General features: G+C 62.0%; 43 protein-coding genes. 24 read left to right on the forward strand and 19 right to left on the reverse strand.

Annotation, left to right across the window (positions count from 1 at the left end; genetic code table 11):
• Nucleotides 1-1,271: sensor histidine kinase (locus HX869_RS19950; RefSeq protein ID WP_178903553.1), on the reverse strand; the 1,271-nt coding region annotated here is incomplete at its 3' end.
• Nucleotides 1,268-1,930 carry a response regulator gene (locus HX869_RS19955; protein WP_177021394.1) on the reverse strand — a complete coding sequence of 221 codons (663 nt, stop codon included), beginning with the start codon at nucleotides 1,928-1,930 and terminating at the stop codon, nucleotides 1,268-1,270. The genes HX869_RS19950 and HX869_RS19955, both read right to left, overlap by 4 nt.
• 147 nt (nucleotides 1,931-2,077) lie before the next feature.
• On the opposite strand from HX869_RS19955, the gene HX869_RS19960 reads away from it, so the two are divergent.
• The 9 genes from HX869_RS19960 (at nucleotide 2,078) to phnX (ending at nucleotide 11,230) form a co-directional block, all read left to right on the forward strand.
• Nucleotides 2,078-2,344 carry a PepSY domain-containing protein gene (locus tag HX869_RS19960; RefSeq protein ID WP_003210334.1) on the forward strand — a complete coding sequence of 89 codons (267 nt, stop codon included), beginning with the start codon at nucleotides 2,078-2,080 and terminating at the stop codon, nucleotides 2,342-2,344.
• A complete protein-coding gene (locus HX869_RS19965; RefSeq protein WP_178903554.1) occupies nucleotides 2,344-2,889 on the forward strand; it encodes a cytochrome b/b6 domain-containing protein in 546 nt (181 codons plus the stop codon). The genes HX869_RS19960 and HX869_RS19965 overlap by 1 nt, the downstream gene beginning before the upstream one ends.
• Before the next feature lie 38 nt (nucleotides 2,890-2,927).
• Nucleotides 2,928-4,181: an exo-alpha-sialidase gene (locus tag HX869_RS19970; protein WP_177081164.1), complete on the forward strand. Its 1,254-nt coding sequence runs from the start codon at nucleotides 2,928-2,930 to the stop codon at nucleotides 4,179-4,181.
• The gene (locus HX869_RS19975; RefSeq protein WP_178903555.1) at nucleotides 4,181-4,780 is read left to right on the forward strand and encodes a hypothetical protein; all 600 of its coding nucleotides are present in this window, start codon (nucleotides 4,181-4,183) and stop codon (nucleotides 4,778-4,780) included. The genes HX869_RS19970 and HX869_RS19975 overlap by 1 nt, the downstream gene beginning before the upstream one ends.
• Nucleotides 4,780-6,798, forward strand: coding sequence for an LTA synthase family protein (locus HX869_RS19980; protein ID WP_177008164.1), 2,019 nt, complete (start codon nucleotides 4,780-4,782; stop codon nucleotides 6,796-6,798). The genes HX869_RS19975 and HX869_RS19980 overlap by 1 nt, the downstream gene beginning before the upstream one ends.
• Nucleotides 6,799-6,924: 126 nt before the next feature.
• Nucleotides 6,925-8,016 (forward strand): iron-containing alcohol dehydrogenase PsrA, encoded by a 1,092-nt coding sequence (gene psrA / locus HX869_RS19985; RefSeq protein ID WP_003210343.1) that lies wholly within the window; start codon nucleotides 6,925-6,927, stop codon nucleotides 8,014-8,016.
• A gap of 93 nt (nucleotides 8,017-8,109) precedes the next feature.
• Nucleotides 8,110-9,405, forward strand: a complete 1,296-nt coding sequence (locus tag HX869_RS19990) for an MFS transporter (RefSeq protein ID WP_003210345.1) — start codon at nucleotides 8,110-8,112, stop codon at nucleotides 9,403-9,405.
• 36 nt (nucleotides 9,406-9,441) lie between these two features.
• A complete protein-coding gene (locus tag HX869_RS19995; RefSeq protein ID WP_087695146.1) occupies nucleotides 9,442-10,314 on the forward strand; it encodes a LysR substrate-binding domain-containing protein in 873 nt (290 codons plus the stop codon).
• Between the two features lie 88 nt (nucleotides 10,315-10,402).
• Nucleotides 10,403-11,230: a phosphonoacetaldehyde hydrolase gene (gene phnX, locus HX869_RS20000; RefSeq protein WP_003210349.1), complete on the forward strand. Its 828-nt coding sequence runs from the start codon at nucleotides 10,403-10,405 to the stop codon at nucleotides 11,228-11,230.
• A 39-nt stretch (nucleotides 11,231-11,269) separates the two neighbouring features.
• Here phnX and HX869_RS20005 read toward each other — a convergent pair whose 3' ends face one another.
• On the reverse strand, nucleotides 11,270-12,235 hold the full coding sequence (locus HX869_RS20005; RefSeq protein WP_178903556.1) for an oxidoreductase: 966 nt from the start codon (nucleotides 12,233-12,235) through the stop codon (nucleotides 11,270-11,272).
• Nucleotides 12,236-12,314: 79 nt separating this feature from the next.
• Between HX869_RS20005 and HX869_RS20010 the strand changes: the two genes are divergently transcribed.
• Nucleotides 12,315-13,253, forward strand: a complete 939-nt coding sequence (locus HX869_RS20010; RefSeq protein ID WP_023659137.1) for an AraC family transcriptional regulator — start codon at nucleotides 12,315-12,317, stop codon at nucleotides 13,251-13,253.
• A 1-nt stretch (nucleotide 13,254) separates the two neighbouring features.
• On the opposite strand, the gene HX869_RS20015 is transcribed toward HX869_RS20010, so the two are convergent.
• Both HX869_RS20015 and HX869_RS20020 read right to left on the reverse strand, forming a co-directional pair.
• Nucleotides 13,255-13,638 carry a cytochrome c family protein gene (locus HX869_RS20015; protein ID WP_167664551.1) on the reverse strand — a complete coding sequence of 128 codons (384 nt, stop codon included), beginning with the start codon at nucleotides 13,636-13,638 and terminating at the stop codon, nucleotides 13,255-13,257.
• A complete protein-coding gene (locus HX869_RS20020; RefSeq protein ID WP_177008167.1) occupies nucleotides 13,635-14,069 on the reverse strand; it encodes a VOC family protein in 435 nt (144 codons plus the stop codon). Before HX869_RS20020 ends, HX869_RS20015 begins: the two co-directional genes overlap by 4 nt.
• A 188-nt stretch (nucleotides 14,070-14,257) precedes the next feature.
• Here HX869_RS20020 and HX869_RS20025 point away from each other — a divergent pair, with 188 nt between their 5' ends.
• From HX869_RS20025 to HX869_RS20035, 3 genes are all read left to right on the forward strand, one after another.
• A complete protein-coding gene (locus HX869_RS20025) occupies nucleotides 14,258-14,635 on the forward strand; it encodes a response regulator (protein ID WP_003210361.1) in 378 nt (125 codons plus the stop codon).
• 101 nt (nucleotides 14,636-14,736) lie between these two features.
• The gene (locus HX869_RS20030; RefSeq protein ID WP_178903557.1) at nucleotides 14,737-15,351 is read left to right on the forward strand and encodes a biliverdin-producing heme oxygenase; all 615 of its coding nucleotides are present in this window, start codon (nucleotides 14,737-14,739) and stop codon (nucleotides 15,349-15,351) included.
• Entirely contained in the window at nucleotides 15,348-17,576 is a 2,229-nt protein-coding gene (locus tag HX869_RS20035) for an ATP-binding protein (protein WP_177116677.1), read from the forward strand. Before HX869_RS20030 ends, HX869_RS20035 begins: the two co-directional genes overlap by 4 nt.
• Before the next feature lie 360 nt (nucleotides 17,577-17,936).
• Here the strand turns inward: HX869_RS20035 and HX869_RS20040 are convergent, their stop codons facing one another.
• The gene (locus HX869_RS20040) at nucleotides 17,937-19,256 is read right to left on the reverse strand and encodes an ATP-binding protein (RefSeq protein WP_087695155.1); all 1,320 of its coding nucleotides are present in this window, start codon (nucleotides 19,254-19,256) and stop codon (nucleotides 17,937-17,939) included.
• A complete protein-coding gene (locus HX869_RS20045; RefSeq protein WP_023659139.1) occupies nucleotides 19,253-19,963 on the reverse strand; it encodes a response regulator in 711 nt (236 codons plus the stop codon). Before HX869_RS20045 ends, HX869_RS20040 begins: the two co-directional genes overlap by 4 nt.
• Before the next feature lie 164 nt (nucleotides 19,964-20,127).
• On the opposite strand from HX869_RS20045, the gene HX869_RS20050 reads away from it, so the two are divergent.
• The 4 genes from HX869_RS20050 (at nucleotide 20,128) to HX869_RS20065 (ending at nucleotide 24,359) form a co-directional block, all read left to right on the forward strand.
• Nucleotides 20,128-20,916 carry a VacJ family lipoprotein gene (locus HX869_RS20050; RefSeq protein ID WP_003210369.1) on the forward strand — a complete coding sequence of 263 codons (789 nt, stop codon included), beginning with the start codon at nucleotides 20,128-20,130 and terminating at the stop codon, nucleotides 20,914-20,916.
• A complete protein-coding gene (locus HX869_RS20055) occupies nucleotides 20,906-21,151 on the forward strand; it encodes a hypothetical protein (protein ID WP_003210371.1) in 246 nt (81 codons plus the stop codon). The genes HX869_RS20050 and HX869_RS20055 overlap by 11 nt, the downstream gene beginning before the upstream one ends.
• A gap of 137 nt (nucleotides 21,152-21,288) precedes the next feature.
• Nucleotides 21,289-23,208 (forward strand): alkaline phosphatase D family protein, encoded by a 1,920-nt coding sequence (locus HX869_RS20060; RefSeq protein WP_178903558.1) that lies wholly within the window; start codon nucleotides 21,289-21,291, stop codon nucleotides 23,206-23,208.
• A 137-nt stretch (nucleotides 23,209-23,345) separates the two neighbouring features.
• A complete protein-coding gene (locus tag HX869_RS20065) occupies nucleotides 23,346-24,359 on the forward strand; it encodes a diguanylate cyclase (protein WP_023659140.1) in 1,014 nt (337 codons plus the stop codon).
• A 4-nt stretch (nucleotides 24,360-24,363) separates the two neighbouring features.
• On the opposite strand, the gene HX869_RS20070 is transcribed toward HX869_RS20065, so the two are convergent.
• On the reverse strand, nucleotides 24,364-25,392 hold the full coding sequence (locus HX869_RS20070; protein ID WP_003210376.1) for an amino acid ABC transporter substrate-binding protein: 1,029 nt from the start codon (nucleotides 25,390-25,392) through the stop codon (nucleotides 24,364-24,366).
• 144 nt (nucleotides 25,393-25,536) lie between these two features.
• On the opposite strand from HX869_RS20070, the gene HX869_RS20075 reads away from it, so the two are divergent.
• Both HX869_RS20075 and HX869_RS20080 read left to right on the forward strand, forming a co-directional pair.
• Complete coding sequence (locus HX869_RS20075) at nucleotides 25,537-26,433, forward strand: LysR substrate-binding domain-containing protein (RefSeq protein ID WP_102605928.1); 897 nt, start codon at nucleotides 25,537-25,539, stop codon at nucleotides 26,431-26,433.
• A 106-nt stretch (nucleotides 26,434-26,539) separates the two neighbouring features.
• Nucleotides 26,540-27,790: an aspartate aminotransferase family protein gene (locus tag HX869_RS20080; RefSeq protein WP_134325788.1), complete on the forward strand. Its 1,251-nt coding sequence runs from the start codon at nucleotides 26,540-26,542 to the stop codon at nucleotides 27,788-27,790.
• A 44-nt stretch (nucleotides 27,791-27,834) separates the two neighbouring features.
• Here the strand turns inward: HX869_RS20080 and HX869_RS20085 are convergent, their stop codons facing one another.
• Nucleotides 27,835-28,119 (reverse strand): CCDC90 family protein, encoded by a 285-nt coding sequence (locus tag HX869_RS20085; RefSeq protein ID WP_250884721.1) that lies wholly within the window; start codon nucleotides 28,117-28,119, stop codon nucleotides 27,835-27,837.
• Nucleotides 28,120-28,219: 100 nt separating this feature from the next.
• Complete coding sequence (locus HX869_RS20090; protein ID WP_102368168.1) at nucleotides 28,220-28,489, reverse strand: hypothetical protein; 270 nt, start codon at nucleotides 28,487-28,489, stop codon at nucleotides 28,220-28,222.
• A gap of 294 nt (nucleotides 28,490-28,783) precedes the next feature.
• Between HX869_RS20090 and HX869_RS20095 the strand changes: the two genes are divergently transcribed.
• From HX869_RS20095 to HX869_RS20110, 4 genes are all read left to right on the forward strand, one after another.
• Entirely contained in the window at nucleotides 28,784-30,121 is a 1,338-nt protein-coding gene (locus HX869_RS20095; protein ID WP_102605931.1) for a carbohydrate porin, read from the forward strand.
• A gap of 113 nt (nucleotides 30,122-30,234) precedes the next feature.
• Nucleotides 30,235-32,652 carry a glucose/quinate/shikimate family membrane-bound PQQ-dependent dehydrogenase gene (locus HX869_RS20100; RefSeq protein WP_008438499.1) on the forward strand — a complete coding sequence of 806 codons (2,418 nt, stop codon included), beginning with the start codon at nucleotides 30,235-30,237 and terminating at the stop codon, nucleotides 32,650-32,652.
• A gap of 244 nt (nucleotides 32,653-32,896) precedes the next feature.
• Nucleotides 32,897-33,754, forward strand: a complete 858-nt coding sequence (locus HX869_RS20105) for a 2OG-Fe(II) oxygenase (protein ID WP_177081136.1) — start codon at nucleotides 32,897-32,899, stop codon at nucleotides 33,752-33,754.
• Nucleotides 33,755-33,788: 34 nt separating this feature from the next.
• On the forward strand, nucleotides 33,789-35,213 hold the full coding sequence (locus HX869_RS20110; RefSeq protein ID WP_178903559.1) for a pyridoxal-dependent decarboxylase: 1,425 nt from the start codon (nucleotides 33,789-33,791) through the stop codon (nucleotides 35,211-35,213).
• A gap of 30 nt (nucleotides 35,214-35,243) precedes the next feature.
• Here the strand turns inward: HX869_RS20110 and HX869_RS20115 are convergent, their stop codons facing one another.
• From HX869_RS20115 to HX869_RS20155, 9 genes are all read right to left on the reverse strand, one after another.
• Complete coding sequence (locus HX869_RS20115) at nucleotides 35,244-37,580, reverse strand: bifunctional diguanylate cyclase/phosphodiesterase (RefSeq protein WP_008438502.1); 2,337 nt, start codon at nucleotides 37,578-37,580, stop codon at nucleotides 35,244-35,246.
• Between the two features lie 201 nt (nucleotides 37,581-37,781).
• A complete protein-coding gene (locus HX869_RS20120; protein WP_177046389.1) occupies nucleotides 37,782-38,957 on the reverse strand; it encodes a PotD/PotF family extracellular solute-binding protein in 1,176 nt (391 codons plus the stop codon).
• Complete coding sequence (locus HX869_RS20125; protein ID WP_178903560.1) at nucleotides 38,954-39,928, reverse strand: GTP-binding protein; 975 nt, start codon at nucleotides 39,926-39,928, stop codon at nucleotides 38,954-38,956. The genes HX869_RS20120 and HX869_RS20125 overlap by 4 nt, the downstream gene beginning before the upstream one ends.
• On the reverse strand, nucleotides 39,925-40,224 hold the full coding sequence (locus HX869_RS20130; RefSeq protein WP_017476087.1) for a hypothetical protein: 300 nt from the start codon (nucleotides 40,222-40,224) through the stop codon (nucleotides 39,925-39,927). Before HX869_RS20130 ends, HX869_RS20125 begins: the two co-directional genes overlap by 4 nt.
• Nucleotides 40,225-40,237: 13 nt before the next feature.
• On the reverse strand, nucleotides 40,238-40,987 hold the full coding sequence (locus tag HX869_RS20135; protein ID WP_178903561.1) for an SDR family NAD(P)-dependent oxidoreductase: 750 nt from the start codon (nucleotides 40,985-40,987) through the stop codon (nucleotides 40,238-40,240).
• Between the two features lie 161 nt (nucleotides 40,988-41,148).
• The gene (locus HX869_RS20140) at nucleotides 41,149-41,910 is read right to left on the reverse strand and encodes an SDR family NAD(P)-dependent oxidoreductase (RefSeq protein WP_177051608.1); all 762 of its coding nucleotides are present in this window, start codon (nucleotides 41,908-41,910) and stop codon (nucleotides 41,149-41,151) included.
• Between the two features lie 12 nt (nucleotides 41,911-41,922).
• A complete protein-coding gene (locus HX869_RS20145) occupies nucleotides 41,923-43,263 on the reverse strand; it encodes an MFS transporter (RefSeq protein WP_178903562.1) in 1,341 nt (446 codons plus the stop codon).
• 42 nt (nucleotides 43,264-43,305) lie between these two features.
• A complete protein-coding gene (locus tag HX869_RS20150) occupies nucleotides 43,306-44,184 on the reverse strand; it encodes a polysaccharide deacetylase (protein WP_003210406.1) in 879 nt (292 codons plus the stop codon).
• Nucleotides 44,185-44,195: 11 nt separating this feature from the next.
• Nucleotides 44,196-45,539, reverse strand: a complete 1,344-nt coding sequence (locus tag HX869_RS20155) for an amidase (protein WP_178903563.1) — start codon at nucleotides 45,537-45,539, stop codon at nucleotides 44,196-44,198.
• Nucleotides 45,540-45,875: 336 nt separating this feature from the next.
• Between HX869_RS20155 and HX869_RS20160 the strand changes: the two genes are divergently transcribed.
• Nucleotides 45,876-46,865 (forward strand): GntR family transcriptional regulator, encoded by a 990-nt coding sequence (locus HX869_RS20160; RefSeq protein WP_003210410.1) that lies wholly within the window; start codon nucleotides 45,876-45,878, stop codon nucleotides 46,863-46,865.
• Nucleotides 46,866-46,945 lie beyond the last annotated feature (80 nt).

The following is a 46,945-nucleotide window of genomic DNA, read 5'->3' on the forward strand; positions in this document are numbered from 1 at the left end:
ATCGCCAACCCCAACCCCGCCCCATTCGCATTCCCACGACTATAAAACCGCTCGAACAACCGCCCAATCTCCCCTTCATCAATCCCCGGCCCCGCATCCTCCACACACAGCTGCACCACGCCCGAATCCTCCTCCCGCACCATCACCCTCACCTCACTCCCCGCCGGCGAGAAATTCAGCGCATTGGTCACCAGGTTCTGCAGCGCAATCGCCAACGCTATCGGGTCCGTTTCAATCCAGCATTCCTCATCCCCTTCCAGCACCAACTCAACGCCTTTCTCCATCGCCAGGGGCGTCAGTTCCGCAAGTTCTTCGCGCACCAACTCCGTCAACGGCACACGCACTCGTACGGTGTTGTTCAACTGCGGCTCGATCCGCGCCATGGTCAGCAGTTGGCTGCCAATACGCGTCGCCCGGTCCACGCCATTCACCAGGAAGTCCAACGCCTCTCGCCGCTGCTCCTCGGTTTCCGCGCTCTGGGCGTTCTGCGCGTGAATGCGCAATATCGCCAACGGCGTGCGCAGTTCATGCGCCGCGTCCGCGATAAACCGACGCTCCCGCTCCAGCAGGTCATCCACCTGCACCAGCAGGCGGTTCAGCGCGGTTTGCATCGGTTCCAGGTCCGCCGGCAACGGTTCAAGTTGCAGCGGTCGCAACGTATTGCTGTCCCGCCCGCGAATGGCCTGGGCCATGGCGCGCAAGGGCTTGAGGCCCCAGCCGATGGTCAGCCAGATCAACAACGCCAGCAGCGGCACGCCAATCAGGATGGGCCAGAGGGTGTGGCGGATGATGCGCTGGATCACGTCCTGGCGAATGTCGTCGCGCTCGCCCACCCAAATGAGCAGGCCTTGTTGCATGTCGGCGAGCATGAACGCGCACCAGTCGTTGCCGTTTTCCATCAGGTCGTGAGGCCCGAGGGTGGTGGGCGGTGCGTTGAGGATCGGCGCGTCGGTGGAGCGCACCAGCAGTTGGCCGTCGGCGCGCCATACCTGGAAGGTCAGGCGGGTTTCGTAGGGGTGCGCGGCGCCGTCTTCGCCGACGCGGCTCATGGCTTGATCGAAAGCCTGGTAGAGGCGGTCCCAGTCGGCATCGCCGGGGTCGCGCTGGCGCAGTACGCCTTGCAGCAAACGGGCACTTTGGGCGAGTTGAGCGTCGTAGACTTCTTCGATTTCGTGGTGGCTGTCCCGCAGCACCAGCCAACTGATCAGGCCATCACCCAGCAGGATCAGCACCAGTACCGGAATGAGGATGCGCGCGCGGACCGAATTCATGGTTTGAGTTCCACCATGTAGCCCACGCCACGCACGGTGCGGATCAGTTCGGTGGAGAGTTTTTTGCGCAGGTTGTGGATAAGGACTTCGAGGGTGTTGCTTTCGACGCGGTCCTGCCAGCCGTACAGCGCGCGGGACAACCGCTCGCGGGTGACGACTTTGCCGGGGCGCACCATCAGTTGATGGAGCAGTTGGTATTCCATCGGCGTGACCACAACGTCCTCGCCTTGATAACTGACCTGTTGGGTCACCGGGTCCAGGCTCACGCCCGCATGTTCCAGCAATGGCTGCGCGCGGCCCTGGCTGCGGCGCAACAGGGCGCGCACACGGGCCTTGAATTCTTCGACGTCGAAGGGTTTGACCAGGTAGTCGTCGGCGCCGGCGTCCAGGCCGGCGATGCGCTCGGCAGTGCCGTCGCGGGCGGTAAGGATCAGCACCGGCAGGTCGTATTGCTCGGCGCGCAGGGTTTGCAAGAGAGTCAGGCCGTCGAGGCGTGGCAGGCCGAGGTCAAGCAGCAGCAGGTCGAAGCTTTCGGTGCGCAACGCGTGCAAGGCGCTGACGCCATCCTGCAACCAGTCCAGGGTGTAGCCTTCGGCGCCCAGGGCCACGCGGATCCCTTGGCCAAGGGCACGATCATCTTCGACAAGGAGCAGGCGCATAACTGATTCTCTGGAGTAACCGGCGGCATGATGCCGTGTAACCGTCGAGGCTATTTCGGGAAAGATGTTACGGGCCGTTGCCAACTAAGCTTTCGCTAAGGTTGGTTTTGCACAGTGAAATCTCCCACATCTGCTGAGAGTGCTCCCATGCGCAAAATTCTCTTGCTGTCGCTGATTATCGCCAGCCCCATGGCCTTCGCCGGCCCGCAATGCACCACTGCCGAGCGCTCGCAATGGCAGGACCAGAAGGCCTTTCAGGAGCAACTCAAGGCCCAGGGCTACGAGATCAGCAAGTTCAAGGTCACTGACGGCAACTGCTACGAGATCTATGGCTTTGACAAGGACAAGCGCAAGGTCGAGATCTACCACGATCCAGTCACCGGCAAGGCCGTGAAGACAGAGATCAAGGGCTGATGCCAGCCACCTCCCTGCGCCTCTGGGACCCGGTGGTGAGGGTGTTTCACCTCTCCATCGCCGGCGTCTTTGTGGCCAATTACTTCTTCAACGAGGCAGGCGACGACTGGCACGTATGGCTGGGCTATTACGCCATGGCCTGGTTGCTGGTGCGGTTGGTGTGGGGATTTGTCGGTCCGCGCAGCGCGCGCTGGGCGGACTTCTGGCCAACGCCGGAAAGGCTCATGGGCCATGTGCGTTCACTGCTCAACCGCCGGCCGCGGCACCGCCTGGGCCATTCGCCCATTGGCGCGCTGGTGATAATTCTGATGTTGCTGGCGCTGCTGGCTATCGGTGCCAGTGGCTTTTTGATGCAGGAAGTCGACGCCCTGTGGGGCGCCGATTGGCCGCTGCTGTTGCACGAAACTGCCGCCAATGTACTGGCCGGCCTGGTAGGCGTGCATGTGCTGGCGGCGTTGTTTGAAAGTATCCAGGTGCGGGACAACCTGCCGTTATCCATGCTCACCGGTCGCAGGAGGCGCCTGCCGGATGACCGTGCGCAGTAATCCTTTTTCCCGACAGGTTCTCTATGCGCCCGCTTTTAATGATCTGCAGTCTGCTGGTGGTGTTTTTCGCCGCCTGGCAAAGTCATCCGCCCCACGTATTGGCGCCGTTTGCCCAAGGCCCCAAGGACAGCTCGCCAACAGCGGCCGCCCCGCAATACAGCAGCCGCTTTGTCTCCTCGCAGCTCAATGACTTTGTGCATTCCTCCTCGGTCACCGCCCTGCCCGGCGGCGACCTGATGGCCGTGTGGTTTGCCGGGTCCCGCGAGGGCGCCGCCGATGTGCAGGTGCGCACCGCGCGCTTTGACGCGAAAAGTGCCGAGTGGGGCCCGGAGCACGTATTGGCCACCCGCGAAAGCACGCGCGACGGCACGCACCGCTACATCCGCAAGCTGGGCAACCCGGTGATCGCCCTGGCACCGGACAATCGCCTGTGGATGTTCTACGTTTCGGTGTCGGTAGGCGGCTGGGCCACCAGCGCGATCAACGTGATGGTCTCGGATGACCTCGGGACGAACTGGTCGGCCCCTCGGCAACTGATCACCTCGCCTTTCTTCAATATCAGCACGCTGGTGCGCGCCGCACCGGTATTCCACGCTGACGGTTCCATCGGCCTGCCGGTGTACCACGAGTTCATGGGCAAATTCGCCGAGTACCTGTACTTGAGCCCCGACGGTGCGGTGGTCGACAAATTCCGTATCAGCCGTGGGAAGAACTCGCTGCAGCCGACCATCGTCCCGCAGGACGGCCAACGCGCCATCGCCATGTTGCGTTACGCCGGCGAAACCCATCACCGAGTCCTCGCCAGTCGCACCGAAGACGCCGGCCAAACCTGGAGCGAGCCTTACCCATTGGAGCCGTCCAATCCCAACTCCTCGCTGGCAGCCGTCAGCACTGAAGGCGACGGTTTGCTCGTGGCCCTCAACGACCTGCAGGACGGCCGCTTCAAGCTCAGCCTATACGGCACCGATGCCAAGCTCAATCAGTGGCGCACCGTGGTGGAACTGGATCAATCCCCCGACCCCTTGGGCCAACCGTTCTCCCCCGAGGCCTACAAGGAAATCATCGGTGAAGGCTTCCGCGCCTCCAGCGGCGCCCTGCGCCTGCCCCTGGAGCAACGCTTCCTCAGCAACCTGGACTACCGGGTGTGCAAGCCCCGTGGCTGCGATTTCGAATACGAGTACCCGTACTTCAGCCGCAGCCCGGACGGCATGTACCACCTGGTGTACTCGTGGAATAACACCTTTATCAAACATGTCAGCTTCAACGAAGCCTGGCTGTCGGAGCGCCTGTGATGGTTTCTGTATGGCAAGCGCATTTGAGTTTTGTGCTGTTGGGTTTTGTGCTGCTCAGCCTGTTGCGCGTCACAACACCCTGGCGCCCCTGGCTGCTGCCGGTGTTGGTGGTGGTGAGTTTTATCCCGGTCAACGAACTGCCGTTGGCGGCGTATGTGCGCAGCTTCACCGATGACCTGGCCATCAGCACCCTGGTGTTGCTGGCGTGGGTCAGCCTGTGCCGGTTGGGCGTGGTGCAGCCGCTCCAGCGCCCGCAGAAGGTCCAGGTGCTGCTGCTGTTTGGCATCCTGAGCCTGGTGCTGTACCCGGCAACGATGGGCCTGACGTATTTCGACCCCTACCGCTGGGGTTTCAACCCTCGGCCGATGATCGTGCTGATAGGCGCGGCAGCACTGTTGATGCTCTGGCTGCGTAATACGCTGGCGGTGTGGATGCTCGCGGCGGGCACCCTGGCGTTCGCGCTGCGGCTCAAGGCCTCGGAAAACTACTGGGACTATCTGATCGACCCACTGCTGACGGGCTACTGCCTGGTGGCCGGGTTGTGGATGCTGGCGATGGCTGCCTGGCGCCCTCTTTTAAAATCGCACAGAGGTCAATGATGGGATGGTTGCACTCGCGCCGCCTGCGCTACGGCGTGGGCGCGATCGGTTTGGTATTTGCGTTGCTGGCGGCACTGCGGCTGGTGTTTGTATGGGGATTTTCCGGGGTCGGCCTGAGGGAGCCCGCACTGCTGGAAACCGTGGGCATCGGCCTGCGTTTCGACCTGCGCCTGGCGGTGCTGATCCTGTTGCCCCTGGCACTGCTCGCCTGGCTGCCACGCTGGAACCTGGTGACTGTCCCCGCCCTGCGCTGGCTGGCACGGGGTTATCTGCTGCTGGCGCTGGCCATCGTCGGGCTGGTGTACATCATCGACTTCGGCCACTACGCCTACCTCGGTGTGCGCATCAACGCCACGGTGCTGCGTTACCTGGAAGACGCGCAGATTTCACAACAGATGGTGTGGGAAACCTACCCGGTGCTGTGGATAACCTTGAGCTGGCTTGCCGCCGTCGGCCTATGGACCTACGCCCTGGTTCGCCTTGAACGCATCACCCTGGATGGCGAACGCAAACCCATTGGCAAGTTGGCCATCGCATCCGTGGCCACCGTCGGCGTGATCGCGGTATTGCTGGCCCTGCTCGGCCGCGTCGCCAACCTCAATATCGAAAACCCGGTGCCCCTGCGCTGGAGCGACGCGTTCTTTTCCGGCAACAACCAGATCGCCGCCGTGGGCCTCAACCCGGTGCTGTTTCTGTACGACACCCTCAAGGTCGGCCAGTCGCAATTCGATGAGGCGCGGGTACGAGAGCATTACCCGCAAGTCGCGAATTATCTGGGGGTCAGCCAGCCCGACCCCGAGCAGTTGAACTTCGCCCGTGAACAAGCCGTGCAGCCTTATCGGCTCAAGGGCGAGCGCCCGCCGAACGTGATCTTCGTGATGCTCGAGTCCCTCGGCACCAGCGCCGTGGGCGCCTATGGCAACCCGCTGAACCCCACGCCGAACCTCGACAAGCTGGCGAAGGAAAGCTGGTTCTTCAAACACTTCTACGTGCCCGTCACCGGCACCGCCAAAACCGTGTGGGCGAGCATCACCGGCGTGCCCGACGTTACCCGCCAGGAGACGGCGACCCGCAACCCGCTGATCACCCGGCAACACACCTTGATCAATGCGTTCGAGGACTACCAGAAGCTCTACATGATCGGCGGCAATGCCGGCTGGGCGAATATCAACGCCTTGATCCGCCAGAGCATCGACGGCGTGAAGCTGTATGACGAAAGCCACTGGCGCTCGCCACGGGTGGACGTGTGGGGCGTTTCGGATTTGGACCTGTTCAAGGAAGGCGACGAACTGCTGCGGGCCATCCCCAAGGACCAACCGTTCTTCGCCTACCTGCAAACCTCCGGCAATCACCGCCCGTTCACCATCCCCAAGACCAACGATGGCTTCAAGGTGCATGACCTCACCGTGGAACAAGTCCAGGCCGCAGGCAGCCGCAGCGTCGAGCAGTACAACGCCGTGCGCCTGCTGGACTTCAACATCGGCCGCCTGATGGAAATCGCCAAGGCTGGCGGTTACTACGACAACACCATCTTCGTGTTTTTCGGCGACCACAACACCCGAATCAGCCAGATTCCGCACATGGCGCCGGCATTCGAGCAGCTTGGGCTGGAAAGCAACAACGTGCCGATGATGATCCACGCGCCCGGCCTGCAACCCCGGGTGATCGAAGAAGCCGTCGGCCTGGCGGACCTGCTGCCGACCGTGGCCGGCATGGCGGGCATACCGTTCCGCAATGGCGCGATGGGCCGGGATATTCAGCAACCTGCGCCGGAAGGCGAGCGCGTGGTGCCGCTGGTATTGCGCGAGGGCACGTTCCCGCTGATCGGCGGCGTGACCAAGGACTTCCTGCTGCAAATGGAGCACGACGGCAGCTCGCCGACCCTGCATGACCTGGCGTCGCAAACGCCGAGGGACAATGTGGCTCAGCAGTATCCCGAGGAGTTTGAGCGGTTGCAGGGGCTGACCCGTGGCCTGCATGAGAGTGCGCGATTGATGTTGTTCCGGAACGTGCGCTGAAGTCACCTGACGGTTGGGCTGTACTATCGGCCCAGCCAATCCATCCCCACAATCTATCGATTTGAGGTCCACCTCACCCTCCCCGACTATGGCGGCACTTCCAATAACAAAAACCAGGAACCCGCCATGACTGCCCGCTTCCACAACCCGGTAGACACCCGCTTCGGCTGGGGCTGCCTGCAAGAACTCGCCGCTCTTACCGAAGGCCAGAGCGTCGCCCTCGTGACCTTTCCCGAAGCCCGCGGGCTCGGTTTGGTAGACCGCATCCAGGCCCTGCTGGGCGAACGCCTGGTGTACGTCATCGAAGACGTACAGCCCAACCCTGACGTGGCCCAACTGCGCGACACCTACGAGCGTTTCTGGCTGCAGGCCGGTGACTGCCAGGTGGTGGTCGCCGTCGGCGGTGGCAGTGCAATTGATACGGCAAAGGCCTTGATCGTCGGCACAGATTCCGGGGATTTCGACGAGCTGCTGGCGTTGCTGGCCACCGGTAAACCTTTCGCGCCGGCCCGCCACAAGCTGTTGATTGCCGCACCGACCACCGCCGGCACCGGCAGCGAAGTCACGCCATGGGCGACGATCTGGGACTCCGCCAGCCTCAAGAAGTATTCGCTGCACCTGGACTGCACCTGGCCGACAGTGGCGATCATCGACCCGCAGTTGATGCTGACGGTGCCGGCCGGGGTCACGGTGTCCACCGGGCTGGATGCCTTGTCCCATGCGCTGGAATCGATCTGGAACGTCAACGCCAACCCGGTCTCGGACACCTTCGCCATCTCCGCCATCGAAGACATCCTGGAATGCCTGCCGCGCTTGCGGCGTGACCTCGGCAACCAGGAATTGCGCTCGCGCATGGCCTTGGCGGCGCTGAAAGCCGGCCTGGCTTTTTCCAACACCAAGACCGCCCTCGCCCACTCCATCTCTTATGAGATGACTCTGCACCACGGCCTGCCCCATGGCATCGCCTGTTCCTTCACTTTGCCGCTGGTACTGGGCCTGGCATGGGGGCACGACGCCGCGCGGGACCGCACTCTGCAACGGGTATTCGGCACCGACCTGCAGCAGGCCCAGGCGCAGTTGCGCGACTTCCTCCACAGCCTGGACGTGAAGACCGAATTTGCCGACTACGGCGTGAACGCCACCGAGGCCGAGGCGATGATCCGCTTCGCCCTGCAAGGCGCACGCGGCAAGAATTTCATCGGCGCGCAAGCGGCCTAGACTCATCGTAATTCGGTCGTTTCCTGTTGCACCTATCAAGAGTGCCCCCCTGCGGCTGCGGTCGCCGGGGCGAATAACAATAAGGAAAACATCATGAATCGTGCACACGTGCTGCCTGTTCCTGCCGTCCGTACCTCATCGTTTCGCGTAGCCCAGTGGCGCATGCTGCTGGCGGCGATGTTTTGTTATCTGTTTTTCTACACCGGCCGCCAGACCTTCGGCTTTGCCATCCCCGGGATCCAGGCCGAGTTCGGCCTGACCAAGGAAACCCTCGGCTGGGCCTCCGCGGCGATGCTTTGGGCCTACGCGATTGGCCAGGCGATCAACGGCAACCTCGCCGACAAGTTCGGCGGCCGCCGCATCATGACCCTGGGCGCGGTGCTGTCCTGCGCGGCCAACTGGGTCACCAGTTTCGCCAGCGGCTTTGCCGGGCTGATCCTGCCGTGGGGCATCAACGGTTACTTCCAGGCCCTCGGCTGGGCACCCGGCAGCCGGCTGATTTCCAATTGGTGGAGCGCCGGCGAGCGCGGCAAGGTGTATGGCTTTTATGTGTTCGCGGCCGGGTGCGCCTCGGTCCTGTCGTACGTCACCTCCATCGTGGTGCTGGAAGTGTTCCAACTGGAATGGCGCTGGATCTTCCGCCTGCCGGTGCTGTTGATGTTGGCGGGCGGCATTATTTTCTACCTGGTGGCCCGCGAGCGGCCTCAAGACATGGGCTTCGAGCCCCTGGCCGATACTGGCGTGGCGAATGCCGAAGACAAGAATCATGAAGTGGCCCACGGCGAAGTCGAATCCTCGGCGCAGCGCTACAAGGCGGTGCTGAAAAATCCGCGGCTGATCATCGCCGCGATCTCCCTGGGTTTCCAGAACGCCGCCCGCTACGGCCTGATCGTCTGGGTGCCGGTGCACTTCCTCGGGGCCAACTGGAAAAGCGGCGACAGCATGATCGACCCCAAGTGGATCACCGTGGCCCTGCCGGTGGGCATGGCCATCGGCGCCCTGAGCAACGGCTGGGTCTCGGACAAGCTGTTCGGCTCCAAACGCTACCTGGCAATCATGCTCTACATGTTCCTCGGCGCCGCCACCAGCCTGTGGATGTGGAGTTTGCCGCCCCACAGCGCAATCGGCCTGGTAGCGTTGTTCCTCTGTGGGTTCTTCGTGTATGGCCCGGCGTCGAGTTTCTGGGCGCTGTGCCCGGACCTGGTCGGCGCCAAGCGTGCGGGTACGGCCACGGGCGTGATGAATTTCTCATCCTATCTGTTCGCCGGCCTGGCGGAACCGCTGATCGGCAGTATGCTCGACAGTACCGGCAATACCTCGCTGATCTTCATCGTCGTGACCTCGGCCTGCCTGTGCAGCGCAGCGGTGGCGTTGTTTATCCGACGTTGATGACCGGCCCGGCGGACCTCAGGAACAGGACTCGTTATGTACCAGTACCACAAGTGGCTGCGCTCGTTTCATGCGGTGGCGAAGACCGGCAGTTTCACCCTCGCCGCCGAGTACCTGAGCGTCGGCCAGCCGACGGTCAGCGAGCAGGTCAACGGGCTGGAGAAGCAGTTCTCGGTGGAGCTGTTCCACCGTCGCGGGCGGTTTATCGAGATGAGTGCCGCCGGGCACGCCCTTTACGGGATCACCCAGGGGCTGTTCGGCCAGGAGGATGAAGCCATGCAACTGTTGCAGAGTTTCAAGCAGCGCAAGACCGGGCTGCTGCGCCTGGGCGCGGTGTCGCCGCCGATCGCGATGAACCTGACCTACGAGCTGATGCAGCGCCACCCGGACATCGAACTGGAAACCTCGTTTTCCCCGGAAAAGGAAACCCTGGACCGGCTCTTCAACTTCGATATCGACGTGGCGATCCTGGCACTTTCGGAGTTCGACCAGCGCTTCGATACCCAGCTGTACCGGCGCTATCCGATTATTGCGGTGGTGCGCGATGACCACCCGTGGGCCCGGCAGAAAGAGGTGCACGTGGAACAGATCAGCCGCGAAAAGTGGGTGATGCGCGAGAAAAGCTCACGCACCCGGCAACTGGTTGAAGAAAGCTGCAAGCGCCAGGGCATCGCCGTGAACTGCGTGATGCAGCTGAACAGTCGCGAAGCCATTGTGCACGCGATCACCAAGGGCATCGGCATCGGCTTTGTGTCTGCCGTGGAATACGCCGAAACCCCGGGCACCACGCCGATCACCTTCGTCGACCATCCGTTTTTCATCGACTACCACTTGTGTTGCCTGGGCATCCGCCGCAACCGACCGATGATCGCCGAGCTATTCGAGGCCAGCCCGATCCCGGCCACCTGATCGTCTTGACCGTTTAAACCCTCACCAGGCGCTTACCTCTTCTTTGAGAGAGGGACGGCCTGCTCACACCTGAAAATGGAGACTTGCCATGCACTACCAACAACCTTCCAAGCTGCAAGCCGTGGTCCTGGACTGGGCCGGCACCGTCGTCGACTTCGGTTCCTTCGCCCCCACGCAGATTTTTGTCGAGGCGTTCGGCGAGTTCGGCGTCGCCGTTTCCCTGGAGGAAGCCCGCGGCCCGATGGGCATGGGCAAGTGGGATCACATCCGCACCTTGTGCAACCTGCCGCAGATTGCCGAGCGTTATCGGGCGGTATTTGATCGCTTACCGACTGACGAGGATGTCACCGCACTGTATGAGCGCTTCATGCCGTTGCAGATCGAGAAAATCGCGCTGCATTCGGCGGTCATTCCCGGCGCCCTTGAGGCGATCAACACCCTGCGCGGGCAGGGCTTGAAGATTGGCTCCTGCTCCGGGTACCCGGCGGTGGTGATGGCCAAGGTGGTCGAGCTGGCGCGACAGAACGGCTACGTCGCCGACCATGTGGTGGCGACCGACGAAGTGCCCAACGGGCGCCCGCATCCGGCGCAGGCACTGGCCAACGTGATTGCCCTGGGGGTCAGCGATGTGGCCGCGTGCGTGAAGGTCGACGACACCTGGCCGGGGATCCTGGAAGGCCGTAGCGCCGGCATGTGGACGGTGGCGTTGACCTGTTCCGGCAACGCACTGGGTTTGACCTACGAGCAATACAAGGCGCTGCCTGCTGCTGAGCTGGCGCTGGAGCGTGCGCGCATTACACAGATGTTCGAGGGCTCGCGGCCGCATTACCTGATCGACACCATCGTCGAACTGCCGGCGGTGATCGACGATATCAATGCGCGTTTGGCGCGCGGAGAAACGCCGCAGGGTTCTTGATGGGCCGATGGGGTCAGTGAGCTGACCCCACACTGCGGCCTATCGCCCTGCGACAAGCTGCTCGCTAAGTATCCACAGCCGCTGCGCCAACCCGGTATCCACCGCCCACGGCCTGACACCCAACTGCTCTTCCGATTCCGCACTCACTGCCGCCGCCACATCACAGTTCTCGCAATAGACCCCGCCCATTCCCGCCAACTGCCCACTCACCGCGCACCACACACTGGTGGCCGCGCCTTGCTCCGGGGTTTTCATGTTCCGCCCAGGGTCGATCACCGGTTTCCCGTGCTCGTCGACATAGCCTGATGCCTGCAAGACTTCAGGCTTCATGTGCCGCACCAGATCGGTAATGATTCCACCGGGATGCACCGCAAAAGCCCTTACCCCACTCGCCGCACCGAGCGTATCCAGATGCACGGCGAACAGCGCATTGGCAGTCTTGGACTGACCGTAGGCCCTCCATGGATCGTAGGCCTGGCGCTCGAAATTCCAGTCGTCAAAGTCGACGGCGCCGTGCACATGCCCCCGTGAGGACAGCGTCACCACCCGTGCACCTTCGGCGCGCTGCAAGGCCGGCCACAGGCGCTGGGTAAGCAGGAAATGCCCGAGATGGTTGGTCGCAAACTGAGATTCGTAGCCCTGGGCATTGCGGCTCAACGGCGGCGCCATGATGCCCGCGTTATTGATCAGCAGGTGCAGCGGGCAGCCTGTCGCCAGAAAGCGCTCGGCAAACTGTTCGATGGACTGGGCGTCCATCAAGTCCAGGGGTTCAAGTTGCAGCTGTGGGTAAGGTTTGAGTGCGGCGCGTGCCTTGGCCAGGTCACGGGCCGGGACGATCACGCGGGCGCCCGCGGCAGCCAGGGTACGGGCGGTGACCAGGCCAATGCCGGAGTAGCCGCCCGTGACAATCGCCACCTTGCCCGAGAGATCGACGCCCCGGATGACTTCGGCGACGGTGGTTGCTGCTCCATAGCCGCTGTGGATCGGTTTTTGTACTGTGGGCATGACAGAGTCTCCATTGGACGTGTGGTTAACACGCTACCCCTCGAAAGCCGTACTCTGAATACTCGATTATCCCATTTACATGCGTAAAAGTACGAATATGCCCAGCGACCCGTTTTCCGAGATTCTCACGTTCGTGAATGCCCAATCGGTGATGACCGGCGGCTTCAGCGCGGGCGGCGCCTGGGCCCTGCGTTTTCCCGCGCCGGACAAGATCAAGTTTTTCGGGGTGGTGAAGGGGCAGTGCTGGTTGTGGATGGATGGCGAACTGGCGCCGGTGTTGATTGAGGCGGGCGATGTGTTCCTGCTGTGTGCGCAACGCTCGTTTGTGCTTGCAGGCGATGTGTCGGTCGCGCCTTTGGAAGCGCGGCAATTATTCGCTGACGCCGGCCGCTTCCCGCAAATCGGTGACGGCCAGGGCTGTGTGCAAATCGGCGGCTACGTGCAACTGGACCCGGAGAGTGGCGGCCTGCTGGCCAACGCGCTGCCGCCCCTGATCCACGTGCGGGCCACGTCGCCGCAAGCGACAATCGTGCAATGGCTACTCGGCCAGTTGGCACATGAGGGGCAAGCCAATTTGCTCGGGGCAAGCTTGGCGTCGGCGCAACTGGCGCAGTTGATGTTTATCCAGATCCTGCGGGCCTATGTCGAGACCTCGGGCGTATTACCCGAAGGCTGGCTGCGCACGGTCAGCGACAAGCGCCTGGCCCCCGCGCTGCGCTTGATACACAGCGAGCCGGGGCGTGCCTGGACACTCGAAGACCTGGCTACGGCGGCTGCGATGTCGCGCACCACCTTTTCGCACTACTTCAAGAGCGTTGCCGGGGTACCACCGTTGGCGTACCTGACCGAGTGGCGCATGCGCCTTGCGCAACGAGCGTTGCGCGAGGGGAATCTGTCAGTGGGCGTGTTAGCGCAGTCGTTGGGGTACGGTTCTGAAAGTGCGTTCAGCAACGCCTTCAAGCGAGTGACAGGAAAGGCCCCGAGGCATTATCGGGACGCGTGCCGTCAATCAATGTGAATTACTGCGCCTGGAACGTCGCAAGGTACGCCAGCAGGTTATCGATCTTCTCCTGGTCGCTGATCCCCCAGAAAATCATCCGGGTGCCGCTCACGACCTTTTTCGGTGCCTCGATGTAGGCGGCCAGCTTGTCCCGCGTCCAGACCACGCCTGAATTCTTCATCGCATCTGAATACTGGTAATCAGTGGTCGTGCCGGCCGGGCGGCCAATGATGCCGTTGAGCTGCGGCCCGAAACCGCCCCGGGCATTTTCGCCGACGCTATGGCAACCGCCGCAGGTTTTGCTGAATAACTTTCCACCGGCTTCGGCATCGCCTTCTGCGACGGCTTGAAGACTGAAGGCCCCACCGATGAAGGCAATGGCGAGTAAAGCGGCGTATTTCATGAGTGGCTCCCCACAGGTCGTTCGCCCAACCGCTGCACCAGACGCACCAGATAGCCATCCGGATCTTGCACGATGAATTGCCGTTGGCCCGCCTCCACCTCGCCCGCCCGATACCAGGCGTCTTCGACCTCGCGGAACAGCGGCCAGCCGATGGCAGCCAGACGCTGCAAGACAGGCGCCACGGCAGGCACATCGATTTGCAGGTTGATGCCTCGTCCCAGAGGTTTTTCCAGCGGTGCGGTCAACCACTGGCCGGCATCCGGATCGTATTGCTCAAGCATGATTTGCGCGCCTTGCTGGTCGAGATAGGCAAAGCCTTCTTCGGGGCGCTGATAGGCAATGTCGAAACCCAACTGGGTGACCCAGAAGTCGAGGCTCGCCGTGAGACTTGTCACGATGAGCTCGGGGACAATGGGGTTGCGGATGAACATAAGGATCCTTGGGGGCTTGGTCGGCGTTGTAGAGATTAACATCTGGAAACAGCCACTCAATTGATATGGAGCGCCCTGCCCTGACGCACACAACCAAATGACCACCCATCGCAAAAAAAACATCCAATCGAACCTAATCGACGGCGCCCCACTCCACCTTACTTAACCCGGATGGTGGAGTAAGGATCATGGCTCAGCCATCGATATTGGTGCTGGAAGACGACGAAATCATTCGCTCGTTGATGGTAGATGTACTGGAGGATTTCGGCGCGGTGGTGACCTCGTTCCCGTCCGCAGACGAAGGAATGATTTTTCTTGAACGAGCCAGTGATCCGGTAGACTTGATTGTCAGCGATATCCAGATGCCCGGCCTGCTCAATGGCTACGACTTGAGCAAGGTGGTCGCCCATCGCTGGCCGACGCTGCCGGTGGTGCTGACCTCGGGCAACACCGCAATGGCCTCGCAGTTGGGCAGCACCGTGCGGTTCCTGCCCAAGCCATGGACCACCAAGCGCCTGATCGACTGCGTGCAGTCGGCCCTGGTGCAGGGTTCGCCCATGCACTGATAGCATCGCGATATCAGCCAAGGCGAACTTCACGGCGACTCCTGCGGTCAGTTATTAAGCAACCTTACATGGCCAGCAGGCCCCCAGTTCGAGTTTACTGAATGCATTCACAGGCCCATGACGTTAGTGCGCCCCCTGTACTTGAAGCCCTGCGCTCGGGTACCGCTTTACTGCACGTCGCCCTGGAAAAGCGCTTGCCGTTTTTCTCCCCGCAGCTCGATCACACTCGGTATAAACGCCTGCTCCAGGCCTATTACGGGTTCTACAACCCTCTGGAAACGACGCTGAACGACAGCGGCTTGATCCCCGTGGGGTTTGATCAGGTGCTGCGTCGCAAAGCTCCCACCTTGCTGACGGATCTTCACGCCCTGGGCCTGGACGCCCGAGCCATCGCCGCCCTTCCCCATTGCCTGTCGCTACCGATCCTCGACACGCCGGCCGCCTGCCTGGGCGCGCTGTATGTGTTGGAAGGTGCCACCCTGGGCGGGCAGATCCTGCGCCGGGAAATGGCCCAGCGCCTGGGACTGGATGCCGACAACGGCGGCGCGTTTCTCAACGTGTACGGCGCTGAAACCGGTCGGCGCTGGAAAGACTTTCTCGACTACCTGAGCCATGTGCCCCTCGATGCGCACGCCAAACTGCGCGCCGTGAACGCGGCCCGCTCGACATTCAGCTGCTTTGAGCAATGGCTCGACAGCCAGGAGGTACTGCTATGAAACCCGAAGATTTTGAAGAGTTGCTTGCCAACTGTGCAGACGAACCCATCCGCTTCCCGGGGGCCATCCAGCCCCACGGTGCGCTGCTGACCCTGTCCGAGCCGGACCTGCATATCGTGCAGGTGAGCGCCAACGTAGCCGAACTGTTCAACCACTCACCGGAATCCCTGCTGGGCCAGCCGCTGCACACATTGATCGGCATTGAACATGCCGAAGCCGTCCGGGCCATGGTCACGCAAAACAGCTTTTTCGACGCCGCACCGCTGCACATGACCCTCAACGGCGCCGAGTTCGAAGGCTTGCTGCACCGCCATCAGGATGTACTGGTGCTGGAGTTCGAACCACGGCTCAAGGACTTCCAGCCGCGGGCACTCAATGGCCGGACCAGCAACCTGGGCAAGATGCTGCAACGCCTGCAGGCGGCGAAAACCCTTCAAGCCTTGTATGAAATCAGCGTCAACGAAATCCAGGCCATGACCGGCTACGACCGGGTGCTGATTTATCGTTTCGAAGAGGAAGGCCACGGCCAGGTGATCGCCGAAGCGTCCGCCCCGTCGATGGAATTGTTCAACGGCCTGTTCTTCCCGGCGTCTGACATCCCCGAACAAGCCCGGGAGCTGTACCGCACCAATTGGCTGCGGATCATCCCCAATGCCGATTATGAGGCAGTGCCGCTGGTGCCCAGGTTGCGCCCGGACACCGGCCAGCCCCTGGACCTGAGCTTCGCCACCCTGCGCAGCGTGTCGCCGATTCACTGCCAGTACATGAAAAACATGGGGGTGCTGTCGTCCATGAGCATCTCCCTGATGGCCGGCGACAAACTCTGGGGCCTGATCAGTTGCGGCAACCGCCAGCCGCTGCTGGTGCCCAATGATTTGCGCACCGCGTGCCAGACCATCGGCCAGGTGCTGTCGTTGCAGATCAGCGCCATGGAGGCCCTGGACCTAAGCCGCCAGCGCGAAGAAAAAGTCGAGGCCCTGGCCTTGCTCAGCCAGGCCATGCAGGCCTCGCCCGCAAACGTCTTCGATGGCCTGGCGCAGCGTCCGCAATTGCTGATGGACCTGACCCTCGCAGGCGGTGTGGCAATCATCGAAGACAAGCAACTGCACCGCTACGGCAATTGCCCGGAACCTGCGCAGATTCGCGCCCTGCACAAGTGGCTGCAAGAGGCCGGGCAGCCGGTGTTTGCCAGCCATAACCTGGCCTCGGTTTACCCGCCGGCGGCTGAATACCAGCACGTAGCCAGTGGCGTGCTGGCCATGAGCTTGCCCAAGCCGGTGGACAACGGCGTGTTGTGGTTTCGTCCCGAAGTGAAGGAAAACATCAACTGGAGCGGCGACCCGAACAAACCCCTGGACCTGGAAAGCACCGACGCGGGCCTGCACCTTCGCCCACGCACCTCGTTTGAAATCTGGAAGGTGGAGATGGCCGGCATTTCCACCAAATGGAGCCACGGTGACCGCTTCGCCGCCAACGACCTGCGCCGCTCGGCCCTGGAAAATGACCTGGCCCGCCAGGTGCTGCGTGAACAACAGGCGGTGCGCGCCCGGGATGAACTGGTGGCGGTGGTTTCCCACGACCTGCGCAACCCGATGACGGTGATCTCGATGCTCTGCGGCATGATGCAAAAGGCCTTCAGTTCCGATGGCCCACACACCTCGCGACGGATTTCCTCGGCCATCGATACCATGCAACAAGCCGCCGGGCGCATGAATGTGCTGCTGGAAGATTTGCTCGACACCTCGAAGATCGAAGCCGGGCGCTACACCGTCAAGCCGGTGGCCCTGGACGTGAGCCAGATGTTCGAGGAGGCCTATTCACTGCTCGCGCCCCTGGCGATGGAAAAGGGCATCGACCTGTCCTTCAATGCCGAACCCGGGCTGCAAATCCATGCCGACCCGGAACGGTTGTTCCAGGTGCTGTCGAACCTGATCGGCAACGCCATCAAGTTCACCCCGCGCCAGGGCAATATCGGCATCAGTGCGTTGAGCAATGGCGAAGAGATCGTGTTTTCGGTGCGTGACTCCGGCGAAGGGATCGCCCCTGATCAGTTGCCTCACGTGTTTGATCGCTACTGGACGCAAACCGAAAACAATCCCACCGGCAGCGGCCTGGGCCTGTACATCACCCAAGGCATCGTGCAGGCCCACGGCGGGCGGATCGAGGCTGAGAGTGAGTTGGGGCGAGGCAGCGAATTTCGGTTTACGGTGCCCAAGCCGGCTTGAAACGGCGCCTCATCGAGACGGCGAAGCATATGGAAACCCAAAGGCCCGGAACGCCGGACCGGGCCAGGGCCACTGATCAGGACGCACTCAAAGGGAGGTGAATGCGCACACTTCACGTCCTTTCTAATGAGAGCCAACATCTATGTCCTTTCCAATCATTGGCAGCGCTTTCCATATCCAATCCTTCAATCAACCCACTCATTCGCCTCAAGCCACTCAACCCGTCCAACCTGTTCAGCCGGCCCTCAAACCAAACGATGAGCCCTCGCGTAGCAGCTCCAACCAGCAAATTTTTCAGTCGAATAGCGGTAATCTGACTGATCTGGGAAAAGGCAATTTGCCGTGAGGGTTTAAGCCTTCCTAAACCGGCAACACCACCACGGCGGCCAACCCGCCACACGGGCGATTCTCCAACGTCAGCGTTCCACCGTGTTCCAGGACAATCGCCCGTGCCGTGGAAAGGCCCAAACCGACCCCGCCGGTACTTTTATTGCGTGAGCCTTCCAGCCGAAAGAACGGCAGGAACACCTGCTCATGCTGCTCCTGCGGGATGCCCGGGCCACGGTCCAGTACCCGTATCGTCACCACGCCCGGACTCTGTTGCAGTTCGATTTCCGGCGCCCGCCCGTAGTGGATCGCATTGTCCATCAGGTTGGTCATCACTCGCTTGAGCCCCAGCGGACGACCGAAATACACCAGCCGTGGCGGGCCATTGAAGCCGATGTCGATGGACTGATCGCGGTAGTCGTCAATCAGCGTTTGCAGCAACTCCGCAAGGTCCAGTTGGGTGGCCTGTTCCAGGCGCGCATCGTCGCGAAAGAATTCCAGCGCGGTGTTGATCATCGCCTGCATCTCGTCGACATCACGGAACAGGCGGTGCTGCTGGTCGGCATCTTCGATGAATTCCCCCCGCAGGCGCAGGCGGGTCAGCGGCGCACGCAGGTCATGGGAAATCGCGGCGAGCATCTGGGTGCGGTCCTGGATGAAGTGCTGCAACTGCGCCTGCATGCCGTTGAACGCGAGAATCGCCTGGCGGATTTCCTGGGGGCCGACCGGCTCGATAGGCGGCGCACGAAAGTCGGCGCCGAAACGTCGCACACCCTGGGCGAAATACTGCAGCGGCCGGGCCAGGCGCCGGGTGGCGATCAGCGTGACCAGCGCGGTGGAAATCAGTACCAGCATCAGCACGATCAGGCTTCGCGGGCCTTCCGCCAGGCCCCAGCTGCGCGACGGCGCGCTGAACATCAGCCAGGATTCATCCACCAGTTGCACCACCAGCGCATAGCGCCCGCCGGGGCCAGGCCAGTCGGACGGTTCGTAGGCTTCCATCCGCCGCTCCGGCCCCTTGAGCAGCTGCTTGAACACCTGGTCGGAGTGAAACCCCGGGTCTTCCAGAACCGGCACATCAATGCCTGTGCGGGTGGCCGACCAACTCACATTGAAGCTGTCATCGGCCACTGCCCGAGTCAGTTGCGCGCGCTGGGACGGCTCTGCCGCTTCGATCATCCGCACGATCACCGCGACCTTCTCCAACAGGCCGGTTTCACCCAACGGCGGCCTGGCCCAAACGCCAGCCAGTTGCACAAACAGCGCATTGAAGGCCAGCGCAGTGAGCATCGCAATCAGGATGGTCAGGGCAATCCAGCGGGCCACGGTGTCCCGAGGTTTGAAGCGGCTCATGAGCGGGTCACCGCGACGGTGAACTGGTAACCACCGTTGCGCACCGTACGAATCATCGCCGGGCGCTTGGTGTCGAACTCCAGCTTGCGTCGCAGGCGGCTGACCTGCACGTCGATGCTGCGGTCGAACGCGTCGTGGCTATGGCCCCGCGCCAGGTTCAGCAATTGCTCGCGGGTGAGCACGCGCTGCGGGTGTTCGACGAACACCAGCAGCAGGTCGAACTCCCCGGACGACAACGGGATCATCACCTGGTCCGGCGAGCGCAACTCACGGCGCGTCAGGTCCAGTTGCCAGCCGGCGAAACGAATCAGCGGGCGCGACACGTCGCCCAACGTCGGCCGGTTTTCACCCGCCCGACGCAGTACGGCGCGCACCCGGGCAAGTAATTCACGGGCATCGAAAGGTTTGCTCAGGTAATCATCTGCGCCCATTTCCAGGCCCACCACGCGATCACTCAGTTCGCCCATGGCGGTCAGCATGATCACCGGTGTTGCGTATTGCTGGCGCAGGCGCTGGCACAGCAACAGGCCGTTATCCCCCGGCAGCATCAGGTCGAGGATGATCAGGTCGGCAGGTGTACGCTCCATGGCCGCCCACAGCTCGGCGCCATTGGCGGCGGTCTCGACCGTGTAGCCATGTTGCAGGAAGAATTTCTTCAGCAGGGCGAGGACCTCGAGGTCATCGTCCACGATTAAAAGATGGCTCACCGATGGGCATCACTTGGTCTTGTCGATGCGCCATCTAAAACCATTCGACGCGGCCCGTCATATATTTCAATCGTGCAATAAAGCGTCAACGGCGCAATAAAGCAGACATCTTTGCGCAAGCTGCGGCTGCCAGCATCGGCTTCCTTTTCCCGGAGACTGACCCCATGCGCTCGCTGACGTACCCCCAGCACCTGGCTCGCCAGGCGGTGTTGTTGCTGACTGTGTCTTACCTCACAGGCTGCGCGAGCCCGGCCAACGTAACGAGTACCACACGCTGCGCACAGGTTTCCTACCCGGTGTATGACCCCGCCGAACCGGTCAACCGGGGCGTGTTCGCCTTCAACCGCGCGGTGGATGACTACGCCCTGGCGCCTGTAGCCCGAGGCTACCGATACATGCCGGAGTTTTTCCAGCAGGGTGTGCATAACTTCGCCAGCAACTTCAGCGAGCCCAAGGTCTTCATCAACGACCTGCTGCAAGGCAACCCACGGCGCTCGATCAACACCCTGGGACGTTTTGCGGTGAACACCACCGTGGGGATCGTCGGCTTGATTGATGTCTCGGACCCGCTGGGCATCCCTCGCCACACCGCCGACTTCGGCCAGACCTTTGGCGTGTGGGGGATTGGCAACGGGCCGATTGTCGAACTGCCGTTGCTGGGCACCGGCAACAGCCGCGATGCGGCGGGCAAGGTCCTGAACTTCCTGGTGGCGCCGCTGGGCGACAGCGATACCGTGCAAACCCTGGGCACCATCAGCCTGGTGGGTGGCACAGTGGATACGCGCGCCTCGTTGCTGCCGCTGACCGACAGCCTGCAAAAGCTGCCGGACTACTACAGTGCCTTGCGTAACGTGGTGGCCGAACACCGCGCGGCCTTTGTGCTGGAGGGCAAGCAGGGGGCGACGTCGCCTCAGGCCGATAATTGTGCACAGGGAGCCGGCGATGATTTCTGAATCAAGCTCACTGGTCCTGCAACGTCAGGTTCGTAAACGCGGGACCAGCGCCCTGCTCTGCCGGGAGACCCGCCTGAGCCTGTCGTCGGAGCAGGGCCGCCTGGTGCTGAGCCGCTATGTCGAACGGTACAGCCCGCAGGGTGTGCGCTGGGTCGAGCGCCAGCACAGTGTGGCCCTGGCCGAAGTGCTGCGCTGGATGATTGCCGAAGGCGAGACCTGCGCCACGCAGTCATGATTTGAGATGAAAGGTTTATAGCCCGGGCCAGTGGGCGCCGGGTAATTTGCGGCTCGCCCGGGTATCGCGCCTTAACAAAACGCTGACATTCAATGCGTTACCTTTTCGGCCCAACCTTGCCCAGAGCCGTTGCCTTGATGCCTCACCCCGACACACTTCCCGCTGTACTCGCCGGCCCGTTGCTGCGACGCCTGGAACCGCGGCGCCTGGTGATGTGGCTGGTGGGAAGTCGTCCCCTGGCATTGACCCTGAGGCTGCAAGTCGCCCAAGGCGCGGCGCTCGATATCGAGTTGGACGCCAGCCAATGCAAGGTGGTGCCCGTCGGGCGCCAGGCCTTTATCCACCTGATCGACGTACCGCTGGCGGAAGCCCTGCCCCAGGACGTAAGCATCAGCTACGACCTGCTGGTAAACCGTGCCGGTATCGCCGAATGGGCGCCGCACCTGCTCTACCCGGGCGCACAAGGCCCGCATTTCGTCCTGCACAGCCGCATCCACCAATTGGTCCACGGTTCCTGCCGCAAGCCCCATCACAGCGCAGCCGACGGTTTGCTGTGTGTCGACCGGCTGCTGGCCGCATCGAACACCCTGGAGGAACGCCCGGCCTTGTTGATGATGAGTGGCGACCAGGTCTACGCCGACGATGTCGCGGGGCCGATGCTGCGGGCCATTCATGCGCTGATCACGCGCCTCGGCCTGTTCGATGAACACCTCGACGGTGCCGTCGTCGACAACAGCGCCGCGCTTTATGAGCATGCCGCCAGCTACTACCATCGAGCCGACCTGTTGCCCGCCCTGAAGAGCAACGAGACCCTGCGCGAGCGTTTTTTTGGCGGGGTGAAGAAGCCTATTTTCACCAGCAGCAGCGCCGACAACCACCTGGTGACTTTTGCCGAAGTCATGGCGATGTACCTGCTGGCGTGGTCGCCCGTACCGTGGCAGCTGATCACACCGCAAGCGCCGCAACTGCGCGCCGAAGGGCACGTACGCTATGGGCACGAGCAAGTGCAGATCGACACGTTCCGTGACGGCCTGGGTGGCGTGGCCAGGGTGTTCGCCCACCTCTCCTGCCTGATGATCTTCGACGATCACGACATCACCGACGACTGGAACCTCAGCGCCCAATGGGAAGAAACCGCCTACGGGCATCCGTTCTCCAAGCGCATCATCGGCAACGCACTGCTGGCCTACATGCTGTGCCAGGGCTGGGGCAATAACCCGGATGCGTTCGATACGGTGATCGGCAAAACCCTGGCGCTCACCACACAGGCCCACGACAACTACCTGCAGCCTGTCGCTCAAGATGAGCTGGTGGATGACCTGCTGAAGTTCCAGCAATGGCATTACGTGCTGCCCACCACCCCCGCACTGGTAGTGCTCGACACCCGTACCCGGCGCTGGCGCAGCGAGTTCAACCTCAAGCAACCCTCCGGCCTGCTGGACTGGGAAGCGCTGAGCGAACTGCAACAGGAGCTGCTGGATCACCCTTGCGCGATCATCGTTTCACCGGCGCCGATCTTCGGCGTCAAGCTGATCGAAACCGTGCAGAAGGCCTTCAGCTGGTGCGGCTACCCGCTGCTGGTGGACGCGGAAAACTGGATGGCCCACCGCGGCGCGGCACAGGTGATCCTCAACATCTTTCGTCACTCCCGCACACCGGGCAACTACGTGATCCTCTCGGGAGACGTGCACTACTCGTTCGTCTATGAAGTGCTGATTCGCCACCGCAATGCCGGTCCAAAAATCTGGCAGATCACCAGCAGCGGCATCAAGAACGAATTCCCGCCGCGCTTGCTGGAATGGTTCGACCGTCTCAATCGATGGCTCTACTCACCGCGCTCACCGCTGAACTGGTTCACCCGTCGCCGACTCATGCAGGTAGTGCCGCATATTCCGGAACACGCTGAAGCGGGCGAACGGCTCTGGAATTCTGCCGGGATCGGGCAGGTGTTTTTTAACCGGCAGGGGCAGCCTGAGGCGATTTATCAGCACAATGCCAATGGGGCGCCCAGGACCAGGATGGCGGCGCCTGATCAGAAGCTGAACCCAAGCAAGTAGTGGCTTTTAGCCACATTCCCACTAGACCAAAGACCCCCTTCTAAGCGCCAAGGCGCCGTTGTACAGTACCGCCAGCCACGGAGTATCGGCATCAATTTTGGCTGGCCCCAGGAGCCAGTCCACGCAGGGAGTGCGCAATGGACGATACATCCGGCAGCGAACCGTCAAGGAAGGACTTTTGCGACCTTAACGCCGACATGCTGCATGCCATCATGGAGCTGGTCAGCGACGGGATCTGGGACTGGAACGCCAACACCGGGTTCGTCTACCGCAACCCCGGCTGGTACGAAATGCTCGGCTATGCCCATCACTCCCTGGAAAACAGCGTATTCACCTGGGAAAACGTGATTCATCCCGATGACTATCCCCAAGTGATGGTGCTGTTTGATAACTACATCAACCGCCGCACCACTCACTATCAAGCCGAATACCGCTGCCGCAAGAAAGACGGCTCCTACCTGTGGATCGAAGACCGCGGCTACGTGATCGCACGTAACGACGACGGCTCGGTGGCACGCATGGTCGGCGCCCACCGCAGTATCCAGGCGCGCAAACAGTCCATCGAACAGCTGGAGCGCCGCAATCAATCCCTTGAAGCCCTGGTGGCCGAGCGCACCCGCGAGCTGTCGCGGGTCAATCAACAACTGCAGTTGCAACTGGACGAGAATCGCTCCCTGGCCGAACGCGACGCCTTGACTCGCGTGGCCAATCGTTACCGCCTTGAACGCGTCCTGCTGGAAGAGTGCGCTCGCGCCCAACGGTTTCGCCTGCCGCTGTCGCTGATCGCCATGGACATTGACGACTTCAAGCCCATCAACGATCAGCACGGCCATGCCGTAGGCGATGAAACCCTGGTGCGCGTGGTGGAATGCCTGGAGGCCTGCATTCGCCACGGCGACTTGCTGGCCCGCTGGGGCGGCGATGAATTCATGGTCATCGTGCCCAAAAGCACGTTGGAGACCGCGCGGGAATTGGCCGAGCGGATGCGCTGTGCGCTCAAGGACTTGCCCGCCGTGGGCAGCTTCAAGGTGACGTTGAGCCTCGGCGTGGTAGAGCGACGCAACGATGAGTCACCCGCCTGCCTGATGGCCAGGGCCGATCAGGCGTTGTATCGCTCCAAGGCGGCGGGCAAGGACACGGTTTCTTCGTGAAACCTCAGCGAACCGGCGGCGCGTACTGGATCCCGCCGTTGCTCCACAGGGCATTAAGGCCGCGCTTGATCTTCAGCACGCTGCCCTGGCCGATGTTGCGCTCGAACACCTCGCTGTAGTTGCCCACTTGCTTGACGATCTGCACGACCCAGTCCTTGCGCAGTTTCAGGTCCTTGCCGTAGTCACCGTCTGCGCCGAGCAAACGGGCGACGTCCGGGTTCTTGCTGGACTTGGCTTGCTCTTCAACGTTCTGCGAAGTGATGCCCATTTCCTCGGCATTGAGCATGGCGAACAACGTCCACTTGACGATGCTGAACCACTCGTCGTCGCCCTTGCGCACCAGCGGGCCCAATGGCTCCTTGGAAATCACTTCCGGCAACACCACGAACTCATCCGGGTGAGCCATCTTGATCCGCTGGGCGTACAGCCCCGACTGGTCGGTGGTAAGCACGTCGCAGCGGCCCGCTTCGAGGCCCTTGGCACTTTCGTCAGCAGTGTCGAAGGTAATCGGCGTGTACTTCAGGCCGTTGGCGCGGAAGTAATCCGAGACGTTCAGCTCGGTGGTGGTGCCGGCCTGGATGCAGATGGTCGCGCCGTCCAGGTCCTTGGCGCTCTTCACACCGAGCTTGGTGTTCACCAGGAACCCGATGCCGTCGTAGTAGGTCACGCCGGTGAACACCATGCCCATGCCCGCGTCACGGGAACTGGTCCAGGTGGTGTTGCGGGAAATCAGGTCGATCTCGCCGGATTGCAACGCAGTGAAACGCTCCTTGGCGGTCAACTGGCTGAACTTCACTTTCGACGCGTCACCAAAGAGTGCTGCGGCGACGGCGTGGCACACGTCCACATCAATGCCGGTCATCTTGCCGTTGGCGTCCGGCACGCCAAAACCCGGCAACCCATCACTGACCCCACACTGGATAAAACCCTTCTTCTGGATCGCATCCAGGGTCGCCCCTGCGTGGGCGCTCCCTGCCAGTCCCAGTAATGCTGCGGCGGTGAATGCCGCCAACGTGGATTTCATGTGCTTCATGCAAGGCGCTCCCTGTCGGTCTTTATTATTCGGCGCCACAAACCCGCGCCGTTTATAGTGTTGCCGGTCAGTATCAACGGCTTTACACCTTGGCCACAAACGACGTTTAGGCAAAGGCTCCTTCCGATTTGGAATGAACTTCTCATGATCTCGAAACGCTTGACCCCTTCGATGACCGCCCTGCAGTGCTTCGAAGCCGCCGCCCGCCACCTGAGTTTCACCCGCGCGGCCGAAGAACTGCACCTGACCCAGAGCGCGGTGAGCAAGCAGGTGGCACAGCTCGAAGAGATGCTCTGCCACCCGCTGTTCCAGCGAGTGCGCCAGCGCTTGTACCTGTCGCCGGCGGGCTCGCTGTACCTGGAGGAAGTACGCAAGATCCTCAACCAGGTGGATATTTCCAGCCGCTACATCCTCACCTACGGTGGCGAGACCGAAGTGCTGCGCATCGCCACCCAGCCGACCTTCGGTGACCGCTGGCTGGTGCCCAAGCTCAAGGATTTTGCCGCGCGCCATCCCAATATCCACCTGGACGTGCGCAACGAACTGGAGCCGTTCGACGTGTTGCAGGCCAAGGCGGATATCGCGTTTTTCTTCGGCCAGGGAGCGTGGCCGGGGGCAACTTGCATCGAGTTGTTTCGCGAAGCCGTGGTGCCGGTCTGTGCCCCCGGGTTTGTTGCCGCTGGCAGCGACGCCTCGTCCCGCCACACCTTGCTGCAATGCACCTCGCGCCCGGAAGCCTGGCACGAGTGGTTTCTGGAACAGGGCCTGCACTCGCAAAACAGCTACCACGGGCCGCGTTTCGACACGTTCTACATGTGCATCCGCGCCGCGCAATCGGGGTACGGCGTGGCGTTGGTGCCGCAGTATCTGGTGGCCGAGGAATTGGCGAACGCCAGCCTGATGATCCCCTGGGATTACAGAATGCCGAGTGCCGGCGCGCACTTTATCGCCCATGCCGAGCATGCCGGGGAGATCCCGAAAGTGAAGGCGTTCCTGAACTGGATGGTGGATGTGGCGAAGGAGCTTGCTCCCTCGCCATAGCACATCCCGACTTTTAATAATGACCCGGCGACTTTATTTCGTTTGCGGGGCAAGGCGGCTCACGGCTTAGATAAAAGGACGCATCCTATTCTTGAGTCCCGGATCCATGAGCCGCGAAACCATCAGCCAATCGATTTCCATCGTCCACCCCATCAGTCTCAGCCATGGCCGGAACGCCGAAGTCTGGGACACCACCGGCAAGCGCTTCATCGATTTCGTCGGCGGCATCGGCGTGCTCAACCTGGGCCACTGCCACCCGCGTGTGGTGGAGGCGATCCGCGACCAGGCCACCAGGCTCACCCACTACGCCTTCAATGCTGCGCCTCACGCGCCCTACATCGAACTGATGGACCGTCTTACCGCATTCATCCCGGTGGATTACCCGGTCAGTGGCATGCTCACCAACAGTGGTGCGGAAGCGGCGGAAAACGCCCTGAAAATTGTCCGCGGCGCCACTGGCCGCACCGCCGTCATCGCCTTTGACGGTGCGTTTCACGGGCGCACGCTGGCGACGCTCAATCTCAACGGCAAGGTGGCGCCCTACAAGCAAAAAGTCGGCGTATTGCCGGGGCCGGTGTTCCACCTGCCCTACCCCAGCCGCGACAACGGCGTGACCTGCGGCGAAGCACTCAAGGCGATGGACCGCCTGTTCAGCGTGGAAATCGACGTCGACGACGTGGCCTGTTTCATCATCGAACCCGTGCAGGGCGAAGGTGGTTTCCTGGCGCTGGACGTGGAATTTGCCCAGGCCCTGCGACGCTTCTGCGATGAGAAAAACATCCTGTTGATTGCCGATGAAATCCAGTCCGGCTTCGGCCGCACCGGCCAGCGCTTCGCCTTCTCACGCCTGGGCATCGAACCGGACCTGATCCTGCTGGGCAAAAGCATCGCCGGCGGTGTGCCGTTGGGTGCGGTGGTGGGTCGCAAGACATTGCTCGACAACCTGCCCAAAGGCGGCCTCGGCGGCACCTACTCCGGTAACCCGATTGCCTGCGCGGCGGCCTTGGCCACCCTGGATGAAATGACGGACGAGCACCTGCAAGGTTGGGGCACGCAGCAGGAAGAAGCGATCGTCAGTCGCTATGAATCATGGTGTTCGAAAAGGCTCTCCCCCTACCTCGGCCGCTTGACCGGCGTGGGCGCCATGCGTGGCATCGAACTGGCCAACGCCGACGGCAGCCCGGCGCCACAACAACTGACCCAGCTGCTGGCACTGGCCCGCGAGGCGGGTTTGTTGCTGATGCCCAGCGGCAAATCGCGGCATATCATCCGCCTGCTGGCGCCGTTGACGATTGAAGCGGCGGTGCTGGAGGAAGGGCTGGATATTCTTGAAGAGTGTTTGGCGAAGTTGGCTTAAAAACCAAAAAGCCCGGCGGGAAGCCGGGCTTCGAACGGAAAACGTCAGTGGACGAGTCGGGCGACGCCAAAGGCGATGGCAGACAGAACGCCCGCAGTTCCAACAAACCATTTCAGGATACGGGTTTCCATTGATTGCATGTCTGTCCTGAAATTGGCGATCTCAAGACGCAGCCCTGATGTGTCTTCACGAAACTCGGCCCTTGTGGCGATCAGGTCAGCCTTGGTCACCATCTGTTCTTTTATGCCATCGAGCTTCGTCTCTACTCGCGAAAGCCGATCGCGTATATCAGGAAGTGCTTTTTCAATCGTATCAATACGCTTTTCCAAGTCGTTTCCTCCTCCGCTGCCTCCACCACTTTTGCGGGTACTCTCGAGTGAAGAGGCTTGACGATACTCGTGTCGAAGATAACTCACATTATTCTTGAGATCATTCGCCATTTGGGATGCCTTTTTCCTTGGCCAACGCGTTTAAATCATCAGCGACGCTGTCCATGTAATCGATAAACTCATTCAGTTTTAACCAAGCCTCATCTGCCGCCTCTTTCACTTCGGCATTTTCACTGTGTTTCAGAGCACCGGACAAACTGATGATCCCGGAGCCCAGTCTGGACATTGCACTGTGATACTGACCGAGAATAATGACTAGTTCCCCGGCTGTTACGGCCTTTGCCTCACCCACGTTGTCGTCGCCTTCCATGTCGACCCCCCATCTGTTTTGGTGACGCAGATAACCACGCCCTCAAACACAAACCAACGCACAGATTGCTACCAAATCCGACGATCCAGCGCACTATTACCAAATCCGAAAGAATCCATCTTCCGTTTAGCCCTTTCTCTCCCCGCGCCAGGGCTTTATCCTTGTCAGCAACAAACTGAAACGTTTCATCATTCCACCAAACCATCGACCGCCCGTGTTCAACGCCCTTGTGCGAACGCGCCAGGCCGCTGTTTGCGTTTCAAAACCATAAAATATTAAGACCCCATTTTGCCTATGCCTGCTTTCCCAAACCTGCGCCTGTGCGCTGCGCTGTTACCGTTCGGCCTGATCAACTGTGCCCAGGCCGCACCTGCCTTTGACGCTGAATCACCGTGGATGCTGGGTGATTTCGGCGGCACTCGGACAGCGCTGTCTCAACAAGGCTACGACTTCAAATTCGACTACACCGGCGAAATGGGCAGCAACCTGCACGGCGGCTCGGATCACGACCGCACTGCGCGCTACAGCGACCAATTCGGCCTGGGCACGCACCTGGATCTGCAGAAGATCCTCGGCTGGCACGACGCCGAGTTCCAGTTGACGGTAACCGAGCGCAGCGGCAACAACATCACCAATGACCGGGTCAACGATCCGCGTGTGGGCGGTTTTACCTCGTCCCAGGAAGTCTGGGGCCGTGGCCAGACCTGGCGCCTGACGCAGATGTGGTACCAGCAGAAATTCTTCGACCAGAAGCTCGACATCAAGGCCGGGCGCTTTGGCGAAGGTGAAGACTTCAACAGCTTCCCCTGCGACTTCCAGAACCTCGCATTCTGCGGCTCGCAGGTCGGTAACTGGGTGGGCAGCATCTGGTACAACTGGCCGGTGAGCCAGTGGGCGTTGCGGGTCAAATATCACCTGACGCCCGAGTTGTACGCCCAGGTCGGCGCCTACGAACAGAACCCGTCCAACCTCGATCGCGGCAACGGCTTCAAGCTCAGCGGCAGCGGCACCCAAGGCGCCCTGCTCCCGGTTGAGCTGGTGTGGACGCCTACGCTGAACGGCCTGCCCGGCGAATACCGCGCCGGCTACTACTACAGCAGCGCCAAGGCCAGCGATGTGTATAAAGACCGCAACGACCAGCCGGCAGCCCTCAGCGGCGAGGCCTATCGCAGCGCCTCCAGCAAGCACGGGGTGTGGCTGGGGGTGCAGCAGCAAGTCACCAGCCTGGCCAGCGACCATTCTCGGGGCTTGAACGTGTTCGCCAACGGCACGATGCACGACAAGAAAACCAACGCTGTGGATAACTACGTGCAAGCCGGCGTGGTCTACAAGGGCCTGTTCGACGCCCGCGCCAAGGACGATATCGGTTTCGCCGTGGCCCGGGTGCACGTCAACCCGGCCTACCGCAAGAATGCCGAGGCAAGCAACCAGGCCCACGCGGTATACGACTTCGATGACCCATCCTACCTGCCGATTCAACACACGGAATACAGCGCTGAGCTCTATTACGGCATCCATGTCACCCAGTGGCTGACGGTGCGCCCGAACCTGCAATACATCCGTCACCCCGGAGCCGTGGCCCAGGTGGATGACGCGCTCATCGGCGGGATCAAGCTGCAAAGCTCATTCTGACGTTGTAAGTAAATTCTGAAGAAAACGAATTAGCCCTGAACCAAGCCTGCGCCGGAACGTCATCTACAGTGAACTGTGCGCAATCAATTCAAAACGTAACGGAGAACCACACTATGAGCACTGATGGTGCTTCAAGTCCAAGTCGCCTGCTGCCCAGGCTGCTGGGGATCTTGCTGCTGATAATGGGCCTGGCCTTGTTGGCCGGGGGGATCAAGCTGAGCATGCTCGGCGGGTCGCTGTATTACCTGCTGGCCGGTCTCGGCATCACCGTCACAGGCCTGTTGCTGCTGGCAACACGCCGTGCGGCGCTGGGCTTGTACGCACTGGTGCTGTTTGCCAGCACCGTATGGGCGCTGTGGGAAGTCGGCCTGGACTGGTGGCAACTGGTACCGCGCCTGGCCCTGCTGTTTGCCCTCGGCATCGTCATGCTGCTCCCGTGGTTCCGCCGTCCGTTGCTGCGTGGCCAAGCCTCGCCGCTGGGCACTGGCGCGCTGAGCGTCGCGGTCGTACTGGCCGGCGCCGCTGCATTGGCCAGCCAATTCACCGACCCGGGCGCCATGGTCAAGAAAGGCCAGCTGGACCGCGATGCGGTACCGGGCATGGCCAGCACTGCGCCAGCCCAGGCTGATGGTGACTGGAACTCCTATGGCCGTTCGGCCTTCGGTGATCGTTACTCGCCACTCGCACAGATCACTCCGGAAAACGCCCACAAGCTGGTTCCAGCCTGGACCTTCCGTACGGGCGACATCCCTGGCCCAGGCGATCCCGGTGAAACCACCGCGGAAAACACCCCGCTGAAAGTCAACGGCATGCTCTACGTGTGCACGCCCCACAGCCAGGTGATTGCCCTGGACCCGGACACCGGCAAGGAAATCTGGCGTTTCGACCCGAAGATCAGCAGCGAAGGTGCTGCCAACTTCAAGGGTTGGGCGCACATGACCTGCCGTGGCGTGTCGTATCACGATGATGCCGTGTATGCCTCGGAACAGAGCCCGACTGGCAGCGCCAGCCCGGCCGCCGCGCCGAATGCCTGCCCGAAACGCATCTTCGTCCCTACCGCCGACACCCGTCTGATCGCCCTGAACGCCGACACCGGCAAGATGTGCGAAGACTTCGGTGACAAAGGCCAGATCGACTTGCGTGCCAACATCGGCACCTTCGCCCCGGGCGGTTACTACTCCACCTCGCCACCGGCCGTTACCAAGAACCTGGTGGTAATCGGCGGTCACGTGACCGACAACGTCTCCACCGACGAGCCTAGCGGCGTGATCCGTGCGTTCGACGTGCACACCGGCAAGCTGGTGTGGAACTGGGACAGCGGCAACCCGGACGACACCACCCCGTTGGCCGAGGGCAAGACTTACACCCGCAACTCGCCAAACATGTGGTCGATGTTCGCGGTGGACGAAAAACTCGGCATGCTCTACCTGCCGATGGGTAACCAGATGCCCGACCAGTACGGCGGCGACCGGACTCCGGACTCCGAGAAGTACAGCGCCGGCCTGACTGCCCTGGACATCGACAGCGGCCACGTGAAGTGGACCTTCCAGTTCACTCACCATGACCTGTGGGACATGGACGTGGGCGGCCAGCCTTCGCTGATCGACATCAAGACCGCTGACGGCGTGAAGCAAGCGGTGATGGCGTCGACCAAGCAAGGCAGCATCTACGTGATCGACCGCTCGAACGGTCAGCCTGTAGTGCCGATCAATGAAATCCCTGTACCGCAAGGCGCAGTGGCCGGCGATCACACCGCACCGACCCAACCGAAGTCCGACCTGAACTTCATGCCACCGCCCCTCAAGGAGCGTGACATGTGGGGCGTGACGCCGTTCGACCAGATGCTGTGCCGGATTGACTTCAAATCCATGCGCTACGACGGTCCGTTCACCCCGCCGTCGCTGCAGGGCTCGATCGTTTACCCAGGTAACTTCGGCGTGTTCGACTGGGGTGGCATTTCCGTCGACCCGGTTCGCCAGATCGCGTTCGTGAACCCAAGCTACATGGCGTTCAAATCGAAACTGATCCCGGCCGCCGACATTGCCAAGCAAGGCCCACGGGTCAGCGAAACCGAAGGCGTGCAGCCGAACAAAGGCGCGCCATACGGTGTGATCCTCGAAGCCATGCTGTCGCCACTGGGCCTGCCGTGCCAGGCGCCGGCGTGGGGTTATGTGGCCGCGGTCGACCTGACCAACCACCAGACCATCTGGATGCACAAGAACGGCACCGTGCGTGACAGCTCGCCGGTTCCGATTCCACTGACCATGGGCGTGCCAAGCCTGGGCGGGACTTTCACCACCGCCGGTGGCGTGTCCTTCCTCAGCGGTACCCTTGACCAGTACCTGCGTGCCTATGACGTGAAAAACGGCAAGCAGTTGTGGGAAGGCCGCCTGCCAGCAGGCGCGCAAACCACACCAATGACCTACACCGGCAAGGACGGCAAGCAGTACGTGCTGGTCATGGCCGGCGGTCATGGCTCCCTGGGCACCAAGCAGGGTGACTATGTGATGGCGTTCAAACTGCCGGATTAAGCAAAACCGGCAGTAAGAAAAAGGCGGCTACCTAAGTGGGTAGCCGCCTTTTTTTATGCGTGAAATAAAGCGATCCGATAGCGCCGATGTATTTAAAAGTTTACTCGGAAAAGTCCTATACCTCCCCAAAAGTCTTTCCCTCAACTTTGGCCCTGCGCCATCCGACGCTCACTGTCGCCAGTAAATCCCCAGCCAAACAAACGTTATCTATATGACGTGCTGTAACTAACATGGAGTTTTCATCATGACGGACCTCAACAGCGTTGAATCAATACCTGCAGTCCCGCATAGCCAGGCGCCCGGGATCCTGGCACTTGAGCAACTCGACACACTCAGCCTGGAAAAACTTATTCGCGGAGAAATACTTGCCATCCGGGTACCTGACTACGCGAATGAACAAACCAGCGAAGTACTAAATAAACATATCAACGAAACGGCGACGCTCCAGGAATATAACCACGAGACCTATGAGCACGGAAAAGTTGTCCAGCATTTCTATGGTGTCCATCGCTGGGGAACACCGTTCAACTCCACCTACGGCAAGGCCGCAGACAGCTATTCGCAACAGAAATACTATGCAGACGCCAACCACATGCGCTGCGTGATCGATGACCTCTGTGCCCCGCGCAAACCACCCATCCATCTACTGATGGAGCATATCCGGCAGGTGTGGCCAGAAGGCGCGACAACCGCGGCGTTCCAGGGCCAGCCGATGTTCTGCGGCATTATCCGCGCCATGTTCCCGGAGACAGCCCACCTCTCCGAAACAGTCCCCCATGTCGATTGCCTGCCCTTGTCGATTGCCGAACTGGAACATCAATTCAGCGCGAATATTTACCTCGAAGTACCACCTTCCGGAGGTGAACTGGTCATTTGGGATACCGAGGCGTTTACCTACGACGAGGTCATCCGTTTCGAAGGGGCGGAACTGCCCGAAGATCGTTTGCAAAAACCGCTGCGCATCCAGCCGCAGAAAAACGAACTGGTGATTATCAATACTCGCCGTCCCCATGCCATTTGCGGTTTCGATTCAGGCAAGCGCATCAGCATCCAGTCCTTTATCGGCTATACCACTGGCCAGCCGTTTTACTTCTGGTGCTAACGCCTTTATTTCTCTTCCTGACGGACACCCTGATATGACACCTGAAGAATTCCGCCGACATGGCCACGCCATGATCGACCTGATTGCAGACTATCGACAAAACATCGAGCAACGCGGTGTGCAACCCACCACGGCCCCGGGAGAAATCAGGTCCGCATTGCCGGCCAGCCCGCCTGAGACAGCCGAACCGTTCGAACAGATCATGGGCGACGTCGAAACACTGATCATGCCCGGTCTGTTGCATTGGCAGCATCCAAGTTTCTTCGGGTTCTTCCCGTCGAATGTGGAACTGTCCTCCGTCCTCGGCGATTGCTTGAGTACCGGCCTGGGCGTGGTGGGATTGTCGTGGCAATCGAGCCCGGCCCTGACCGAAATCGAGGAAGTCACCACCGATTGGCTGCGCGACATGATCGGCCTGAGCGCCAACTGGAGCGGAGTGATCCAGGACTCGGCCTCGACCTCCACCCTGGTGGCGCTGATCAGCGCCCGCGAACGCAGCTCCCACTACGCGCTGATGCACGATGGCCTGCAAAACAGCGGCGCCCCCTTGATCGTCTACACCTCGGCCCACGCCCATAGTTCAGTGAACAAGGCCGCGATCCTGGCGGGGTTCGGCCAGAACAATATCCGTACCGTGGCAACCGACGAACACAATGCAATGTCACCGCATGCATTGGAGCGGGCAATCGAACAAGACCTGGCTGCCGGGAACAGACCCTGTGTGGTGATTGCGACCACCGGCACAACGGCAGCCATGGCCATCGACCCCCTGGAAGCCATCGGCGCCCTGACGCAACGCCACGGGCTGTGGTTGCATGTCGACTCAGCCATGGCCGGGGCCGCGATGATCCTCCCGGAATGCCGCGCGCTGTGGCACGGCATCGAGAACGCCGACTCGCTGGTCCTCAACCCTCACAAATGGCTGGGGGCGGCGTTTGATTGCTCGGTGTACTTTGTACGCGACCCCGAGCACTTGATTCGCATCATGACCACCAACCCCAGCTATCTACAGTCCAAGGCTGACGGCCAGGTCAGGAACTACCGCGACTGGCGGATCTCCCTGGGCAGCCGGTTCCGCGCGCTGAAGCTGTGGTTCCTGATCCGCGAGCAAGGCGTCAGCGGCCTGCAGGCCCGGCTGCGGCGTGACCTGGCGAATGCCCGCTGGCTGGCAGAACAGATTGAAGGCAGCAAACACTGGAAACTGGTAGCCGACGTCACCCTGCAAACCTTGTGCATTCGCCACGAGCCACCAGGCCTTGATGGTGAGGCGCTGGATAACTACACCCGGGCCTGGGCGGAAAAGCTCAACCATTCAGGCAGCGCCTACGTCACCCCCGCCGTGCTCGACGAGCGCTGGATGGTACGCGTGTCCATTGGCGCGCTGGGGACGGAGCGCCACCACGTCGAAGGCTTGTGGGAACGGTTGCAAACCCTGGTCGATGCAACGGTTGAACACTGAAAGACCGGCGTCGGTGCAGCCACCGACGCCCTAGACCGGCACGCGCTCGCGGCGCATCCACATCTCAAACGCCATGGCATTCAACGGCCGGCTGATCAGATAGCCCTGGGCCGTGTCGCACTTCCAGAGCTTGAGCAGCTTGAGGCTGGGCTCGAACTCCACCCCTTCGGCCACCACCTTGAGCCCCAGGTTGTGGCTCATTTCGATGGTCGAGCGCACGATCACGCCGTCGCCGGAAGTGCTGTCGAGGTTGCGCACAAACGACTGGTCGATCTTCAATTCCTGCACCGGCAGGCGTTGCAGTTGCGCCAGGGATGAATAGCCGGTGCCGAAGTCATCCACCGACAGGCTGATGCCACAAGCGCGCAGTTGCTCCAGCACGCTGAGGGCCTGGGCCGGGTTGTGCATGATCGCGCTTTCGGTGATTTCGAAAATCAGTTGCCGGGCCGATACCCGGTAGTGCGCCAGCAACTCGGTCACCCGCGGGGCCAGGCCGTCATCGGCGAGGTCATCCACCGAGATGTTCACCGACAACTGCACCTCCAACCCGCGCACCGCCCACTCGGCCAGTTGGCGAATGGCTTCTTCGATCACCCACTGGGTCAGGCTGCCCATGCTGCCGGTGCGCTCGGCCAGGGGAATGAACTCGGCCGGCGACACCAGGCCCAGGGTCGGGTGCTGCCAGCGCAACAGCGCTTCGGCCTGGCGCACATGGCCATGGTGCAGGTCGAGCTTGGGCTGGTAACACAGGTACAACTCGCCCTCCGTCGGCGCCCGGCGCAGGTCACGAATCAGGCTGATTTGGCGTTGATGGGCGAGGTCGCGGTCCTGCTGGTAGATCTGTAAGTAACCCGGGAACGCTGCCGCATCGTGGCGGGCAATCGCGGCGCGGCTGATCAGCTCTTCAACCTGCTGGCCGTCGGCCGGGTAGGCGGCGATGCCGATGCTCACTTCGTGGCGCAATTCATCGCCACCAATGCGCTGGGGTTCGGTGAGCAGCCCATACAAGCGGTCAGCCAGGGCCACCGCGCGGTCGATCGCAGTGTTTTCCAGCAGCAGCAAAAACTCGCTGCCGGTGATGCGCGCGGCGGTGTCGCTGGCCGAAAGGCTCGACAGCAGGCAGCGGCTGGCTTCGCGGAGCATTTCTTCCACGCCTTCCGGGCCGTAGCCTTCGTTGATCACCCGGTAGTTTTCAATCCCCAGGTACAGCAACACCACCGGCCGGCCAGCGCTGATGGCGCTGCCCAGGCGCTCCATGGCCAGCGCGCGGTTAGGCAGGCCGGTGAGCGGGTCGTGCAAGGCGTTGTGGGCCAGTTGTCGCTCGCGTACCGCGATCCCGGTTTGCATGGCGTTGAAGGCCTGGGCCAGCAGGCCGAATTCATCGTGGCTGCGCACCTGTACCGGTGTGCGGTAGTCACCGGCCCCGATGCGTTCGGCCGCCTGCACCAACGCATTGAGTGGGCGTGAAACCCGCCGCGCCAGAAACAACGCACCCGCGAGCGACACCAGCAGCACCACCAGGGCGATCGCGAGAAATTGCCGGTCCAGCGGCGCGAAGGATTCAAGGGCGTGGTCCAGCGGGCTTTGCAGCAGCACCCGGACCTCGCCACCGTCTGCCGTGTTGCCCAACGGCAGCACCTGGCTGAGATAGCGCTGGCCGTGGAACAGGTTCAATTGCGCCACCGGAGTGATGTACGCGCCCTGCAGATCGCTGGCAATCGACGCCTGTAGCGCCTCGGGCTGAGTACTGAACAATTCGCCGGGCTGACCATGCTGCGCGCTGATGAACGACACTTCCAGGTTGCTCATGGAGCGCAATTCACTGGCAAAGATTTCGTCCATCGGAAAGCCCATGGCGACACGGGCGATCGGTGCGGGGTCGACGACTTCCTGTTGCACCAGCAGGAAAGGCCGGCCATCCAGGGCCACGATCAACATTTGCAGGCCGCTGCGCCGGGCCTGGCGCAAGGCATCGTTATAGGGAAAGGCCTGGCCGGACGTCAGCGCCGGTAACGTGCTGACCATCACGCGGCCGTCGAGCCCCAGCACAAATACCTCGCTGGAACTCAGGCCGGTGCCATGCCGGCGCAGGGTCGCGAGAATCGCGTCGGGCTCGCCATCGGCGACAGCCTGGCGAAACGGCAGGTCCGCCGTCAGCCAGTTCAAGCCGTATTGCAGGCGCCGGCCACGCAGGTCGAGCAGGCGTTCGAACACCTGGCTGCCGGTTTCCAGCTGCACCTGAGCCTGGTTTTCCACGGCGCGATTGGTGGCGGTCTTCACCGCGAAATACACCGCCGCCACGACCACCAGCAACAGCAGCGCCAGCACCCCGGCAATCCGGGTTTGAAACGTATGGCGCCACCTCATTCTGTTGCCCTCTGGCAGCGCCTGCCCCCTCCAGCCGAAACGTCCCTTCGTCATACGCGTCCCTCGCGACAGCTGAACCGGCGTCAAATAAATATCCTTTTTACAGGGATATTTGAATTATCCAGATTAGCTGCGCAAGAGAAGAAGTGCACCCAATAAATACGGGAGTTTATATGTCATTAATTTGGCGACAGGCTGCCGTTACGACGTTCGCGCCCGCATGAAGTCCCCCCAACGCCGCACGAGATAGTTGTGCTCATCCATCACCGAGTTCCACACCGCGATATGCCCCATGCGCTGTTCATAGGAGCCGCCGTCGCGCACGTCACCCACATCGATCAGCGGCAAGCCATCGCTGCCCAACAGCTCTTCCCGGGCGGGCAGCCCGGCGTACCAGTAGTCCCATTCGGCACTGCTCAGGTGATCACGGCTGCGAGCCGGGTTGCCGATGTAATAACCCTGGCGCGCCATCACCGCACCCGGCCAGCCGGACAGCCACCAGTTGAGGTAGGCATAGGCCGCATCCAGCACCGGGCCCTTGGCATGGCGCGACAGCGACAACCCGCCGAACCAGGCGCGATAGCCTTCACGGGGCACCGCCAGGCGGTATTTGACCCCGGCCCGATGCAGGCGCATCAGGGTCGGTGACCACAAGCTCTGGATATCGATGCTCGGGCTGAGCATCAGTTGCGCGGCTTCCTCGTCATCGGACCAGAACGCCGCGAAGTGGCCTTCCTTCTGTTTACGCACCAGGATATCGGCCAGTACATCGATCTCTTCGATGCTCATGTTGCCGATGTCCTTGAAGCTCGCGAGGCCCGCGCCTTGCACGGCCAGCGCCGCGTCCAGGGCGCCGATGGCGGCGTCGCTCTGCAACGCAGTGCGTGCGCCCCAGGCCGGGTCCAGCAACCAGCCCCAACTCTCGTTGGTGCGGTTGAACCCTTCGGGCAAGCGCTCGGGGCGGTAGGCGAAACTGTCGGCGTTGTGGGTCAGGGGCAGCATGCTGATGCGTTCGGTGACGGTGCTGCCGAGGCTGCCGTCGTGCTGCACGAAGAGGCGCTCGCTGGGCACACTGCCGCTGCCCAGACGGTCGTTGGCGGACAAGCGTCCGCGCTTGGGCAGGTCGTTGATCTCGTGCCACAGCGCAATGCGCCGGGTGTCGATCGGCTGGATCGCCCGCGCCGGCCACACGAAATCGACGTTGTGAAACCACTGGTCGTAGAGGTCGTAGCTGTCAGGTTGCATCACCGCAATGCGCTGGGCCTGCTCGACATCATGCACCTGGTACACCAGGCGAATGCCCAGCTCTTTTTCCGCTCGCACACGCAAGGTTTCGAGCAAGGTCACCGAGGTGCCGAGGACGCGAAGCGTGATCATGCGGCGAACCTTCTGGAGAACACTTCAAAGGAGCGCCGCAGCAGAGCCGGGTCGAGCCCGCGCAGGATAAACACCAGGCGCGATTGCCGATCGGTCCCCGGCCAGGCAGGCAGGTGAACCGGGGCATGCAGGCAATGCTGCACGCCATGAATGACGATGGGAGCGTTACTGGCGTTCACGTTGAGCAGTCCTTTGACGCGAAGAATACGTTCGCCGTGGCATCTTAACAGCATCGATAACCAGACCCCGAAACCGACCCAATCCAGCGGCTGATCGAAGGTCAGGCAACAGACTTGTGCAGCGCCGTGGTTGGCGGCGGTGGTTTGATGGAGTTTCCAGCGGCTGACTTCTGCAGCGGGCTCGGCACTGCGCAGGCCTTCGCCAAGCAGCAGTTGTTCACCGCTGTCGATATCGCAGGTATTGAGGATCGGCGTACCGGCGTTCAGTGCCTGCAAGTGCAAGCGCAACGGGCCACAGTCTTCGACGAGGTCGGTCTTGCTCAACAGCAGGCGATCGGCAGCGGCCACTTGCGCCAGCCATTCCGGGTGCAGGCGCTCTTGCAAAGCAGCGTGGCTGGCGTCCACCAGCGTCACCACCAGGCCGATATGAAAGCGCCCGCGCAGTTGCACGTCGTTGTTCAAGGTGGCGAGGATTGGCGCCGGGTCGGCCAGGCCGGTGGTTTCCAGGATCACCCGCTTGAAAGCCGGAATCTCACCCCGCTCACGACGCTGCAACAGGCCGAGCAAGGCGTCTTTCAACTCGCCGCGAATCGAACAGCACACGCAGCCGCTGGGCAGCAGCACCGTGTCCGGCGCGACTTCCTCCACCAGCAGGTGGTCGATGCCGACATCGCCGAACTCATTGATCAGCAACGCCGTGTCGCCGAGGCTTTCACCTTGCAGCAGGCGCTTGAGCAAGGTGGTCTTGCCGCTGCCGAGGAAGCCGGTGATGACGTTGAGGGCGATGCTCATGGCTGTTGCTCCAGATGATCCAGCAGGCGCGGGTCCAACGGGTCCAGCGGTCGACCGAGCATGGTCTCTGCCGCCCGCCACAGTTGATCCAGGCCGCTGGCCAGTTCCTGTTTGCCGGTGGCGCCCAGCAGCAGATAGGACGCGCCCTGGAAGTCTTCGACCTTGAGCCGGAACACCGCCAGCACCTGGTTGATCGCCGCGATTCGGCGCAGACGCTCGCGTCGGCGCGGCAATTCATCGCCCAAAGGGTCGCTCCAGTGCAGGTCTTCGCCCAGCAGGCCGCAAAGTCCGCACATGCTTAGTACCCGCTCATGGCATGACGTCGCCGGAGTTCGGGCCAAGGGTCTGGCCGACGAACAGATTGCCGCCCGGCTCGCTGGCCAGCAGCACGGCAGTCGGCGCGACTTCGTCCGCCAGGCCGAAACGACCCAGGGGTAACTCGGCGGCCTTGGCGCGTTTCCAGGTGTCGCTGATGCCGCCTACCAATGGCGTTTCGATGGGCCCGGGTGCAATGGCGTTGACCAGTACGTTGTCCTTGGCCACTTCCAGGGCCAGGGATTTAGTGAAGCCGATCACCCCGGCCTTGGCCGCCGCATAGTGCGTCAACTCGGCGCCGCCCTTGATCCCCAGTTGCGAGGCGACGTTGATGATCCGGCCCCAGCGCTGGCCAATCATGTGAGGCAAGGCGCGCTGGCTGGCGACGAACACGCTGGTGAGATCGACGCGCAGCATGTCGTTCCACATGTCCAGGGTCAGGTCGACGCAACGGGCCTGGGTCAGCATGCCGGCGTTGTTGACCAGGATGTCGATGCCGCCGTAGTGGGTGACGCAGGCATCGACGCTGGCCCGGGCGCCGTCGACGGTGCCGACATCGGCCACGCATTCGAGGACTTCGGCGCCGAGGTTGCGGCAGGTGATGGCGGTTTCGGCGAGGGTGGCGGCATCGCGGTCGGCCAGCAACAGACGCGCGCCTTCGACGGCGTAGGCACGGGCGATGGCGGCGCCGATGCCGCTGCCGGCACCGGTGATCACGGCGCGGCGGTTAGCGAGTTGGGGCATGGTGAACTCCTGAAATAATCAAACGGCGAACGCGGTCAAAAATGTGGGAGCGGGCTTGCTCGCGAAAGCGGAGTGCCAGCCAATACATGCGGAACTGATCCACCGCATTCGCGAGCAAGCCCGCTCCCACATTTGGAGCGAGTCCGGCTTAAAACTGGGGGTTAGTCCGGCCAGCGCACGGTCAAGCCACCATCAATCACAATGCTCTGCCCGGTCAGGTAGCTCGATTCCTCACTGGTCAAAAACCGCACCAGGGACGCCACTTCATCCGCCCGCCCGACCCGGCCCAGCGGAATCGCCCGCGCCGCTTTCGCCAGCCCTTCCGGCCCGAGGGAGTTCTTCGCGTCCAGCGACTGGGGCGTTTCGATCAACCCCGGAATCACCGCGTTGCAACGAATCCCCAACGGCGCCAATTCCACCGCCAGCGACCGACACAACCCCGGCACGCCGGCCTTGGCCGCCGCATAGTGCGCGTGCTCCTGCCAGCCATACACGCCACCGGCAATCGACGAAATCGCCACCAGCGCGCCGCCTTCGTGCATGTGCCGGGTCGCCGCCCGGAAGGTGCGCATCACCCCGGTCAGGTCGACGTTGAGCATCTCGTTCCACAGCGCGTCTGTCATCTCCAGCAGTGGCGCACGGCGTAACAAACCGGCGTTGGCCACCGCGTAATCGAGGCGACCGAAGTGCTGGACCGCCTGCGCCGCCAGGTTATCCACCGAGGTTGTATCGCCCACGTCCAGCGGCAACATCAGGCATTCACCGCCCGCCTCTTCCACCAGCGCAACCGTGTGATGCGGGTCATGGGGATCGGCCGGGTAATACCCACCCACCACCGCCACGCCGCTGCGGGCATACGCCACCGCGAGGGCCTGGCCGATGCCGCTGGCGGCACCGGTAATCAATGCAACTTTACGACTCATCGAATCAACTCCTTACTGGACGGTTTCCGGACGCACGTGGCGCGCGGCAAACATCAACGCACCGGAGAGGAAGCACGGCACTGCGCCAAACCACAGCGCAGCGGTCTGCCAGTCACTGCCGGCCGACAACACCTGGGTCGCGCCGAACCCGGCGACCACCGCACCAATCGGCCCCATGGCATGGATGATCGCGCCACCGGTAGCCCGGATGCTGGTGGGGAAACTTTCACTGATGAAAAACAGCGCCGCCGAGTACGGCCCGATCAGGAAGAACAGGCCCAGGCTGTACAGCCCGACCACCATCGCCATGTTGCTCGGGCCAAACAGCATCCCGGCAAACGACAGCCCGCCGAGCATCCAGCCCAGGCCGATGACATTGCGCCGGCCGATCTTGTCGCCCATCCAGCCGTGGCTGAGGTAGCCGCAGTAACCCACCAGGTTCGACAGCACGAGGATAATCAGCGAGTTCTCGAACGAGATGTGGTGCACGCTGATGATCACCGACGTACCCAGCACGCTGAACACCTGGATCGCCGCCCAGTTGAGCAGCAGCGCCGCACCGATCACCAGGGTGGCGCGGCGGGCCGGGCCACGGAATGCGGCCTTGAGGCCGGCCTTGCTGTGTTCGTCATAGTCCACGCCGTAGGTCACGGCGACGTTTTGCGCTTCTTTCACCGCGCCGCTTTTACGCAGCTCGCTGATACGCTGGTGAATCTGGAACTGCGGGCTTTCCTTAAGCTTGCGCGCCATGACCGCGATCACAATCGCCGGGATCGCCGCAAACACGAAGCACCCCTGCCAGCCAATCACCGGCAGCAACAGCGCGGTCAAACCCGCCGCGATCAACGCGCCCACCGGCCAGCCGCCCTGCACCAGGCTGTAGATAAAGCCGCGACGCTTGGCCAGTTTCGGATCATCCGAGGCAGCGTACAGTTCGCTCAGGTAAGTCGCGTTGACGGTTTCCTCGGCATACCCCAGGCCGCCCAGCGAACGGATCAGGATCAGCGACGACTTGCCCCACGCACCACCAATGGCGGTGAGCGCCGAGCAGATCGCCGAACCGGCCACGGTGAAAATAATCCCTTTGCGCCGACCCAGTTTGTCCACGATCGGACCGATGGCCAGCGCGACCACGGCGGTGCCTACCGCCACCCATGTCGCAATCTCCGCTTGCTCCACTTCACCCCAATTAAAGTGCCGCCCGATTTCCGGCAGCAAGGTGCCGAAAAGGATGAAGTCATACACCGCAAACACCCAGGCGAAAAACGCGATCCAGGTGGCGAAACGCACCTCCTTGGGCGTCAGTTGCCGGGGTTTCCAGCCAGTCAGATCAAGCTTGTTGTAGATAGACATGAATCGCGCCTCGGGAGGTTGGCCAGGGTTTAGGTACGGGTGTCAGGTACGTGGTTGGCGGCGGATAAAGTCATCGGCGATTTCGTCGAAGGTGACGAAGCGCACGCCGGCATGGCTCTGGATGTGTTCGATCAGCCGCTCAAGCATCAGCAGCACTTGCGGGCGGCCGGACACGTCGGGGTGGATGGTCATGGTGAACACCGCGTGTTCGTGCTCGCGGTAGACCCAGTCGAACTGGTCGCGCCACATTTCTTCGAGGTGACGCGGGTTGACGAAGCCGTGGCTGTTGGGGGCTTTCTTGATGAACATCATCGGCGGCAGGTCGTCTAGGTACCAGTTGGCCGGGATCTCCACCAGGTCGGTTTCTTCGCCGCGCACCAGGGGTTTCATCCAGGTGTCGGGGTGCTGGCTGTAGTCGATCTTGGTCCAGGTGTCGCCCTTGCGCACGTAGTACGGGTGGAAGTCGTTGTGCATCAGGCTGTGGTCGTACTTGATGCCTTTTTTCAGCAGCAGTTCGTTGGTGACCTTGCTGAATTCCCACCATGGCGCGACGTAGCCGGTGGGGCGTTTGCCGGTGACCTGGGTGATCAGCTCGATGGACTTGTCGAGGACGATTTCTTCCTGCTCGGCCGTCATCGCAATCGGGTTTTCGTGGCTGTAGCCGTGCACACCGATTTCGTGACCGGCGTCGGCCACCGCCTTCATCTGCTCGGGGAAGGTTTCCATCGAGTGGCCGGGAATAAACCAGGTGGTGCGCAGGCCGTAGCGCTCGAACAATTTGAGCAGGCGTGGCGCACCGATTTCACCGGCGAACAGGCCGCGGGAAATGTCGTCCGGGGAATCTTCGCCGCCATAGGAACCGAGCCAGCCAGCGACCGCGTCGACGTCGACGCCAAATGCACAGAGGATGTCTTTAGCCATGATGTGTCTCCTTAAAAAGTGAGTGCGGTTTCTACCGACAGTGCGGCCCGAAGCAGGCGCGCGTCTTCGCCGCTGGGGGCGCTGAGCAGCAGGCCGGTGGGCAGGCCCAGGGCATCACGGCCGCTGGGCAGGCTGACGCCGGGCATGTCCAGCAGGCTGCCGGGCATGGTCAGGCGCAGGGTGGCGAGGTTGGTGCTGACGAACAGTTCAAAGTCGACTTCCAACGGCGCCAGGGCCGGGGCCACATGGGCCACGGTGGGGGTGATGAGGATCGCGCCGTCGAGTTCGTCGACAAGCTGCTGTTGCAGGCGGCGACTGGCGTCGTACAGCGCCAGCAGTTGGCTGGCCGGCAGTGTGCGGGCCGCTTCAAGGCGACGGCGAACGCGGGGGTCGAGTTGCTCGGCATCAGGGCTGTCGAGCAGGGCTTCGTGGAGGGCGAAGGCTTCGAAGGCGCCGAGCCAGCCCTGGTGCAGGATCAGGTCGAGGGTGGCCTGGAAGGTCTTCGAGGGGCGCACGTCAATCAGCGCGCCGTCTGCCTTCAATCGGTCCACACAACGTTGCAGGTTGTCGCGCACCGCAGGTTCAACCCGTGCGTCTTCCAGCACACTTTGCTCGACCCAGAACCGCTGGCCATTGAGGCTGCGGGGCGGGCGTGGTGGGCGCTGGTCGCGACCATTGAGCAGGTCGTCGATGGCCAGTGCATCGCGCACGCTGCGGGTCAGCGGGCCGAGGCTGTCGAGGGTGTGAGCCAGCGGAAAAACGCCGTCGCGGCTGTAGCGCCGGCAACTGCTGCGATAACCGACCACGCCATTCAGCGCAGCCGGAATACGGATGGAGCCGGCGGTGTCGGTACCCATGGCGATCGGCACGATGCCGGCTGCCACGGCGACCGCCGAGCCCGACGACGAGCCGCCGGGAATCCGCGGTTGATCGACGCTGGCCGGGTTGTGCGGCGTGCCGAAATGCGGGTTCAGGCCCAGGCCGGAATAGGCCAGTTCGCTGAGGTTGGTCTTGCCGACGCTGACCATTCCGGCGCGGCACAACAGGCCCACACTTGGCGCGTCCAGCAAGGCGGCCGGCGCATTACGGCGATAGGCCGCGCCCGCCGTGGTAATGCTGCCGGCCACATCGAACAGATCTTTCCAGGCCAGTGGCACCCCGTCGAACACGCTCAACGGCTGGCCGGCACGCCAACGGGCGGCCGACGCTTCGGCCTCACGGCGAGCGCGCTCGGCGGTCAGGGAGATGAACACGCCGGGGGCCATGCTCGCGTGGGCAAGTGCCTGTTCCAGGACCCGCACCGGATCGCTGCGACCGCTGGCGAAATCCTCGGCCATTGAAGTGGCGTCTGACATGGGAATGACCTTTGAAAAATGTACATATTAATAAAATGTACATTTTACAAAGGCAGCTTTCGTGCCAGTCTCGTGGACAGCTTGTTTGCCACACCTGGCACTTTGGAGCAGATCCACGGGCTAGATGGGTTTCAGGCATTAAAAGAAATATCGGCTGGAGTTTAAGGCTCGCCTGGAATGAAATAATGTATCTTTTATTAATAAATACATTTTGGTGCAGAAAAGTAACATCAACCCTCTGAAGGCCCCAAAAAAGTGCCACCGACGTGGCGCAGAGTGACAGGCGCAACTATGAGAGAATCCCCGGCCACCGACCCGTTTGCTCCAGAGAGCCCGATGAAAGCAGTGTCAGCCTCGGCTTCCCGTTACGCGATGATTCACCAGGTTCTGCGCGACGCCATCACCCACGGCACCGCCCGCCATGGCCTGGTGTTGCTGGAAGCGCCGCTGGCCGAATTGTTCGGCACCAGCCGGGTGCCGGTGCGCAAGGCGCTGAACCTGTTGCATGACGAAGGACTGATCTGCCGCTTTGATGGCCGGGGTTACCTGATCAACCCCGACGGCCTGGACATGGAGCCGCTGCGCCTGCCCCTGAGCCATGCGCACCTGGGCCTCAACGGTGAAGATGAATTGGTGGACACCCGGCCACTGGGGGAGCGCATCGTCGAGGAAATCGGCGCGGCGCTCTCGACCTGTATCGCCTTCGGGCATTATCGCCTCGATGAACAGGCCGCCGCCGAGCACTACAACGTCAGCCGCGCGGTGGTGCGTGAAGCGCTGATGCGCCTGCGGGACCGTGGCCTGGTGGAAAAGGAACCCTATTCCCAATGGCTGGCCGGGCCACTGACTGCCCGGGAAGTCACCGAAGACTACGAACTGCGCGCCTGCCTGGAGCCCGAAGCCCTGCGCCAGAGCGCGCCGAACCTCGACCGCGACCTGCTGCACGCCATGTTGCAGCGCGTGCTCGATGCGCAAAACAGCGCCCATTGCAGCCTGGAAGAGATCGAGCAGATCGAGGAAGACCTGCACCAGCACTGCCTCGCCGGCCTGCAAAATCGCAAGATCGCCGCGCTGATCCGCCAGGGGCAGAGCCCGATGATCATCAGCCGGATTTTCTACCGGCTGCTGGGCATCGGTGCCGATCCGGCGATGCTGGCCGAGCACCGGCTGATCCTTGAGCTGTTGCTGCATGGCGCCTTCGACGCCGCCGCCCTGAACCTGCGCGAGCACCTGCAACGGGCCCGGCAGCGGATGTTGCAGCGCTTGAAGGTGCTGTCGGTGCTGCCTGAACAACCTTTACCGGCCTACCTGCACAAACTCAGCTGACGAAATACAATCGAAAATGTGGGAGCGGGCTTGCTCGCGAAGGCGGCGCATCAGTCACAGATGCATCGACTGACAGACCG

This window comes from Pseudomonas sp. P7779 (assembly GCF_013386315.1).
In the GTDB taxonomy this organism is placed as follows: Bacteria; Pseudomonadota; Gammaproteobacteria; order Pseudomonadales; family Pseudomonadaceae; genus Aquipseudomonas.

Excerpts from the sequence above, each read along its gene's own strand:
- HX869_RS19955 (WP_177021394.1), bottom strand. The coding sequence starts at position 1,930 with ATGCGCCTGCTCCTTGTCGAAGATGATCGTGCCCTTGGCCAAGGGATC.
- HX869_RS19960 (WP_003210334.1), top strand. The coding sequence starts at position 2,078 with ATGCGCAAAATTCTCTTGCTGTCGCTGATTATCGCCAGCCCCATGGCC.
- HX869_RS19965 (WP_178903554.1), top strand. The coding sequence starts at position 2,344 with ATGCCAGCCACCTCCCTGCGCCTCTGGGACCCGGTGGTGAGGGTGTTT.
- HX869_RS19970 (WP_177081164.1), top strand. The coding sequence starts at position 2,928 with ATGATCTGCAGTCTGCTGGTGGTGTTTTTCGCCGCCTGGCAAAGTCAT.
- HX869_RS19975 (WP_178903555.1), top strand. The coding sequence starts at position 4,181 with ATGGTTTCTGTATGGCAAGCGCATTTGAGTTTTGTGCTGTTGGGTTTT.
- HX869_RS19980 (WP_177008164.1), top strand. The coding sequence starts at position 4,780 with ATGGGATGGTTGCACTCGCGCCGCCTGCGCTACGGCGTGGGCGCGATC.
- psrA (WP_003210343.1), top strand. The coding sequence starts at position 6,925 with ATGACTGCCCGCTTCCACAACCCGGTAGACACCCGCTTCGGCTGGGGC.
- HX869_RS19990 (WP_003210345.1), top strand. The coding sequence starts at position 8,110 with ATGAATCGTGCACACGTGCTGCCTGTTCCTGCCGTCCGTACCTCATCG.
- HX869_RS19995 (WP_087695146.1), top strand. The coding sequence starts at position 9,442 with ATGTACCAGTACCACAAGTGGCTGCGCTCGTTTCATGCGGTGGCGAAG.
- phnX (WP_003210349.1), top strand. The coding sequence starts at position 10,403 with ATGCACTACCAACAACCTTCCAAGCTGCAAGCCGTGGTCCTGGACTGG.
- HX869_RS20005 (WP_178903556.1), bottom strand. The coding sequence starts at position 12,235 with ATGCCCACAGTACAAAAACCGATCCACAGCGGCTATGGAGCAGCAACC.
- HX869_RS20010 (WP_023659137.1), top strand. The coding sequence starts at position 12,315 with ATGCGTAAAAGTACGAATATGCCCAGCGACCCGTTTTCCGAGATTCTC.
- HX869_RS20015 (WP_167664551.1), bottom strand. The coding sequence starts at position 13,638 with ATGAAATACGCCGCTTTACTCGCCATTGCCTTCATCGGTGGGGCCTTC.
- HX869_RS20020 (WP_177008167.1), bottom strand. The coding sequence starts at position 14,069 with ATGTTCATCCGCAACCCCATTGTCCCCGAGCTCATCGTGACAAGTCTC.
- HX869_RS20025 (WP_003210361.1), top strand. The coding sequence starts at position 14,258 with ATGGCTCAGCCATCGATATTGGTGCTGGAAGACGACGAAATCATTCGC.
- HX869_RS20030 (WP_178903557.1), top strand. The coding sequence starts at position 14,737 with ATGCATTCACAGGCCCATGACGTTAGTGCGCCCCCTGTACTTGAAGCC.
- HX869_RS20035 (WP_177116677.1), top strand. The coding sequence starts at position 15,348 with ATGAAACCCGAAGATTTTGAAGAGTTGCTTGCCAACTGTGCAGACGAA.
- HX869_RS20040 (WP_087695155.1), bottom strand. The coding sequence starts at position 19,256 with ATGAGCCGCTTCAAACCTCGGGACACCGTGGCCCGCTGGATTGCCCTG.
- HX869_RS20050 (WP_003210369.1), top strand. The coding sequence starts at position 20,128 with ATGCGCTCGCTGACGTACCCCCAGCACCTGGCTCGCCAGGCGGTGTTG.
- HX869_RS20055 (WP_003210371.1), top strand. The coding sequence starts at position 20,906 with ATGATTTCTGAATCAAGCTCACTGGTCCTGCAACGTCAGGTTCGTAAA.
- HX869_RS20060 (WP_178903558.1), top strand. The coding sequence starts at position 21,289 with ATGCCTCACCCCGACACACTTCCCGCTGTACTCGCCGGCCCGTTGCTG.
- HX869_RS20065 (WP_023659140.1), top strand. The coding sequence starts at position 23,346 with ATGGACGATACATCCGGCAGCGAACCGTCAAGGAAGGACTTTTGCGAC.
- HX869_RS20070 (WP_003210376.1), bottom strand. The coding sequence starts at position 25,392 with ATGAAGCACATGAAATCCACGTTGGCGGCATTCACCGCCGCAGCATTA.
- HX869_RS20075 (WP_102605928.1), top strand. The coding sequence starts at position 25,537 with ATGATCTCGAAACGCTTGACCCCTTCGATGACCGCCCTGCAGTGCTTC.
- HX869_RS20080 (WP_134325788.1), top strand. The coding sequence starts at position 26,540 with ATGAGCCGCGAAACCATCAGCCAATCGATTTCCATCGTCCACCCCATC.
- HX869_RS20090 (WP_102368168.1), bottom strand. The coding sequence starts at position 28,489 with ATGGAAGGCGACGACAACGTGGGTGAGGCAAAGGCCGTAACAGCCGGG.
- HX869_RS20095 (WP_102605931.1), top strand. The coding sequence starts at position 28,784 with ATGCCTGCTTTCCCAAACCTGCGCCTGTGCGCTGCGCTGTTACCGTTC.
- HX869_RS20100 (WP_008438499.1), top strand. The coding sequence starts at position 30,235 with ATGAGCACTGATGGTGCTTCAAGTCCAAGTCGCCTGCTGCCCAGGCTG.
- HX869_RS20105 (WP_177081136.1), top strand. The coding sequence starts at position 32,897 with ATGACGGACCTCAACAGCGTTGAATCAATACCTGCAGTCCCGCATAGC.
- HX869_RS20110 (WP_178903559.1), top strand. The coding sequence starts at position 33,789 with ATGACACCTGAAGAATTCCGCCGACATGGCCACGCCATGATCGACCTG.
- HX869_RS20115 (WP_008438502.1), bottom strand. The coding sequence starts at position 37,580 with ATGAGGTGGCGCCATACGTTTCAAACCCGGATTGCCGGGGTGCTGGCG.
- HX869_RS20120 (WP_177046389.1), bottom strand. The coding sequence starts at position 38,957 with ATGATCACGCTTCGCGTCCTCGGCACCTCGGTGACCTTGCTCGAAACC.
- HX869_RS20125 (WP_178903560.1), bottom strand. The coding sequence starts at position 39,928 with ATGAGCATCGCCCTCAACGTCATCACCGGCTTCCTCGGCAGCGGCAAG.
- HX869_RS20130 (WP_017476087.1), bottom strand. The coding sequence starts at position 40,224 with ATGTGCGGACTTTGCGGCCTGCTGGGCGAAGACCTGCACTGGAGCGAC.
- HX869_RS20135 (WP_178903561.1), bottom strand. The coding sequence starts at position 40,987 with ATGCCCCAACTCGCTAACCGCCGCGCCGTGATCACCGGTGCCGGCAGC.
- HX869_RS20140 (WP_177051608.1), bottom strand. The coding sequence starts at position 41,910 with ATGAGTCGTAAAGTTGCATTGATTACCGGTGCCGCCAGCGGCATCGGC.
- HX869_RS20145 (WP_178903562.1), bottom strand. The coding sequence starts at position 43,263 with ATGTCTATCTACAACAAGCTTGATCTGACTGGCTGGAAACCCCGGCAA.
- HX869_RS20150 (WP_003210406.1), bottom strand. The coding sequence starts at position 44,184 with ATGGCTAAAGACATCCTCTGTGCATTTGGCGTCGACGTCGACGCGGTC.
- HX869_RS20155 (WP_178903563.1), bottom strand. The coding sequence starts at position 45,539 with ATGTCAGACGCCACTTCAATGGCCGAGGATTTCGCCAGCGGTCGCAGC.
- HX869_RS20160 (WP_003210410.1), top strand. The coding sequence starts at position 45,876 with ATGAAAGCAGTGTCAGCCTCGGCTTCCCGTTACGCGATGATTCACCAG.